45 protein-coding genes (2 of these 45 cut by a window edge) are annotated in these 57,671 nt (G+C 50.7%); 27 read left to right on the top strand and 18 right to left on the bottom strand.

Annotated features, from left to right (window positions below):
* Together tal and tkt are read left to right on the top strand one after the other, a co-directional pair.
* Positions 1 to 813, top strand: partial view of a transaldolase gene (gene tal / locus AC6R0R_RS14775; RefSeq protein WP_500627227.1) — the 3' portion only. Its footprint begins 138 nt before the window's first position; only the last 813 of its 951 coding nucleotides appear in the window; its start codon lies off the left edge, out of view; it ends in the stop codon at positions 811 to 813.
* 81 nt (positions 814 to 894) lie between these two features.
* Entirely contained in the window at positions 895 to 2,886 is a 1,992-nt protein-coding gene (gene tkt / locus AC6R0R_RS14780) for a transketolase (RefSeq protein ID WP_500627228.1), read from the top strand.
* A 114-nt stretch (positions 2,887 to 3,000) separates the two neighbouring features.
* Here tkt and AC6R0R_RS14785 read toward each other — a convergent pair whose 3' ends face one another.
* Together AC6R0R_RS14785 and AC6R0R_RS14790 are read right to left on the bottom strand one after the other, a co-directional pair.
* Complete coding sequence (locus tag AC6R0R_RS14785) at positions 3,001 to 3,147, bottom strand: DUF2256 domain-containing protein (RefSeq protein ID WP_500627229.1); 147 nt, start codon at positions 3,145 to 3,147, stop codon at positions 3,001 to 3,003.
* An 89-nt stretch (positions 3,148 to 3,236) separates the two neighbouring features.
* Entirely contained in the window at positions 3,237 to 4,391 is a 1,155-nt protein-coding gene (locus tag AC6R0R_RS14790) for an aminotransferase-like domain-containing protein (protein ID WP_500627230.1), read from the bottom strand.
* Between the two features lie 188 nt (positions 4,392 to 4,579).
* Here AC6R0R_RS14790 and AC6R0R_RS14795 point away from each other — a divergent pair, with 188 nt between their 5' ends.
* Entirely contained in the window at positions 4,580 to 5,446 is an 867-nt protein-coding gene (locus tag AC6R0R_RS14795; protein WP_500627231.1) for an AraC family transcriptional regulator, read from the top strand.
* On the opposite strand, the gene AC6R0R_RS14800 is transcribed toward AC6R0R_RS14795, so the two are convergent.
* Positions 5,430 to 6,086: a TetR/AcrR family transcriptional regulator gene (locus AC6R0R_RS14800; RefSeq protein ID WP_500627232.1), complete on the bottom strand. Its 657-nt coding sequence runs from the start codon at positions 6,084 to 6,086 to the stop codon at positions 5,430 to 5,432. The genes AC6R0R_RS14795 and AC6R0R_RS14800 overlap by 17 nt on opposite strands.
* A gap of 227 nt (positions 6,087 to 6,313) precedes the next feature.
* Between AC6R0R_RS14800 and AC6R0R_RS14805 the strand changes: the two genes are divergently transcribed.
* The 13 genes from AC6R0R_RS14805 to AC6R0R_RS14865 all read left to right on the top strand — a co-directional run bounded on the left by AC6R0R_RS14805 (position 6,314) and on the right by AC6R0R_RS14865 (position 20,269).
* Positions 6,314 to 7,873 carry an ABC transporter ATP-binding protein gene (locus AC6R0R_RS14805; RefSeq protein WP_500627233.1) on the top strand — a complete coding sequence of 520 codons (1,560 nt, stop codon included), beginning with the start codon at positions 6,314 to 6,316 and terminating at the stop codon, positions 7,871 to 7,873.
* The gene (locus AC6R0R_RS14810; RefSeq protein WP_500627234.1) at positions 7,866 to 8,972 is read left to right on the top strand and encodes an ABC transporter permease; all 1,107 of its coding nucleotides are present in this window, start codon (positions 7,866 to 7,868) and stop codon (positions 8,970 to 8,972) included. The genes AC6R0R_RS14805 and AC6R0R_RS14810 overlap by 8 nt, the downstream gene beginning before the upstream one ends.
* Complete coding sequence (locus tag AC6R0R_RS14815; RefSeq protein WP_500627235.1) at positions 8,972 to 9,901, top strand: ABC transporter permease; 930 nt, start codon at positions 8,972 to 8,974, stop codon at positions 9,899 to 9,901. Before AC6R0R_RS14810 ends, AC6R0R_RS14815 begins: the two co-directional genes overlap by 1 nt.
* A 311-nt stretch (positions 9,902 to 10,212) precedes the next feature.
* Positions 10,213 to 11,289 (top strand): BMP family ABC transporter substrate-binding protein, encoded by a 1,077-nt coding sequence (locus AC6R0R_RS14820; RefSeq protein ID WP_334551951.1) that lies wholly within the window; start codon positions 10,213 to 10,215, stop codon positions 11,287 to 11,289.
* 93 nt (positions 11,290 to 11,382) lie between these two features.
* Positions 11,383 to 12,795: a xanthine dehydrogenase small subunit gene (locus AC6R0R_RS14825; protein ID WP_500627236.1), complete on the top strand. Its 1,413-nt coding sequence runs from the start codon at positions 11,383 to 11,385 to the stop codon at positions 12,793 to 12,795.
* On the top strand, positions 12,788 to 15,148 hold the full coding sequence (gene xdhB / locus AC6R0R_RS14830; protein WP_500627237.1) for a xanthine dehydrogenase molybdopterin binding subunit: 2,361 nt from the start codon (positions 12,788 to 12,790) through the stop codon (positions 15,146 to 15,148). The genes AC6R0R_RS14825 and xdhB overlap by 8 nt, the downstream gene beginning before the upstream one ends.
* A complete protein-coding gene (gene xdhC / locus AC6R0R_RS14835) occupies positions 15,141 to 16,043 on the top strand; it encodes a xanthine dehydrogenase accessory protein XdhC (RefSeq protein ID WP_500627238.1) in 903 nt (300 codons plus the stop codon). Before xdhB ends, xdhC begins: the two co-directional genes overlap by 8 nt.
* Positions 16,030 to 16,548, top strand: coding sequence for a 2-oxo-4-hydroxy-4-carboxy-5-ureidoimidazoline decarboxylase (locus tag AC6R0R_RS14840; protein ID WP_500627239.1), 519 nt, complete (start codon positions 16,030 to 16,032; stop codon positions 16,546 to 16,548). Before xdhC ends, AC6R0R_RS14840 begins: the two co-directional genes overlap by 14 nt.
* On the top strand, positions 16,545 to 16,868 hold the full coding sequence (gene uraH / locus AC6R0R_RS14845; RefSeq protein ID WP_500627240.1) for a hydroxyisourate hydrolase: 324 nt from the start codon (positions 16,545 to 16,547) through the stop codon (positions 16,866 to 16,868). Before AC6R0R_RS14840 ends, uraH begins: the two co-directional genes overlap by 4 nt.
* A gap of 2 nt (positions 16,869 to 16,870) precedes the next feature.
* The gene (gene guaD / locus AC6R0R_RS14850; protein WP_500627241.1) at positions 16,871 to 18,238 is read left to right on the top strand and encodes a guanine deaminase; all 1,368 of its coding nucleotides are present in this window, start codon (positions 16,871 to 16,873) and stop codon (positions 18,236 to 18,238) included.
* Complete coding sequence (locus AC6R0R_RS14855) at positions 18,184 to 19,485, top strand: urate hydroxylase PuuD (RefSeq protein ID WP_500627242.1); 1,302 nt, start codon at positions 18,184 to 18,186, stop codon at positions 19,483 to 19,485. The genes guaD and AC6R0R_RS14855 overlap by 55 nt, the downstream gene beginning before the upstream one ends.
* Before the next feature lie 127 nt (positions 19,486 to 19,612).
* Complete coding sequence (locus AC6R0R_RS14860) at positions 19,613 to 19,873, top strand: EF-hand domain-containing protein (RefSeq protein ID WP_500627243.1); 261 nt, start codon at positions 19,613 to 19,615, stop codon at positions 19,871 to 19,873.
* A gap of 117 nt (positions 19,874 to 19,990) precedes the next feature.
* Positions 19,991 to 20,269: a putative quinol monooxygenase gene (locus AC6R0R_RS14865; RefSeq protein WP_500627244.1), complete on the top strand. Its 279-nt coding sequence runs from the start codon at positions 19,991 to 19,993 to the stop codon at positions 20,267 to 20,269.
* A 10-nt stretch (positions 20,270 to 20,279) separates the two neighbouring features.
* On the opposite strand, the gene AC6R0R_RS14870 is transcribed toward AC6R0R_RS14865, so the two are convergent.
* Genes AC6R0R_RS14870 through AC6R0R_RS14890 form a run of 5 tightly spaced genes read right to left on the bottom strand, consistent with a single transcriptional unit; the run spans position 20,280 to position 26,592 of the window.
* Positions 20,280 to 21,545 carry an allantoate amidohydrolase gene (locus AC6R0R_RS14870; protein WP_500627245.1) on the bottom strand — a complete coding sequence of 422 codons (1,266 nt, stop codon included), beginning with the start codon at positions 21,543 to 21,545 and terminating at the stop codon, positions 20,280 to 20,282.
* A 9-nt stretch (positions 21,546 to 21,554) separates the two neighbouring features.
* Positions 21,555 to 22,805: a pyridoxal-phosphate-dependent aminotransferase family protein gene (locus tag AC6R0R_RS14875; RefSeq protein ID WP_500627246.1), complete on the bottom strand. Its 1,251-nt coding sequence runs from the start codon at positions 22,803 to 22,805 to the stop codon at positions 21,555 to 21,557.
* Positions 22,805 to 24,373, bottom strand: coding sequence for a gamma-glutamyltransferase family protein (locus tag AC6R0R_RS14880; protein WP_500627247.1), 1,569 nt, complete (start codon positions 24,371 to 24,373; stop codon positions 22,805 to 22,807). Before AC6R0R_RS14880 ends, AC6R0R_RS14875 begins: the two co-directional genes overlap by 1 nt.
* Positions 24,336 to 25,559 (bottom strand): amidase, encoded by a 1,224-nt coding sequence (locus tag AC6R0R_RS14885; RefSeq protein ID WP_500627248.1) that lies wholly within the window; start codon positions 25,557 to 25,559, stop codon positions 24,336 to 24,338. The genes AC6R0R_RS14880 and AC6R0R_RS14885 overlap by 38 nt, the downstream gene beginning before the upstream one ends.
* 34 nt (positions 25,560 to 25,593) lie before the next feature.
* Positions 25,594 to 26,592 (bottom strand): bile acid:sodium symporter family protein, encoded by a 999-nt coding sequence (locus AC6R0R_RS14890; protein ID WP_500627249.1) that lies wholly within the window; start codon positions 26,590 to 26,592, stop codon positions 25,594 to 25,596.
* 269 nt (positions 26,593 to 26,861) lie between these two features.
* Between AC6R0R_RS14890 and AC6R0R_RS14895 the strand changes: the two genes are divergently transcribed.
* The 4 genes from AC6R0R_RS14895 to AC6R0R_RS14910 all read left to right on the top strand — a co-directional run bounded on the left by AC6R0R_RS14895 (position 26,862) and on the right by AC6R0R_RS14910 (position 30,827).
* Positions 26,862 to 27,536 carry a GntR family transcriptional regulator gene (locus tag AC6R0R_RS14895; RefSeq protein ID WP_500627250.1) on the top strand — a complete coding sequence of 225 codons (675 nt, stop codon included), beginning with the start codon at positions 26,862 to 26,864 and terminating at the stop codon, positions 27,534 to 27,536.
* Between the two features lie 9 nt (positions 27,537 to 27,545).
* Positions 27,546 to 28,277 (top strand): aspartate/glutamate racemase family protein, encoded by a 732-nt coding sequence (locus tag AC6R0R_RS14900; protein ID WP_500627251.1) that lies wholly within the window; start codon positions 27,546 to 27,548, stop codon positions 28,275 to 28,277.
* A gap of 18 nt (positions 28,278 to 28,295) precedes the next feature.
* Entirely contained in the window at positions 28,296 to 29,225 is a 930-nt protein-coding gene (gene puuE, locus AC6R0R_RS14905) for an allantoinase PuuE (RefSeq protein ID WP_500627252.1), read from the top strand.
* A 225-nt stretch (positions 29,226 to 29,450) separates the two neighbouring features.
* A complete protein-coding gene (locus AC6R0R_RS14910; RefSeq protein ID WP_500627253.1) occupies positions 29,451 to 30,827 on the top strand; it encodes a nucleobase:cation symporter-2 family protein in 1,377 nt (458 codons plus the stop codon).
* A 113-nt stretch (positions 30,828 to 30,940) separates the two neighbouring features.
* On the opposite strand, the gene AC6R0R_RS14915 is transcribed toward AC6R0R_RS14910, so the two are convergent.
* Positions 30,941 to 33,739 carry an EAL domain-containing protein gene (locus tag AC6R0R_RS14915; protein ID WP_500627254.1) on the bottom strand — a complete coding sequence of 933 codons (2,799 nt, stop codon included), beginning with the start codon at positions 33,737 to 33,739 and terminating at the stop codon, positions 30,941 to 30,943.
* A 256-nt stretch (positions 33,740 to 33,995) separates the two neighbouring features.
* Between AC6R0R_RS14915 and AC6R0R_RS14920 the strand changes: the two genes are divergently transcribed.
* Both AC6R0R_RS14920 and AC6R0R_RS14925 read left to right on the top strand, forming a co-directional pair.
* Positions 33,996 to 34,181 (top strand): hypothetical protein, encoded by a 186-nt coding sequence (locus tag AC6R0R_RS14920; protein ID WP_500627255.1) that lies wholly within the window; start codon positions 33,996 to 33,998, stop codon positions 34,179 to 34,181.
* A 191-nt stretch (positions 34,182 to 34,372) separates the two neighbouring features.
* Positions 34,373 to 36,115: a choice-of-anchor I family protein gene (locus AC6R0R_RS14925; RefSeq protein WP_500627287.1), complete on the top strand. Its 1,743-nt coding sequence runs from the start codon at positions 34,373 to 34,375 to the stop codon at positions 36,113 to 36,115.
* 58 nt (positions 36,116 to 36,173) lie between these two features.
* Here the strand turns inward: AC6R0R_RS14925 and AC6R0R_RS14930 are convergent, their stop codons facing one another.
* The 4 genes from AC6R0R_RS14930 to AC6R0R_RS14945 form a co-directional block, all read right to left on the bottom strand.
* A complete protein-coding gene (locus AC6R0R_RS14930) occupies positions 36,174 to 36,878 on the bottom strand; it encodes an aspartate/glutamate racemase family protein (protein WP_500627256.1) in 705 nt (234 codons plus the stop codon).
* Between the two features lie 169 nt (positions 36,879 to 37,047).
* Positions 37,048 to 40,107: an efflux RND transporter permease subunit gene (locus AC6R0R_RS14935; RefSeq protein ID WP_500627257.1), complete on the bottom strand. Its 3,060-nt coding sequence runs from the start codon at positions 40,105 to 40,107 to the stop codon at positions 37,048 to 37,050.
* Positions 40,104 to 41,159 carry an efflux RND transporter periplasmic adaptor subunit gene (locus AC6R0R_RS14940; protein WP_500627258.1) on the bottom strand — a complete coding sequence of 352 codons (1,056 nt, stop codon included), beginning with the start codon at positions 41,157 to 41,159 and terminating at the stop codon, positions 40,104 to 40,106. The genes AC6R0R_RS14935 and AC6R0R_RS14940 overlap by 4 nt, the downstream gene beginning before the upstream one ends.
* Positions 41,159 to 42,235, bottom strand: a complete 1,077-nt coding sequence (locus AC6R0R_RS14945; protein WP_500627259.1) for an efflux RND transporter periplasmic adaptor subunit — start codon at positions 42,233 to 42,235, stop codon at positions 41,159 to 41,161. The genes AC6R0R_RS14940 and AC6R0R_RS14945 overlap by 1 nt, the downstream gene beginning before the upstream one ends.
* A 184-nt stretch (positions 42,236 to 42,419) precedes the next feature.
* Here AC6R0R_RS14945 and AC6R0R_RS14950 point away from each other — a divergent pair, with 184 nt between their 5' ends.
* Positions 42,420 to 43,124, top strand: coding sequence for a TetR/AcrR family transcriptional regulator (locus AC6R0R_RS14950; protein ID WP_487901414.1), 705 nt, complete (start codon positions 42,420 to 42,422; stop codon positions 43,122 to 43,124).
* A gap of 118 nt (positions 43,125 to 43,242) precedes the next feature.
* On the opposite strand, the gene fusA is transcribed toward AC6R0R_RS14950, so the two are convergent.
* Positions 43,243 to 45,261, bottom strand: coding sequence for an elongation factor G (fusA, locus tag AC6R0R_RS14955; RefSeq protein WP_500627260.1), 2,019 nt, complete (start codon positions 45,259 to 45,261; stop codon positions 43,243 to 43,245).
* Between the two features lie 302 nt (positions 45,262 to 45,563).
* Between fusA and AC6R0R_RS14960 the strand changes: the two genes are divergently transcribed.
* The 4 genes from AC6R0R_RS14960 to cqsA all read left to right on the top strand — a co-directional run bounded on the left by AC6R0R_RS14960 (position 45,564) and on the right by cqsA (position 50,838).
* On the top strand, positions 45,564 to 47,102 hold the full coding sequence (locus AC6R0R_RS14960; RefSeq protein ID WP_487901412.1) for a GNAT family N-acetyltransferase: 1,539 nt from the start codon (positions 45,564 to 45,566) through the stop codon (positions 47,100 to 47,102).
* Between the two features lie 200 nt (positions 47,103 to 47,302).
* Positions 47,303 to 47,869, top strand: a complete 567-nt coding sequence (locus AC6R0R_RS14965; protein WP_500627261.1) for a mechanosensitive ion channel domain-containing protein — start codon at positions 47,303 to 47,305, stop codon at positions 47,867 to 47,869.
* Positions 47,870 to 48,460: 591 nt separating this feature from the next.
* Complete coding sequence (locus tag AC6R0R_RS14970; RefSeq protein ID WP_500627262.1) at positions 48,461 to 49,423, top strand: TDT family transporter; 963 nt, start codon at positions 48,461 to 48,463, stop codon at positions 49,421 to 49,423.
* Positions 49,424 to 49,656: 233 nt separating this feature from the next.
* On the top strand, positions 49,657 to 50,838 hold the full coding sequence (cqsA, locus tag AC6R0R_RS14975) for an alpha-hydroxyketone-type quorum-sensing autoinducer synthase (RefSeq protein WP_500627263.1): 1,182 nt from the start codon (positions 49,657 to 49,659) through the stop codon (positions 50,836 to 50,838).
* A gap of 80 nt (positions 50,839 to 50,918) precedes the next feature.
* Here cqsA and AC6R0R_RS14980 read toward each other — a convergent pair whose 3' ends face one another.
* From AC6R0R_RS14980 to AC6R0R_RS14995, 4 genes are all read right to left on the bottom strand, one after another.
* A complete protein-coding gene (locus AC6R0R_RS14980) occupies positions 50,919 to 52,961 on the bottom strand; it encodes an ATP-binding response regulator (protein WP_500627264.1) in 2,043 nt (680 codons plus the stop codon).
* Between the two features lie 151 nt (positions 52,962 to 53,112).
* A complete protein-coding gene (locus AC6R0R_RS14985) occupies positions 53,113 to 56,163 on the bottom strand; it encodes an AAA family ATPase (protein WP_500627265.1) in 3,051 nt (1,016 codons plus the stop codon).
* A gap of 9 nt (positions 56,164 to 56,172) precedes the next feature.
* Positions 56,173 to 57,348, bottom strand: a complete 1,176-nt coding sequence (locus AC6R0R_RS14990) for an exonuclease SbcCD subunit D (RefSeq protein ID WP_500627266.1) — start codon at positions 57,346 to 57,348, stop codon at positions 56,173 to 56,175.
* Positions 57,349 to 57,486: 138 nt separating this feature from the next.
* Positions 57,487 to 57,671: the 3' portion of a ketoacyl-ACP synthase III gene (locus AC6R0R_RS14995; protein ID WP_500627267.1), read on the bottom strand. 901 nt of this gene lie beyond the right edge of the window; the window shows 185 of its 1,086 coding nt (coding positions 902–1,086); the start codon falls outside the window, past its right edge; it ends in the stop codon at positions 57,487 to 57,489.

Below are 57,671 nucleotides of genomic sequence, written 5' to 3' on the forward strand. Positions count from 1 at the left end.
GAGTATGCCCCTCTTATCGATGACGCCATTGCCTATGCAAAATCTCAAAGCAACGACAAAGCGCAACAAGTTCAAGACACCTGCGACATGCTGGCTGTTAACATCGGTAAAGAGATCCTAAAAACCATTCCGGGCCGTATCTCTACCGAAGTGGATGCTCGCCTCTCTTACGACACCGAAGGCAGTGTCGCGAAAGCACGCCAACTGGTGAAAATGTACAATGATGCAGGCATCACCAACGATCGCATCCTGATCAAGCTGGCTTCTACTTGGGAAGGTATCCGCGCAGCAGAAATCCTTGAGAAAGAAGGCATCAACTGTAACCTAACGCTTCTCTTCTCTTTCGCTCAGGCTCGTGCGTGTGCTGAAGCGGGTGTATTCCTCATCTCGCCATTCGTTGGCCGCATTATGGACTGGTACAAGGCGAAGGAAGGTCGTGACTTCGAAGCTCAAGAAGATCCAGGCGTACTTTCTGTTACTAAGATCTACAACTACTACAAAGAGTATGGTTACAACACCGTCGTTATGGGCGCAAGCTTCCGTAACATCGGCGAAATCCTCGAACTCGCTGGCTGTGACCGTCTCACTATCGCACCTGCTCTTCTTGCTGAGCTCGAATCAGCTGAAGGTGAAGTGGTTGAGAAACTGGTTGACTCTAAAGGCGCCGCTGAGCGTCCAGCACCAATGACACACGCTGAGTTCCTATGGGAGCACAACCAAGACCCAATGGCGGTTGAGAAGTTGGCAGAAGGTATCCGCAACTTCGCTGTCGACCAAGGCAAACTTGAAGCCATGATTGAAGCGAAACTTTAATCAACAGAATTTAAAAAGGGGAACGTTTGCGTTCCCCTCTTCACATCTTTTTAAGAAACCATCTAATAGTCGGTATTTATTATGGATCGCAAATATTTAGCCAATGCCATTCGTGCGCTGAGCATGGACGGCGTACAACAAGCCAATTCAGGTCACCCAGGCGCACCTATGGGTATGGCAGACATCGCTGAGGTACTGTGGCGCTCTCACCTCAACCACAACCCTTCAAACCCAGAATGGGCTGACCGCGACCGTTTTGTGCTTTCAAACGGCCACGGCTCTATGCTGATTTACTCATTGCTGCACCTAAGCGGCTACGAGCTATCGATTGACGACCTGAAAAACTTCCGTCAACTGCACTCTAAAACCCCTGGCCACCCAGAGTATGGCTACGCACCGGGTATCGAGACCACCACTGGCCCACTTGGCCAAGGTATCACTAATGCAGTCGGTATGGCGCTAGCGGAAAAAACGCTCGCAGCGCAATTTAACAAACCGGGTCATGACATCGTTGACCACTTCACCTACGCATTCATGGGTGATGGCTGTCTGATGGAAGGCATCTCTCACGAAGCCTGTTCTCTCGCAGGTACACTAGGCCTTGGTAAGCTGATCGCGTTCTGGGATGACAACGGCATCTCTATCGATGGTCACGTTGAAGGTTGGTTCTCTGACGATACGCCGAAGCGTTTTGAAGCCTACGGTTGGCACGTCATCCCAGCAGTAGACGGTCACGATCCTGAAGCGATCAACGCCGCTATCATCGCGGCGAAAGCAGACCCTCGCCCTACTCTAATCTGTACGAAAACCATTATCGGTTTTGGCTCGCCGAACAAGTCGGGTTCTCACGACTGTCACGGTGCACCACTCGGCGCTGACGAAATTGCAGCGACACGTAAAGAACTAGGTTGGGAGCACGGTCCTTTTGAAATTCCGCAAGATGTCTACGCGCAATGGGACGCGACAGAGACAGGCGCAGCTAAGGAAGCAGCGTGGAACGAGAAACTTGCAGCTTATGAAGCAGCATATCCAGAGCTTGCAGCAGAATTCAAACGCCGCGTAAACGGTGAGCTACCTGCCGAGTGGGAAGAGAAAGCCAGCGCCATCATCGCTGACCTTCAAGCGAACCCAGCCAACATTGCATCACGTAAAGCGTCTCAAAACGCGCTAGAAGCGTTCGGTGCTATGCTACCAGAATTCCTTGGCGGCTCTGCTGACCTTGCGCCTTCTAACCTCACCATGTGGTCTGGCTCTAAGTCAGTGTCTGCGGAAGATGCGTCGGGTAACTACATCCACTACGGTGTACGTGAATTCGGTATGACAGCTATCATGAACGGTATCGCTCTGCACGGTGGTTTCGTCCCATACGGCGCAACTTTCCTAATGTTCATGGAATACGCACGTAACGCAATGCGCATGGCGGCTCTGATGAAAGTTCAGAACATCCAAGTGTACACGCACGACTCTATCGGCCTTGGCGAAGATGGCCCGACTCACCAACCGGTTGAGCAAATGGCCTCGCTACGTCTCACGCCAAACATGAGTACATGGCGCCCATGTGACCAAGTGGAATCCGCTGTCGCTTGGAAACTCGCGATCGAGCGCAAAGACGGCCCAACGTCGCTCATCTTCTCTCGTCAAAACCTTGCACAGCAAGAGCGTAGCGAAGAGCAAGTCGCGAACATCGCGCGCGGTGGTTACATCCTGAAAGATTGTGAAGGCAAGCCAGAGCTTATCCTTATCGCAACAGGCTCTGAAGTTGAGCTGGCGGTTAACGCTGCGGCAGAACTCACCGCGGAAGGTAAGAAAGTGCGCGTTGTTTCAATGCCATCAACCGATGCCTTTGACAAACAAGACGCCGCTTACCGCGAAGCCGTACTGCCATCAGACGTAACCGCACGTATCGCTATCGAAGCGGGTATTGCTGACTTCTGGTACAAGTATGTTGGCTTCGGCGGCAAGATCATCGGTATGACCACCTTCGGTGAATCCGCACCTGCAGGCGAACTGTTCAAAATGTTCGGCTTCACGACAGAAAACGTGGTGAAAACCGCGAAAACACTGATCGGCTAACGACGGATTCAGCTGTGATAAACGATGCCCCGCTAGTGATAGCGGGGCATTTTTTTCGGTCTCAACGTTCAACGAAAAAAGCTAAAATGACACGCTGTTAAGCAGCCTTTCCACTTATGGGTCGCGACGGAACTTGTCTCGGCGACAGCGCGCAGAGCAATATTTCACGTCATTCCAACAGCGTTGCCACTTTTTACGCCAATGGAACGGCCGATGGCAAATAGGGCAGATTTTCTCGGGGAGGATCAGTTTTTTGTGCATGTCGCCTGTGGGCTCGTATCATCTTATCAGTGGGTCATGTTTGATGATACGTCACCCGCCACAGTCCGATCAGGCGACATGCGTGGGTGTTAACTGAGAATATCAGTGAGGCCAGCAACCAAACGCTCGACGGCGATGGTCAACTCTTGTTCGGTTGCATTGGTGAAGTTAAGTCTCAGTGCAGGGAAAGCCTTTGCACCGGAGGGGTAAAACACGCTACTTGGGACCACCGCGACTTTATTTTCAAGCAGTTGGGTAGCAAGCTTAAAGCTGTCGCACTCCGGTAAGGTGAGCCAAACGAACATGCCGCCTTGTACTGGGCGTACATCACAGCCAGCAGGCAGTGAGGCTTTGAGAGAGCGGTATAAACTCTGATAACGCGCTTGGTACAAGGTGCGAATCGTCTCAATGTGCTGACTGAACGCAGGGTTTTGCAACAGACCAAGCAGCACCGCTTGCATCGGTACGCTGGAGTGCAAATCGGCGCCTTGTTTAATCTTGATCAGTGGTGCTAAGAAGGTGGTGTTACCAGTCACAACCCCTACGCGCAGACCCGGTGAGGCGATTTTGGAGAAGGAGCGCAACACAATCGAGTGTTGCGGACAGAACGTTGACACCATCGGCAGTGCCGTGCCCGCAAAACGCAGCTCGCGATACGGCGCGTCTTCAATCAAGGTGACTTGATACTGTTCACACAACTGACCAACGCGCTCACGCGTATCGAGTGACCAACACACCCCCGTTGGGTTGTGAAAATCCGGTACGGCGTAGAACATTTTCGGCTGCTGAGTTTGGAAAACCTGTTCAAGCTGTGCCAAGTCTGGCCCCTGCTCTGTCTGTGACACTGTGACGATATTCGCTTCCACTAGCCCAAAGACCTGCATCGCTCCAAGGTAACTTGGTGCTTCCATCACCACTGTGTCTTGCGGGTCAATGTAGGCACGCGCAATCAAATCCAGCCCTTGCTGCGATCCTGTGGTGATCATCGCGCTGTGTGAGGACGGTAAATCGTAGTGATCGGTTAAATAGTCGAGCAAAGGCCCGTAACCTGCCGTGGCACCGTACTGAAACACGTCAGGTTGCAGGTGCAAACTCTCTAGCGTCGGCCGCATCAATTCGATAGGAAAGGTTTGTTCATCGGGCAAACCGCCCGCAAGCGAAATCACACTCTTGTCTGAGGCAGCAGCAAGAATTTCGCGAATATAAGAAGAAGGCGTGTTGGCTAATGACTTGGCAATGTGCATATCGGACCCTGTGCGTTTCAAACTCGCAGCGCAACCACTTGGCTGCGCCTAATCAAAGGCTGTTCACTTACGGCAAGTGAGAGCAGTGAAATATTCTGTTATGGCGTTCGATATTACCTGTCGTTGCACATTTTGCGCTGTCCATTTATGCTTATCAACATGTCCATTTATGCGATTTTTCTCAAACCATGGCCCAACACCTGTCCCGTATCAACGATGTGCTGTATTACTTCCACAAAGACATCAGCCGCGATCTCCCCGGCAAAGCGCTTGCCAACGTCGCCGCCTATTCTGAACAGCATTTTCATCGCGTGTTTAAACAGATTGTCGGCGAGTCGCTACACAAGTACATTCGCCGTACTCGCATGGAGTATGCCGCCAACCAGTTGATGTTTGACCAAGGCTCTTCAGTGGCAGACATCGCGGCGCGCTGTGGATTTCAATCGGTCTCGTCGTTTAGCCGAGCGTTCAAAGCGACGTTTTCTGCCTCTCCGGGGGAGTGGCGTCAGCAAGATCTACGCGCGGGTGACAAACCCTATTTAAAAGACCCAGAAATCGCTGCAGGCTACCATCGCACCGCCAATAAGCCGTTGCCAGAGCCTCAAATCAGGCAGGTGCCTGAGCGCTTTGCAGCCTATATTCGTCATACTGGCTACAACCGTTCCATCAAAAAAGCGTGGACGGTACTCAATGCATGGGCGCTTTCAGAGCAGCGGGACGCCAGCGTCCAGTTTGGCCTGCACCACTCCAACCCCGCTTGGGTAGAATTGGACGAATGCCGCTATGTGGCGTGTATTGAAATCGATAAACCGATCAAGGTACGCAGTTTGGTCAATCAGTTGGTGATTCCAGGTGGGTTACACGCCGTGTTTCGATTGACCGGCGTGTATGGGGAGTTGCTACCACAAATCAGTCAAGTGTTGGAACGTTGGCTGCCACAGTCAGGGTTTAAGCTCGGTTCTACCCCGGCTTACGTGCACTATTTCGATAACCATTTCACCAACAAAAGTGAACACTTTGAGCTCGATTTTTATCTGCCTATTGGTTTTTATTGACCGGATCCGGTTTTAGGCCACGCAGGACCATATCGACCACAAACTCTTGCGCCTGCTGATACTCGTCATCGGAGAGCTGAGCTCCTTTAATGAGTTCAATCTCACTTTCAAAGTCGGCATAAAATTGCGTCGCGCCCCAGATAAGAAACAGCAAATGGTACGGGTCAACCGCACGAATGAGCCCCCTCTCGGCCCAGGCGCTGATCACGGTCGCCTTGCCACTGCTCCACTCCACAACCGGAAATTGGATCGCCGCACGGATGTTGGGGGCCCCTTGGATGATTTCTTGGGCGAAAATTTTCGACTCTTGCGGATGGCTGCGGCTGTAACGCATTTTGCCTACGATATATCGCCGCAATACTTCTTGAGGATCGCGCTGAATGGCATCTTCGGAAAAGCCATCATTCCAAAGGTTTAGAATATCTTCCAGTAGCGCCTTATACAGTCCTGACTTGGATTTAAAATAGTAGAGGATGTTCGCTTTGGGCAGCGACACTCTGTCTGCAATCGCTTGTATCGACGTGCCTTTGTAACCATGCTTAACAAACTCATCGGCGGCGGCTTGCAAGATCAACCGTTCGTTGCGCCTGCGGATTTCGCCCGAGGATGCGCGCTTTTCCTTACCAAGTTGGACGTTCAAAATGACTCCTTGTCTTGTGCTGACTCTTTTTACAGTAATCACCCGATTTCATTGCCTTGTCAAGCCTGTGAATCTGCACCAAGAGCAGGCATACGCACTGATTTAGTTCATCGATTGTCACCGTATGGGTCGCGAGCCTAGCCCAACGTTGGCTTGAACAATTGGTCAGCTTTTTGCATCTAGCCCATCAATACTATTCAAAAAAAAACAAAAGGACTTGGCTCAACATGACAGCACCGCTTCTCGAACTCTGGAACCTGTCAAAGGTGTTTCCGGGGGTCGTCGCAAATGACAAAGTGAATTTAAAACTCCATAGCGGCGAGATTCTCGCGCTACTTGGAGAAAACGGCGCTGGGAAATCGACCCTAGTGAAGATGATTTACGGCGTAAACACGCCCACATCCGGTGCGATATTATGGAACAACCATGAAGTCACGATTGCCTCACCGACCCAAGCAAGAGAGATGGGGATCGGCATGGTATTTCAACACTTTTCCGTGTTTGAAACGCTCACTGTGTTAGAAAACATCGAGTTGGGATTGGATAAAACCTTTCTATCGACCATCGACAACCTAAGACAGACGATCATCGACAAAAGTCTTCAATATCAGCTCCATGTCGATCCCGATCGTTACGTCCATAGCCTAAGTATCGGTGAACGACAGCGTGTTGAAATATTGCGCTGCTTGATTCAAAACGTGAAGCTATTGATCCTCGATGAACCGACTTCAGTACTTGCGCCGCAAGAGATCGAAGGATTATTTACGGTGCTCAACCAACTTGCCTTAGAAGGCTGCGCCATTTTATTCATCAGCCACAAGCTCAAAGAGGTGACCGCCTTATGCCACCGAGCCGTCATTCTACGCGGCGGAAAAGTGACCGGTGAGTGTGACCCAAGCCAAGAAACGCCCAACAGCATTGCCAGGATGATGGTTGGAGAGCATGCGACCCTCTCAGAGCACTATGACAAAGTGCAGGGCGGCGCCCCTGTCCTGCACACGAAAGGCTTGTCACTCGAGGCCTCTCACCCGTTTGGCTGCGCATTAAAAGACGTCGCTCTTCGCCTTAATGCAGGCGAGATTTTTGGCCTCGCCGGAGTGGCGGGAAACGGCCAAGAAGAACTGCTAGCGGCGCTTAGCGGCGAAGATACCCGAGCCAGTAAGGGCAGCATCCAATGGCAAGACGAAGCGATTAGACATCTTGATGCCGGGCAAAGACGCAAACGCGGCCTTGCCTATGTACCTGCTAACCGGCTTGGCCAAGGCGCAGTACCAGAGATGAGTTTGGAAGAGAACACGCTACTGACTCACGCCGCCCGCTTAAATCACAAGAGCTTGATTCAGTTTCCCAAACTCAGACAACTCGCCAAGCAGTTGATCCAAGATAATCAGGTCAAGTGTCGCAATGAGCAATCGCAAGCAAAAAGCCTCTCTGGCGGCAATCTGCAAAAATTCATCATGGGACGAGAAATCGCTCAATCCCCGACGTTACTGATTTGCGCTCACCCGACCTGGGGCGTGGATATCGGCGCAGCCAGCGCCATCCATCGCCAACTGATTGCACTGCGTGACCAAGGGGCAGCGGTGTTGGTGGTATCAGAAGATATTGATGAACTCTTTATGATCTGTGACCGCCTCGCCGCCATCTACGAAGGGCATGTCTCTCCGGCCATAAAGACCGACGACACCTCTATCGACCAACTGGGTGAATGGATCGCGGGTGGCTTTTTATCGCCATCCTCCCACCAAGGCGCAAGCAGCGAATCGCAGGGGGTGAGTCATGGTTAAAGTGGAACCCAGATTAGAAAGCTCGCAGTGGGTGATGTGGCTATCGCCGTTCATTGCGATAACGCTGACGCTTGCGCTATCGAGCCTGCTGTTTGTCTGGCTGGACGTCAGTCCGGTGCGCGCCTTTGAAGTGTTTGTCGTTATGCCGTTTGAGGACAGTTATAACCTCGGCGAGTTGTTGGTGAAATCCACGCCGTTAATGCTCTGTGCGGTCGGTTTGGCGCTCTGCTATCGCGCCAATATTTGGAATATTGGCGCCGAAGGCCAACTGCTGATTGGCGCCGTAGCAGCAAGTGCGGTTGCCATCAGCGCCACCGAACAATCAGGTCCACTTCATCTAGTACTCGCCATCGGTGCTGGTGTTGTGGCTGGCGCGGGTTGGGCGGCCATCCCTACCCTACTCTACCGACGTTTTCACACCAACATCATTTTAACCACCATCATGCTCAACTATGTCGGTCTCTATATTTTGCTCTGGGCAGTACATGGCCCGCTAAGAGACCCGCAAGGGTTTGGTTTCCCAGAGTCCGTGATGTTTGCCGATGCAGTCATGCTAAGCCCGCTATTTGAATCCGGCCGTGCTTCGATGGCGATCGTCATTACCATTGGCATCGCGCTGCTCGCGGGGTTTGCCTTGTTTCGAACCTTACCCGGCTACCAACTGCGCGTGTTAGGTGAGGCCAAGGCGGCAGCTAAATACGCCGGTTTTTCAGAAAAGAAACTCGTCTGGGGCGTGATGCTTCTCGCGGGGGCGCTTGCGGGCTTTGCTGGGGCGGCGGAAGTGACTGGGCCCATTGGACAACTGATCCCGTCTGTCTCTCCAGGCTATGGGTACGCCGCGATCATCGTTGCGTATCTGGGGCGCTTAAATCCTATTTGTGTGGTGATTGCGGCTTTGTTTATGGGCGTGCTCTATATGGGGAGCGATCTCGCGCAAATTGAGCTGGGCTTACCTACTGCGGTGACAGGCCTATTCCAAGGTACTTTGCTGTTCTTCCTCCTTGCGTGCGACTTTTTAATCAACTATCGCTTGGTGATGGTGAAACCGCTTTTCGCCCGCACTCAAACTAACCCAATTGACCACCAAGGAGCCGCCTAATGGACGCACTACTTATCCAATCGCTGCTCATAGCAGCATTGAAAACTGGCACGCCGCTACTCATCATCGCCCTTGGTGAACTGATTTGCGAAAAAACCGGCGTACTGAATTTGGGCCAAGAAGGCATGATGCTGATGGGCGCCATGGCGGGCTTTGCCGGCGCGTATTTCACCGGCAGCCTCGCGATGGGCGTTCTCCTTGCTATGGTCGCAGGTATGACGATGGCCTTTATTTTTGGTGTACTGACACTCAGCCTGAGTGCCAATCAAGTCGCAACAGGCTTAGCACTGACTATTTTTGGTACTGGTTTGAGCGCCTTCCTCGGCGGCAGTTTAGTGGGGTCCACCCTTGAAGGCTTTCAACCGATACCAATTCCGCTGCTTAGCGATCTGCCGTTTCTTGGGCCGCTGCTTTTTCAACATGATCTATTGGTTTACGCCAGCTTTGTTCTGGTCGGTGTTAGTGCTTGGGTGCTCAGTCGGACGCGCGCTGGGTTGGTGATCCGTGCTGTCGGTGAGAACCCGCATTCGGCCAATGCCCTTGGCATTGAAGTGATCAAAGTACGCTACCTTGTCACACTACTGGGCGGCGCACTTGCAGGATTGGCGGGCGCCTACATGTCTTTAGCCTATACCCCAATGTGGATGGAGAATATGACAGCAGGTCGAGGCTGGATTGCGCTGGCTCTCGTGGTCTTCGCTTCATGGAAAGTGGGCCGCTTGATGCTTGGTGCCTACTTGTTCGGCTTAACGTCGATTATGCATTTAATGATGCAAGGGGTCGGTTTGGACATCTCGCCCAACTTATTAGCCATGACCCCCTACGTCGCCACTATCGTTGTGATGGTATTACTCAGTTCCAACGAGTTGCGCCAAAAATTGGCAACGCCAATGAGCCTTGGTAAACCGTTTGATCCCAAACGCCATTGATTGTTTTTATGGTTGTGGTAATAGCGGTTGTGGTGATAGCGTCCGTGCATTAAAAGGGTGCACGGGCGGTATCATTTCGCACAACAATGAATCACACCACCCTCATCCACCACACGCATCACTCAAATTCATCGAAACTAAGAAGCACGTAAACCTCACCCCACACCAGATTTGACGGGCGTTGCGCGATTATTTTCACCCTTCAGCTAAAAATACGACCAATTGGTCAAGTTTTTGCTATGCAGATAAATAAGAATCAGTTTCAGCTTAGGTTCTTACTACTCAAACCAAAAATGAAAACGGAGAATTTCATGAAAATGAATCAGTGGATGACAGCGGTGGCCTTATCAGTGACCTCGTTGCTCTCAGCTTCAACGCTTGCAGAAGATGAAGTCAAAGTCGGCTTCGTCTATGTGGGTCCCGTCGGCGATCATGGCTGGAGCTATGAGCACGACCAAGGCCGCATTGAGATGGAAAAACATTTTGCCGGAAAGGTGAAAACCACCTTTGTCGAAAACGTCCCCGAAGGGGCGGATGCTGAGCGCGTGATCACTCAGTTGGCCAAATCAGGCAACGATGTCATCTTTACCACCTCGTTTGGCTTTATGAACCCAACACTGAAAGTCGCCAAACGTTTCCCAAACATCACCTTTGAACACGCCACGGGCTACAAAATGGCCAAGAACCTTGGCACCTACACCCTTCGTACCTATGAAGGCCGTTATGTATCTGGTGTTGCTGCGGGCATGGCGACAAAGAGCAATACCCTTGGTTACATCGCGTCTTTCCCTATTCCGGAAGTGATCCGCGACATTAACTCGGTCTATCTTGGTGCGAAAAGTGTCAACCCCGATGTGAAACTGAAAATTGTTTGGGTCAACACTTGGTACGATCCAGGCAAAGAGTCTGACGCCGCGAACGCGCTCATCGACCAAGGCGTAGACATCATTATTCAACACACCGACAGCCCAGCGCCTCTGATTGCTGCGGAAAAACGCGGTGTGATGGGGATTGGACAAGCTTCCGACATGAGCCACTTCGCGCCGAAAGCCCACATGTTCTCGGTACGAGATAACTGGGCACCGCATTACATTAAAACGGTACAGGGAACGATGGATGGCACTTGGGCACCACAAGACTATTGGGGTGGTCTAAAAGATGAGTTGCTGCAAATTGTCTCGATCAATCCAGACCTGCCAGCTGAGATCAAAGACGCCATCGCCGAGACCGAGGCGAAGATCAAATCAGGTGAGTTCCATCCGTTTACCGGCCCGATGAAAGATAACCAAGGCAACGAAGTCATTGCAGCGGGATATACCCTCAATGACAAAGAGCTTGCGGGTGTGAACTGGTACGTCGAAGGTATCGACGCAAAAATTCCTAACTAAACCTATCTAGGCTCGCATCTCGCTCACGGGTGCGAGCCTTTTTTTACCTAAATAGTTGACCAGTTGGACAAGATAATAAGAACAGAGGAAGTTATGTTGGAGCTCATGATCAATCGTGAGGTTGTTAAGATTGCGTCCCTCGACGCCGACACCATGTTGCTTAACTACCTACGCGAACACAAACAACTAACCGGCTCAAAAGAGGGCTGTGCCAGCGGTGATTGCGGCGCATGCACTGTTGTAATGGTGGAACCAGACCCAAACGGCGAGCTGAGCTACAAACAAATCAATGCTTGTATCACCCCCGTTCACGCGCTGCATGGTAAGCAAATCATTACCGTCGAACACCTCAAACAAGCGCAAGCCTTGCATCCGGTGCAACAAGCGGTGGTCGACAAAAATGGCACCCAGTGCGGTTTTTGCACGCCTGGGATTGTGATGTCCCTTTACGCACTATCAAAGCAAAAACAGACAGTGTCACACCCGAGTGACTACCTCGCAGGAAATTTGTGTCGCTGTACTGGCTACGGCCCGTTGATCGAGGTCGCCAACACCATCGCAAGCCAGTCAATTGACGATCCGCTGGAGCAAGACGCCAGCGCAGTGCAAACCTGGATGGCCAGTGTCGATGACGCCGCTTGCCACCACTACGCTAGACCCAAAACGCGCCTTGAACTGGCGCAAGCCAAATCCCAAATGCCGAGCGCTAAACTGATTGCCGGCGGCACCGATCTCTCATTGGAAGTCACCCAACAAGGTCGCTCACTACCTGAACTGATCGACATCTCTAATGTCGATGATCTTCTTACCATCACAGAGACCACCTCTGGTTGGCGTATCGGTGCTGCGGTGCCGATGGACCGTGTACACGCCTTTGCACGCGAGCATTTCTCCAGTGCCGATGAGGTGATTGAAAGACTTGGCAGTTTAACCATTCGCCACCGCGCAACGCTTGGCGGTAGCTTAGGCCACGCCTCACCCATTGGCGATATTGCTCCTCTGTTGATGAGCCTCAACGGACGTATCGAAGTGGATGATGGCGTGACGAAAACGCTGTTTGCCCCCGAGGACTACATCACGGGCTACCGTGAAACCTTATTGCGTGGCCATCAATGGATCAGTGCGATTCACCTACCCAGACTCGCGCCCAATCAACATCACGCGATATACAAGATAAGCAAACGCTATGAAGACGACATCGCCACGGTCACCCTAGGCATCAATATGACGATAGATAGCGACCAGCGCGTCAAGAATTGCATCATTTCCGCTGGCGGAGTCGCCGCAAAATCGGTGCGCCTCCACGAACTAGAGAAAGTCTTTGTCGGGCGTCCTCTGAGCCTCCCTATCGTCCATGCGGCGCAAAAGAAGGTTCCTGAGGTTATTCGGCCGCTGTCCGATGTCCGTGGCAGCGCGCAATATCGAGTTAAGTTAGTGCAAAACCTGCTCAAACGTTTCTATCTGCAAACACAACACATTGATGTGAGGCTGGTGCACCATGCGTAAATTAACCGTACTTGAAGAGGCTCAAAACAGACAGCCATCCAAGATTGTTGGCCACTCCGTCAAGCATGAAAGCGCCGACCGACAAGTCAGCGGCGAGGCCCGTTTCGTCGACGACTACCCCACGCCAGCGGGCTGCTTGCATGCGGCGGTGATCACCAGTAGCGTCAGCAAAGGCCGAATCACACGTTTGGACGTTGAGCGCGTTCGCGCGGCGGACGGTGTCGTCGCCGTGCTGAGTGAGCGCGACCTCCCTGCGCATAAAGACATCGGTGCGATTTTTCCCGGCGATCCACTGCTGACAATTGACCAACACATTCATTTCCACGGCCAGCCCATCGCATTAGTGCTGGCACGTAGCCACCAGCAAGCATGGCGCGCCGCTTCACTCGCTGAGGTGGAGTATGAGGTCGATGACCGAGTGATACTCCACCATCAAGACGCAGTTGGCCAAGCGCCACTTCTGCCACCGCACCAAATGGGCTCAAGCAAAGCGCGCGACTGGCAGCAAGGCGCGGATGTGGTGATTAATGGCGAACTGCATGTCGGCGGCCAAGAGCATTTTTACCTTGAAGGTCAAGTCAGCTTGGCGCACCTAACTGAAGAGGGTGGCATTTTTGTTCAATGTTCCACTCAACACCCCTCTGAAGTGCAAAAGCTCATTGCCGAAGTGCTCGGTCTCGATTTCAACCGCGTCACCGTTGATATGCGCCGCATGGGCGGTGGATTTGGCGGTAAGGAGAGCCAAGCGGCGCAATGGGCATGCTTAGCGTCATTGGGTGCGTACTACACTCGACAAGCGGTCAAGCTGCGCTTGCCGCGCGCGCTCGATATGACGGCAACAGGCAAACGCCACCCTTTCTATCAAAGCTATCAACTGAGTGCCGACCGCAACGGTATCATTCAAGGCGCAGATATTGCCATTCATGGCCTATGCGGCCACTCACCGGATCTCTCTGATGCGATTGTCGACCGCGCGATGTTTCATGCCGACAACGCCTATTCACTCGGTGAAGCGACCATCGTGGGTCATCGCTTAAAAACCGACACTGTGTCTCATACGGCGTTTCGTGGTTTCGGTGGCCCGCAAGGGATGATCGTCATAGAAAAAGCGATGCAAGAGTTAGCGATTGCCACCGGCCAAGACCCGCTCGATGTGCGTCTTAACAATCTCTATAACGAGAATAAGCACACCACGCCTTACGGCATGGACGTGTCTCAACACCAAGAGATGCGAGAACTGATCACATCGCTCGAAGATCGCTGTGATTATCGTCAGCGGCGAGAAGCGATTGCGCAATGGAACCTCACTCATCCATATCTGAAAAAAGGCTTGGCGCTCACCCCGGTGAAGTTTGGAATTTCATTTACTGCCAAGCACCTCAATCAAGCTGGCGCCTTGATTCATGTCTACACCGACGGTTCGGTACAGGTCTCACACGGCGGCACCGAGATGGGCCAAGGTTTACACACCAAAGTAGGCCAAATCGTTGCGCAAACGCTGGGCGTCTCACTTGACGCCATACTGGTCACCTCAACACGCACCGATAAAGTGCCTAATACCTCACCGACCGCCGCCTCTTCGGGCGCCGATCTCAATGGCATGGCGGCGCACAACGCGGCGGCAGAGATCAAACAAAGGCTGATTGAGTTTGCTAAAAGCCATTATCAAGTCGCAGAGATCGATATCGAAGGCGGTCAATTGATCGGTACCACAACGCCAGTCAGTTGGGCGGAACTGGTACAAGCGGCCTATATGAACCGCGTTTCCCTCTCCGCGACCGGCTTCTATCAAACGCCGAAAATCGGCTATGACAGAGCCAGCGCGAGCGGTCGACCGTTTTACTACTTTGCCCTTGGCGCCTCGTGTTCTGAAGTGATGATCGACACGCTAACCGGTGAAATGACCGTCGAGCGCGTCGACATCCTCCACGATGTTGGCAACAGCTTGAATCCGGCCATCGATAAAGGCCAAATTGAGGGTGCCTTTATCCAAGGTTTAGGCTGGTTAACCTGTGAAGAATTGGTCTGGGCAGACGATGGGCGTTTACTCAGTAACAGCCCAATGAACTACAAAATCCCCACCATTGGTGATTACCCCAAACAGTTGCACATCGATTTGTTCGACAAACCCAACCCAGAAACCAGCATCTATCGCTCTAAAGCGGTGGGTGAACCGCCATTTATGCACGGCATCAGCGCTTGGTGCGCCATTTTTGATGCGATCTCGTCCATTAGCGAACACCAACACGCCGCCTTGTTGCATGCGCCTGCGACCGGCGAGGCGATTCTCTCTGCATGCGAAGACCAACTGACCTGGCTCGAGCAACGAGCGAAGGAGCACAGCCATGACTAATTCGCCACTTCTCCATTCCCGCTCACTCTCATGGCTCAGTGCCTGTCAGCAGCTGGAGACACAAGGTGTGGCTTACTGCATCGCTACCGTGATTGCCAGTGTCGGCTCGGTACCTCGTAATCAAGGCGCTAAGATGGTGATCACCGAGAGCGCCCAGTTTGATACGCTTGGTGGTGGAAACTTGGAATACCAAGTGATTGAAAAAGCGCGTCAAGGACTAGCGACATCCCAATCGACTCTTACCATCGAACGCTTTTCTCTCGCCGCCGATCTTGGCCAGTGTTGCGGCGGCGGTGTGCAAGTGATGTTGGAGTATTTCCTTACCCAAACACCACACGTCGTCGTGTTTGGGGCAGGGCATGTCGGCCAAGCGCTGTGTCGGATCTTAACTGAGCTGCCTTGCCAGTTGCATGTTGCCGATACCCGCAGTGAGTGGTTAGCTCCGCTCAAAGATGCCCACATTCATACCCATCTGATCGAGGATGTCACGCAAACCCTTACATCGCTACCTAGCCATGCTTACATCGTGGTGATGACGCAAGATCACGCCCTCGATTTCGACATTACTCGCCAAGCCTTGGATGCCAACAGGTTTGCTTTCGTTGGTTTAATCGGTTCAGAGGGGAAAAAGCAGCGCTTTAGCTATCGCCTGCAAGAGCAACTGGCCGACCCGGCCACGCTTGAGCACCTCACCTGCCCGATTGGGCATCCTGATGTTAAAGGAAAACTGCCGATGCAAGTGGCTATTTCGGTCGCAGCGCAGCTCAATGCTTACTTTGCCAGCCACTCATCTTCGGCGATAGAAACGAGCCCTGAATCGCTTTGGCGCGAGGCCAACGACGCTCGTCAACTCGTGACCTCCCAACTCGAAAGGAATGCGCATGACTGTAGCTAAAACCACAAGTGATACCTCAAGTAAACGCCCGATTGCGCAGCTCGATGCCTTCGCGCTCAGTCAGATTTGCGCCAGTTTGCGCTGGCAAGCCTTGGTGATGGAATCGGCACCCTTTCAAGACGGTGAAGCACTGCGACATAGCGCAAGCCGTGCCTTCCAGCAGCTTGAAGAGAAAGATTGGCTTGAGGCCTTTGCCGGGCATCCAATGATTGGCGATCTCGCCAGTCTAGAAAAGAAATACGCGCAAGGCCGAGCACTCAGTGAAAAAGAGCAGAGCCAAGTGGCCAGCGCCGATAGAGAGACCCTAGAGCGATTGCTCACACTCAATCAGCGCTACCGAGAGAAATTCGGCTTCATCTTCATCGTCTGCGCGACCAACAAAAGTGCCAAAGAGATGCTTGCACTGCTTGAATCGCGGATTGGTCGAAGCCGAGAAGTGGAACTGCGCGAAGCCGCGCAAGAACAGATCAAAATCAGTCAAATTAGAATGGAAGCTTATTTATGAACACGCTCAGTTGCCATATCCTCGACACCGCCAGCGGTCACCCCGCGGCAAACATTGAAGTGGAACTCTATCCACTTGGCGCACAGGATCCCATCGCCCGCATGCACACCGACGATGATGGCCGCGCCCGTTTTGAAAACACCCCATTAGCAGCAGGCAGTTATACCCTGCGATTTTTAGTCGCCCCCTACTGCCAACGCGTATTTTCCAACGCCTTTTTCCCCTACGTGGACGTGCACTTTAGCGTTTCAGACACGCGTCATATCCACATTCCGCTGCTGCTCTCTCCTTACGCTTACTCCAGTTATCGAGGCAGTTAACCATGGCTAAACAGATTCACCGTGGCAGCTTGTTGCACTTTCCAACAGCGACATCTGAGCCCCAAAAGCACTATGAGTATTGGCGCGATGGCGTATTGGTCATCGAAGAGGGCAAAATCGTTCATGTGGGTGATGCCAACACCTTCTTCGCCCACTCTGCCAACCAAGAGCTTCTCACACAGGGACGAGTCAAGGTTCACTCCGGTTTATTGATTCCTGGCATGATTGACTCTCATGTTCATTTCCCTCAGATTGAGATCATCGCCAGTTATGGAAAACAGCTGTTAGATTGGCTCAACACCTACACCTTTCCCACTGAGCTTCGTTTTAGCGATGCCCATTACGCCAAGCAGCAAGCCGACTTTTTTCTGCAACAGTTGTTTGCCCACGGCACCACCACAGCCGGTGTCTATGCCACAGTGCATCCGCAGTCGGTCAACGCTTTTTTCAGCGCCGCGCAAGACTACGATGCGCGCATGGTCTGTGGCAAGGTGATGATGGACCGATTCTGTCCTGACGCACTGCAAGACACGCCTGAGAGCAGCTATCGTGATAGCAAAGCCTTGATTGAGCGCTGGCACAAAAATGGCCGTGCTCTTTATGCCATCACGCCGCGTTTTGCGCCGACCAGCACACCGGAGCAGTTAGCGAAGGCGGGACAACTGGCCAATGAGCACCCAGATACCTTCATTCAAACTCATTTAAGCGAAAACATTAACGAAGTCGCTTGGGTTCAATCACTTTACCCAGACGACAGCGATTACCTTAGCGTCTATGAGCGCAACCATTTGGTTCGCGATAGAGCCCTATTTGGTCACGCGATTCATCTTAGTGAGCGGGAACAACACGCGCTGGCGAGCAGTGGCGCGTCAATCTCATTTTGTCCTTCATCGAACCTGTTTTTGGGCAGCGGTTTGTTTCCCTATCAGCAAGCAAAAGAGGCAGGTATTCCCATCTCGATTGCCAGTGATGTCGGCGGCGGAACCAGTTTGAGCTTGCTTAAAAACCAAAGTGACGCCTACAAAATCTGTCAATTACAAGGCATCAGTCTCGATGCGTTTGAATCCTTATATTTGTGTACCCAAGGCGCCGCCGTCGCGATGGGGCTGGATCACTGTATTGGCAACTTCAATGTCGGCACGGAAGCCGATTTTGTTGAGTTAGATCTCAACGCGTTTCCCATGCTCAAGCAGCGTACAGCGCGCTGTCAGGATTTGAATGAGCAACTCTTCGCCCTTGTCACCTTAGGTGATGAGCGTGTCATCGAACGCACTTATGTTCACGGAAATTTAGTTTATCAAAAGGATGTATCAGTATGTGGCCACAACTCTACGAATGGTTTGCGCTCTTTATCAAATGGTTTCATGTAATCTGTGGGGTGGCCTGGATTGGCGCCAGTTTCTATTTCACTTGGCTCGACAATAGCCTAGAAAATCCACCGCAATGGAAGAAAGATAAAGGTATCAAAGGCGACTTATGGGCCGTGCATGGTGGCGGTTTTTACGAAGTAGCAAAATACCAAGTTGGACCTCAAAGCATGCCGACCAACTTGCACTGGTTTAAATGGGAAGCCTACACGACATGGATCACTGGCACCGCGTTAATGATTTGGATGTACTATTTTAACGCCGCCGCCTACCTCATTGATCCCAGAGTCATGAGTTTAACTAGCCTCCAAGCCGTAAGTTTGGGCTTGGGTGGCATTGCACTCGGCGTTGTCGTCTATGAAGCATTGATGCGCTCACCCCTCTCGCGTCACGCTGGGCTATTTTGCGGCGCACTTATCGCGCTTGGTGCGCTATTCTTCTATGGCTTTACCCACGTCTTTAGTGGTCGGGGTGCCTTTATCCATATGGGCGCATTAATGGGTACCATCATGGTCAACAACGTGTTCCATAAAATCATTCCCGGCCAGCGTAAAATGGTGGCGCAAGTTGCGGCGGGTGAAGCGGTCGATCCGGCTCCCGGACTGGAGGGAAAACGCCGCTCTATCCATAATAACTACTTCACCCTGCCCGTGATTTTTCTCATGATCAGTAATCACTACCCGATGATCTACCAACACTCGCTGAGTTGGTTAGTGGGGATGCTGATTTTGGTGATCAGCGCGTATTTACGCCATTACTTTAACCTTAAGCATGCGGGCAAATCGAAGCCAAGCGTACTCATTTCAAGCTCGATAGCCATGCTGCTTCTCGCGGTTTTCGTCAGTTGGGGATCCGTTCAAGCGAATAAAGCCTCGCGCGCAACGGCAACCGCAAGCAGTGTGGCCACGCAAACGACCACTTCTCAGGACTCAGCCCTGCATCAACAGAGCGCGTCGGAAGGAGACACTTCCGGCCTTGCTGATGATATCAATCGTACTCACTATATCGAAATAGCGACGCAGATCATTGAGCAGCGCTGCACTCAATGTCACAGCGCCACACCGACTGACGATGTGTTCACCGTCGCACCTAGTGGCGCAATCTTCGACTCTTGGCAAGATATTGAGCGCTGGAGCCCGCGGATTCTAGCGCGTACGGTCGAGTCGACCGATATGCCCTTTCTCAACAAAACCAATATGACAGACCAAGAACGTCAGCAACTTAAAGAGGCCCTTAGTCACAGCCATTAATCTTTTCCCCCTCCCGCCAGTTCACACTGGTGGGAGCGTCAAATGTAAGAAAATGTAAAGCCACGAACCAAATCCCACTCAAAGGCTCCAATGCTGTGTGTCAATCATTGTTAACAAGGAAAATACGATGAAAACTCTCACCATTGGTACCGCGCTACTCGGCGCTCTGTTAATCACCACCGCTTGTGCAAATGACGGGGATCGCAAGGGCCCGCCGCCAAGTTTTAGCGATATCGATTCAAATAGCGATGGCTACATCACCACTGATGAAGCCAAAGGGCCGTTAGCCCGTGATTTTAGCTCTATTGATGCCGATGGCGATGGAAAAGTCACCGAGGCGGAACTCTCGCAATTTATGAGTGAGCACCGTCCACCGGCTCGCGACTAACGAATTTAACGCCCACTTAAGACGCGCTCTTAGTGGGCGTTTTTTTAATCGCTATCATCCCTATGATTTCACCTATGGGCACGGTATGCTGAAGGCACTTTCTACCAAGGACGCACAATGAACAAAGTCACACTCTCCGGCCATATCATTATTCCCTTCAAAGATCGTAATATCGTACTGGCCGAACTGGAGACACACTGTAGACTCACTCGAAATGAGCCGGGCTGCCTGTGCTTTGAGGTCACGCAAAATCCTGACGACACCCATCGATTTGATGTGTATGAAGAGTTTGTCGATCATGAAGCATTTCTGCAGCATCAACGACGAGTGCAAGAGTCACAGTGGGGAAAAGTGACTCAGAATGTCGCAAGATATTACGACATCACTGAATCCTAGTTAGAGGGCGTTAAGGCGACTTTGCCTTGAGGTTCATTGAATCAATCATGCCTATCAAGCACTCCAGTGCCACCGCGACATCGTCTTGATTCACTTGTTCTTTAGGATGGTGGCTAATGCCTTTCTCACAGCGGACAAACAACATCGCGATGCCGGTCACGTTCGCCATCACCATGGCATCATGGCCTGCGCCACTCGGTAAACAGCGCGCCGTTTGACCGGTCACCGACTCAACGACTGAGGCCCATTGCTGCTGCAAGGCGGCATCACACAGGACCGCTTTCGCTTGATATATCTTGTCACTGTCGAAATGTAGGCGACGTTTTTTCGCAATCAAGTTCAACTCGTTGATGACGACCTCACAACACGCCTCAAGCGTCGGCTGATTGAGCGAGCGAATGTCCAGAGTAAACTCAACTGCACCTGGGATCACGTTCACCGCACCCGGTGCGACGGATAGTTTACCCACCGTCGCGACAATCTCTTGCTCTCTGGCAAAACGTTCAATAAAACTCACCATTTCAGCCGCGCCGCACAGCGCATCCTGACGCAAATCTATCGGCACTGTGCCTGCGTGTCCCGCCATGCCCTCTACCTTGCAGGTAAAACGTTTTGCCCCGGCAATACCGGTCACGATGCCAACGGGCAATGACTCCGCTTCTAGCACTGGGCCTTGCTCAATATGCACTTCCAAGTAGGCAAGCAGATCGTTACGCGCATCATTTCCTGCGAGACTCGGTGCCAGTCCAAACTGACGCATGGCGTCTGCCATGGTCATACCATCGGCATCCGCGATATCGAGCCAGTTGGGATCAAACTGCCCTGCAACACTACTCGATCCAATGAGCGTGGTGTTAAAACGCATCCCTTCTTCGTCTGCAAATGCCACCACATCGATGTGGAACGGAAAGCGGCACTCTTTCAGTTGCGACAGTGCTTCAATCGCGAGAATAATACCGAGGTTGCCATCGTATTTACCTGCATTTCTGACCGTGTCACTGTGAGAGCCCAGCACCAATGCTTTCGCCTCAGGGTCGCCGCCTACTTTGCGCCCCCACTGGTTGCCTACACTGTCTTGCCAGGTTTCTAGTCCCGCATCGCGCATCCATTTCGCGATCAGATCGTGGGCACTTCGATGCTCTTTGGTCAGGTATCCGCGTGTCAGCGCACCCCGTTCCTCGCTGCACTGAGCGAGTTGGTCGGCTTGAACCATAATGCGCTCAGCGCCGATGCTCATCGCTTGGTGCCTCTTATCATCCACTGTATCTACACTCATGGCTGCTCCTTATTGATAATGCGACATAGCCGCCAGAACTGCCTGACCGGGAATGATGTCCGCTTGGTGTTTGATCAGTACCGCTTCCAGCGCCGCCAAGGTGGTCAATACGCACTCTTGTCTCGCGTTGAACCCCATAGTACCGATGCGCCAGATCTTGCCATGCAGTGGGCCAAACGAGGTACCAATCTCGATACCAAACCGGTGCAGCAGCTCAAGACGCACCGCATCGCCATCGACCGTACCCGCCGCTTTTTTAACACTCGGTATTGCCACACCGACCACGTTATTCATTTTGTAATTTTGATTGCCAAATAGCTCTAGCCCCATCGCGCGAAGCCCCGATGCCATCGCATCTCCCGCTTGCTTGTGACGGGCAATAACCTGCTCTGGGCCCTCTTCAAGGAACAGCCTTGCACACTCGCGAGCGGCATAAAGCATGCTGGTGGCTTCAGTATGGTGGTTAAGGCGCTCTGGCCCCCAATAATCCATCACCATGGCTAAATCAAAGTAGTTCGATTGGATTGGTGCTTCTTCACCATCAACGTGGTGAGCGGCACGAATGCCCGCTTCAACGTGTTTACGACTATTGATTAGCGCAGCGCAACGCTCGCTCAGCGTAATCGGCGCTGAGCCCGAAGGCCCGCCTAAACATTTCTGCAGCCCTGCTGACACCGCATCGAGATGCCAATCATCGACATACAATTCATTACCGGCAATCGACGCAGTGGCATCACAATAGAACAGCACACCATAGCGCTGACACAGCTCGCCCATTTCAGCCAACGGTTGGTTCATAGTCGTGGAGGTGTCTCCTTGAACAGTGGCGAGCAATGTTGGCTGAAAGGTTTTGATCGCCTGTTCAATTTGCTCTGGCGCGCACACTTCACCCCACTCAACATCGATGGTTTTCACCACAGCGCCAACCCGCGTAGCAATTTCGCACAATAAGTGACCAAAGCGGCCAATGACGGGGATCAGCACTTTGTCGCCCGGTTTTAACACCGACACTAACACCGCTTCAATCCCCGCGCGCGCAGTGCCATCCACGAGCATCGTCTGCGGGTTTTGGGTGTGAAAAACGCCGCGATAGAGTGACTGTACTTGGTTCATGTAACCGGTCATCACAGGGTCATACTGACCAATCAGTGACTGAGCGATGGCCTGATGCACGCGAGGATAAGCGTTGATTGGCCCCGGCCCCATCAAAAGGCGTTGCGGTGGGTTAAGTGTTTCAAATAGCTCATTGGCCTGTGACATTATTGTTCTCCTACAAAACTTTGGCCATCGCTACGCGGATCGCTACTGGCGATGGCTCTTCCTTGTTCATCCAGCACAATGGCGCCAGCATGGCCCATCAGCTCGTTATTATCGTCGACGGTGGTGACGTCGTGACCGAGCGCCACCAACTCAGCGCCGCAGCGTTGGTTAAGTGAGCGCTCTAAGCGTAAGTTGTGTGTCGCATCACCCCAAGTGCGCCCCAACAGCCAGCGAGGCTCTGAGATCGCCTTATCCAAGGGATAAGATTGATAGTGGTAGCGGCTAAATAGGCACGCTTGCGTTTGGGGCTGACCTTCACCGCCCATCGTACCGTAGCTCATTCTGCGGCCATCACTGAGCTCAGCATAAGCAGGGTTGAGGGTATGGAAAGGCTTCTTGTTGGGTGCCAATACATTGTGATGTTGCGCATCCAGAGAAAAACTCTTGGAGCGGATATTCCATAACACTCCGGTCTTTGGCAGCACAACACCGGACCCAAACTCCCAGTAAATGCTTTGAATAAAGCTGACCATGGTGCCGTATTGATCACTGGCCCCCATCCAGATCGTATCGCCGGGTTTGGCTTGGTGAGGCCAAGCTAGGGCGCGGTTAGGATTCACGGCAGCAGTACATTTAGCCACCTCGTCGTCACTGAGCCAATGCTGCAAAGGCTCGCGCAATGACGCCTCATCACACACCTCTCGATCACGAATCAGAAACGCTTGTTTAGTGGCTTCAACAAGGCAGTGAATGTGCTCCACTTCGGTCTGAGCGTTGACCGCTAAACGATCGTAGATAGCCAAAATCAGCAGTGACGCCACCCCTTGGGTCGGTGCACCAAAGTTATACAGTGTGGCTTTGGAGGTCGTGACATGCAGTGGCTGCATCACTTTAGCGCGAAATTGATGAAAATCTTCAAGACGGATTGGGCTACCCATCGCGGCTAGATCATCAGCCATCGACTGCGCCAAATCACCGCGATAGAAATCTTCTAGTCCTTTTTCTGCCAGCATCGATAGAGTATCGGCCAGCGCCGGATTGCAGATACGATCGCCGACCTTGAGCGTCTCACCTTGATTGAGATAAATATCGGCAAACCCGTCTAGCGAAGCCAGTCGCTGATAGGTTTTTTCACTGGCATTGACCAAGCTCTGCGTCGCGGTGATCCCGTCGCGCGCGGCATCGATCGCGGGGGTAAGTAATCTATCCAGTGTCATATTGCCATGATCATACTCAAGCGCTGCTTGCCAACCTGCGACCGTGCCCGCCATCGTGATGGCCGAAAGCGCACCATGATCGGGCAATTCATCACCCAGTGCTCGGTAGGCGTTAACATCCACCTGCGCCGCCGCATCGCCGCTACCATCAATCGCGACTGGGGTTTGGCCTTGTTTCGCAATCAACCAAAATCCATCCCCTCCGATGCTATTCATATGGGGGTATTGCACTGAGATCATCGCAGCGGCAGCAACCATCGCTTCACTAGCCGTGCCACCGGCGTCTAAAATCGCTTGGCCAACTTCGGCGGCTTTATGATGTGGGGCGGTAAACGCGGTTTGATGCTTCATCGGCCACTCCTTGGCTCGTGTCTAGGTTGAGTTGCATGGCAGTCTGGATAAGGGCACGTTCACTGTGCGCACTGCCAAGAAACGAAAGTCCGCACGGCATCGCTGCTGCGGCGTTAGGGAGATGCAATTGCGGTAAGCCAGAGAGCCCAGCAAGACTCGTGAGACCCATAAGCTGGCTGCGATAAACGGCCAATTCATTAGCTGGCATGGTCAGTTTCGGCGCTCCGGCGGGCGTGGTTGGCAGTAGCCACCATAACGCATGCTCTTCCATATGCTGCACTAACGCCTGTTTGAATCGCTGTTGCTCATCACAAGCCGCTGTATACTCTGACTCGGTCAAGGTTCTTGCCCACTCGACGCGCGTTGCAATCGCCGGGTCCAAGCTCTCTCCATAGCGTGCTAACCACTCACCGTGTTGGCGAATGATCTCGAAACCTTGCAGGGTACGAAACAGGTGACTTAACCGATCGAGCGTCCATCCCGCACGCGCAAGATAGTCACCTTGTTGAATCTTTACACCCGATGCTTTGAGGCGCGTTAACTGCTCGGTGTGATCGGCACTCATAAGAGCACGGCACTGCTCATCAAGATAGAAGGACCGTTGGTAATGCAATACACCGTGGTCAGCCGACAAACTCGTCCACACTCGCTCCATCATCGCCAAATCTCTGGTGAAAATACCGGCAGTGTCAAAGCGAGCCGCCAGTTCAAAGCAGTGTTTAAGACTCAACGCACCATGCGTCGGCCTCAACCCATACAGCCCACAATAACTGGCTGGGACACGTACTGAACCGCCGGTATCCGTACCGATTGAAAAATCGCAATCGCCACTTGCTACCGCCACCGCACTGCCGCTCGATGACCCACCTGGAATCGCGTCAGGCGCTTTGGGGTTCACTGGCGTGCCGTAATGGATATTTTGACCGTTTAAGCTGTACGCCAGCTCATCGGTCTGAACTCGCCCAACACACTCTGCACCACTCTCAAGCAAAGTGGTAATGAGCAGCGATGTCTGGCTAGCAACATCATGAGTGGCTAACCACTGTGGATTGCCTGCCCCCGTTCGGTAGCCTTTTACATCAAACAGATCTTTAAAGACAAAACGAGTGCCACTCAGTCGGCCTTCTTTTGTCGGCGCCAAAGTGTGTGGCCCTTGCGCGCAATAAATTCGAGTATCCTTACTCATCATCTTTCCTTAATGGTTGCACCGATTAGCGCGCTTAAAGCGCGGCGGCTTTTACCCCTTCGCTCTGCTTGGCGTAACGGTTAGCCAGCACGGCGCAATAGAAAATCTGGATTGGGTGATACAACATGATCGGCAGTAGCAACATACCGAGCGTTGGGTCGGTTCCAAAAATGACTTTCGCCATCGGGATCCCGGCCGCTAATGTCTTTTTGGTGCCACAGAATACCGCCGCCACTTCATCAGGAAGATCGAAACCGGCTTTTCTTGCTCCCCACTGAATGGAGTGGACCATCACCAACAAAATCACCACACACAGCGCAATCGCCGTCAACAGCAACCCCGCAGAGAACTCACTCCAGATACCGTTAATAACAGAATCACAAAAGGCGTTGTAAACGATCAAAAGAATCACATACTTATCGACTTTATTGACCACCGCTTTGTGTTTCTCCGTCCAAGCCAGCAGGTAAGGACGAAGGAGCTGGCCTAAAATCATCGGAACCAAAAGTAACTTAGCGATCGACAACACGGAGTCGAGCAGATTGAGTGACACCCCTTCAAAGCCCATAAAGAGCTGAATCAAAGCTGGGGTGATCACCACACCAATAATGCTCGATAGCGACGCGTTAAAGATCGCCCCCGGCACGTTTCCCTTACCGACACTCGTCATCGCAACCGATGACGAAATGGTGCTCGGCAGAACCAAGAGATAACAAAACCCAAACGCCAGAGCCGCTGGCATGGTTGCGATAAAGAGATCGCCAAACACTACCCATAAAATTGGGTAGGCCACAAACGTCGCCACCTGGATGTAAATATGCAGACGCCAATTGGTCAACCCCGCTTTAATCGCTTGTGGCGATAACCCTAGACCATGAAGAAAGAAGACAATGGCAACCCCCATCGCCGTCAATTGGTCCAAGTGAATCGGCCCGCCGGAGCGTCCAATCTCAGCCGTGATCGTCGCAAGCGCTATCGCGACCACCATGCCGACCAAAAACCACTCTTTCTTAAGTTTTGCTAATAGATTCATTTTGTTTGTTGAGCTCTCAATCAAAGTTAAATAATCATTGTATACAATCATCAATACAAAGATTGTGCCACAATTAAATGACAGCAGAGGTACACCTAACCACATATTACTCAGCCCTCATTGCACTCAAAGTAAGCATTTATGCTTTATAAAGGTGCAAATCGGGCCGATTTATCACTCGATTGCGTACCTGATTGAGTTTTGAAGGGATCACAACATGGTATACATATTGCTACCTTGAATTGTATACAAATAAATAGAGAGTCATCATGTCGAACGACGAAAAAATTTATCAAAAGATGCTCAAAGCCATTGTTGAGCATCAGCTTCCGCCCGGTGAGCGTTTACCCGAAGACAAGTTATCGGAAGCGTTTGGGGTGAGCCGTACCGGGATACGCAAAGTGCTACAGCGCCTCGCGATTGAACGTTTTGTCGTGATTCAGCCGAATAAAGGCGCACAGGTCAGTCGTCCGAGTCGTCAAGAGGCGGAAGAAGTATTGGATAGCCGCATTACATTAGAACCTCTGTTGCTCGGTGAGATTTCGGACAATTGGGATCTCAAAGTGTCGCAACGCTTTCGCGATATGGTGGCGCAAGAGAAGCAAGCCGAACAAGACGGCGATTTAGCCCGTTCCATTCAATTGACGGCGAAGTTTCATTATGAGCTTGCTCATATGGGCAACAACTCGGTCTTGGCTGAGTTTATCGAGCAGTTGTGCTATCGCTCATCCTTGGTTATCGCCGCCTACGGTACCAGAGAGAGCGTGAGTTGTGATTGTGGCGATCATCTTGAGCTGATTGATTTGCTCGACACCCATCAAGTCGACAAGGCGCAGCAGTGGATGCGACACCATTTGATCCATATTAAGCAATCGATTTCATTAACAGGTAAAAAAGATGCCCACGTTGATTTCACTCAGTTGTTTGCCAACATGGACTCGTAAAGGTGTGCTATGAAAATCCAACTGATTAACCCAAACACCAGCGTTACCATGACAGATAAAATTGCCCAATCGGCTTTGACTGTCGCGCTGCCCTCCAGCGACATCCTCGCTCGCTGTCCTGAGCACGGCCCTGAAAGCATTGAATGTGCGTTGGATGAAACCATCGCCTCTGCGGCCTTACTCGATCTTATCGCTGACGGGGAGAAAAAAGGCGTCGATGCGCATATCATTGCGTGCTTTGGCGATCCCGCGCTTGATGCTGCGCGCGAAATAGCGCAAGCGCCTGTCATCGGCATCGCAGGAGCAGCTTTTCAAATCGCCAGTTTGGTCTCGCATCGATTTGGTGTGGTCACCACCCTCACTCGCACCGTCCCCACCGCCCACCATCTGTTGCAGCGCTACGGCTACGCGCATCTCTGTACCGGTGTGCGCGCAACCGACATTCCCGTGCTTGCCTTGGAATCCGTGCATACCTCGCTGTATGAACAGTTGCGCCAAGAATGCCGGCAAGCGCTTTCGCAAGATGGGGCTGAAGCCATCGTATTGGGCTGTGCGGGCATGTCAGATCTTGCGGCGGAACTGAGTCAAGATCTCCAAGTTCCAGTGATTGATGGCGTCACTGCCGCGGTCAAGCTTGCGGAGTCTTTGTACAGCTTACAACTTAACACGGCCAAGTGCGGTCATTATGGCGCTCCGATAGGTAAAACCTTTCACGGCCGCTATCAGCACTGGAGTCAATAAAAAATTTAAGGGATACAAATGGATATGGATAATCCAAGAAATTATACAGGTTATGGACGCGATAACGTCCCTGATGCTAAGTGGCCAAATGGGGCAAAGATTGCGCTGCAATTTGTCTTGAACTACGAAGAAGGCGGCGAAAACTGCGTATTGCATGGCGACACACATTCGGAAACCTTCTTATCCGAAATCGCTGGCGCGAGCGCTTACCCTGATAGACACATGAGTATGGAATCCTTGTACGAATACGGCTCTCGGGTCGGCGTGTGGCGAATTCTCGATGAGTTCAAAGCGCGAGGTCTTCATCTCACCGCCTTTGCAGTAGCGACAGCCTTGCAAAGAAACCCAGATGTGGCCAACGCATTACTCGATGATGGCCATGAAATTGCCTGTCACGGTTTGAAATGGATTCACTATCAAGACGCACCGATTGAGAAAGAGCGTGAGGATATGGTGCAAGCGCTCCAAATCATAGAGACGCTCACAGGAAAAAAACCGATCGGCTGGTACACAGGACGTGACTCCCCCAATACGCGCGCCCTCGTGGCCGAGCATAGCCACCTCCTCTACGATTCTGACTATTATGGGGATGACCTGCCGTTTTGGACGCAAGTACCCGATGCACAAAAGCCCGGACAAACGCGGCCTCATCTGATTGTGCCGTACACGCTGGATACCAATGACATGCGATTTGCCTCCCCTTATGGATTCAGTCATGGGGAAGAGTTTTATCAATACCTCAAGGACAACTTCGATTGCCTCTATCAAGAAGGGCAAAGCAAACCGAAAATGATGTCAATTGGCCTGCATTGTCGCATCATAGGCAAACCTAGTCGCTTTATGGCACTGAAAAAGTTTCTCGACTACGTGCAATCCCATTCGGGTGTGTGGATCGCCACGCGAGAGCAAATCGCCCGTCACTGGATAGAGCATCATCCGCCAACCTAATTTCTGTTTTGCCGCTGCGGTGCCTTCCTACCCGGCGGTTTTTTCTTTCTCTACCCCCAAAACGGGTCAACTGCACCAACGCTATGCAACTTAGAGAATTCGCCTATTGACCATTCTGACATAAGTCACTGTATTTGTTAACTTATCGCTCTAATTTATGAATGGCACAATGGTTGCTAACTTGATCAATACAATGTCAACAATATTGTATACAAGGAAGTCAACATGTCTCACAAGGAAAACAGTGACCTGATTTATGCACTGGAAGATCGCCCCGCAACGGGTCAAGCGCTCTATGCAGGTCTGCAACACGTACTGGCGAGTTTCGTCGGTATTATTACTCCAACGCTCATCATTGGTGGTGTGCTCGGCCTTGGCCAGCATATTCCCTATCTCATTAGTATGGCGCTGATTGTTTCGGGTGTCGGTACCTTTATTCAGGCTCGCCGTATCGGGCCGATTGGCGCTGGCATGATCTGTGTCCAAGGGACCAGCTTTGCGTTTCTTAGCTCCGTACTCGCGGCCGGGTTCATTGCTAAATCTCAAGGGGGTGGCCCAGAAGAGATTCTCGCGATGATCTTCGGTGTCTGTTTTGTCGGTGCGTTTATTGAAATTGCGTTATCTCAGTTCATCGACAAACTGCAACGTATCATTACTCCTGTGGTCACAGGGATCGTCGTCACCACTATCGGCATCTCATTGATTAAAGTCGGCATGACAGATTTAGCCGGTGGCGTCAAAGCGCCCAACTTTGGCGATTGGCATAACTTAGTGCTCGGCGCACTGGTTCTTGTCACTATCATTGCGCTTAACCGTTCAAAAAACCTGATGGTGCGTTTATCGTCCATATTGGTGGGTATGGTGGTCGGTTATCTCGCCGCCGCGTCGATGGGTATGGTCAATTTCGACAATGCCTTTAATCAGCCGCTACTTAGCATCCCTCAACCGTTCAAATACGGCTTCGATTTCGATTGGTATGCCTTTATTCCCGTTGCCGTTATCTACGCGATTACCGCGATAGAATCGACAGGTGACATTACCGCCAATTGCATGATCACCAAACAACCGGTCTCCGGTGAAGGCTATTTGAAGCGCATTAAAGCAGGGATTCTCGGGGATGGGGTCAACTCCATGCTGGCGGCGATTTTCAACACCTTCCCGAACACCACCTTTAGCCAAAACAATAGCGTCATTCACTTAACTGGTATCGCCAGTCGTTACGTGGGTTATTTTGTGGCACTGATTTTGGTGGTGCTAGGCCTGTTCCCCATCATTGGTGGCGTGTTAACCACCATACCGAAACCCGTCATCGGCGGCGCAACGCTGGTCATGTTTGGCACGGTGGCAGCGGCTGGGATTAAAATCATCGCGCGCGAGAAATTGGATCGTCGCAACTTGATGATTTTGGCTGTCTCGTTTGGCTTTGGTCTCGGTGTCATGCTCGTGCCAGACATCTTGGGCCAAATGCCTAAACTGGTGCAAAGCGTGTTCGGCTCTCCCGTCACAACCAGCGGTATTGCGGCGATCATTATGACGTTGGTCCTCCCTACTCAGCCAAAGGCGGAAGCTACGCCCTCTACCGACGCTGAATCGGTCGCTTAACGACACTTTAACTAAAAACGCCCGCCTCTTTTTCAGAGGCGGGCGTTTTTAGTGGTGTCAATGCTGATTCATCGAGCACTGGCACTTATGCAGTGGTACTTATGCAGTGGAATTCAAGCACTGGAAAGATTAGCCGGTTGCGCTTTTACTCGCGCGATAAAGGCATTCTCTGTCACTGGTTTTGAAATCAAATAGCCTTGAATGTAATCAAAACCCACCTCATTCAAGCGCTTCAACTCTTGCACTGTTTCGACCCCTTCAACAATCGGGGTGATGTGCAGTGCATTACAAAACACCAAAATTCCTTTCAGTATCCCGATGTCCACTTCACGTAGCCCGTGGCGCACAAAACTTTGGTCAACTTTTAGGGTATCGACCGGCAAACGCTGTAAATAGGTCAATGACGAATAGCCAGTGCCGAAATCATCTATCGAGAAACGAATACCCAACAAACGGCACTTCTTAATCATGTTCGACACGTGATTCAAATCTTCAAGCGCGTGCGTCTCTAGGATCTCGATTTCAAGCAAACCTTGTTTGATGTTTGGGTAACGCGCCAGTTTGTCTTGTAGTATCTCAAACAGGTCGGTTTGACTGAAATATTCGTGGCTGAGGTTGATACTCAAGTTAAGCGCTAAGCCTGCCTCACACCAGGCATCTAGCGTCTCCATCGCGCGCTCAATCACCCAATCATCGATCTGTTTAAAGAGGCCTAAACGATGCACTTCTGGCAAGAACATATTGGGGGTTAAAAAACCTTTGACCGGATGATTCCAGCGAATAAGGGCTTCAGCGCCGACGATTGTCTTCTGCTTAGAGCTGGCTTTGGGTTGGAAGTAGAGCTCCAATTCATTGCGGTGCATCGCGCCGATCACCTCAGTGATGAACTCATTATCGGACGCTTTTTGATCCTGACTATTATCAAGGCATACCGCTTGGTTCCCACCTCGCATTTTCGCTTCATAGGATGACAGTTCCGCACGGCGCAAAAGCTGCTCCGGCTCGGTCACCCCTTCCGCTGGGTAGAGTGAGATCCCGACACTGACACTTAGCGGTATCGTATTACCTAAAATGTTGACCGTTTCTGGCAACTGGCGCTGAATGTCTCGGATGGTTTGGCTAGCGTGCGTCTCGCCATAGACGACCAAATAAAATTCATCGCCCCCCAATCGCAGAGCTTGACCGGCCTCGCCCACCAGACGCTTCAATTTATCCAACACGATGTCAATACAGTGATCCCCAGCAGTGTGGCCATAGGTCTCGTTGATGTAGCGGAAATTATCAATATCAAAAAAGCCCACCGCAGTTTGACCGCCGACAAACTCGCTTTTGGACATCACATCCGTCAAATAGGTAAAGAGTTTGACGCGATTCCCCAAGCCGTTGGTCGGATCTTGATAAGCAATCTGCTCGATGATGCGCTCTTGTGTTTTACTTCGAGTGATGTCGATGGATGAACCACAGATGGCGTAGATGTCGCCCTTGTCATTCATCAAGGGGACTTTACGCGTATGCACGATCATCTTCTTGCCGACATCTTCATGCCAATAGGTTTCTTCACTGCTGTAGGGCTTTTTCGAATTGACCACTAACTGATCGACGCTTGAAATACGCGTTGCGACGTTTTCATCAAATAAGTCATAGTCGTCTTTGCCGAGCACCTCGTCTTCGTCCAAAGAGAGGTTTTGACACATTTTTTTATTCGCAAACAGATATCTACCATGCTCATCCTTGAGGTAGATGTAGGAGTCTAAGCTGTTCAATATCGACTTTAATTTGTCTTCATCTTGCTCTGCGGTGCGCTTTTTCACCCATGCAAGCAGCGCCAAGGTCGTTAAGATGATGAATACCAAGCCAAACAGCGTCATGACTTCGACATAGTAGCGACTTAATATCGGCTCGGGTTTGCCCAATATGTGGCTGCCTGAGGGTAAATCGCGCTCTTTAATACCAAAACGTTTGAGCTGAGCATAATCAAACAGCGCCTTAGTAGGCGGCTGAACCACCATGTCCTCTTCAATAAAATAGCCGCGATGAAAATATCGGTGAGCAAGCTCTCCCGCCAGTACCGCATGAGCGCGGTGATCCACCACTAGTCCACCCAGTAACCCTTGACCAATACCGTGTTGATAAGGATGGACGATCGGCGCAGTGGTAGCATCAGTGATAAGGTGCACCGACTCATCAAAAGAGAGGGCCACGTTGTTCTTGTCTCGATAAGCCGAAATCAGCAGGACCACACTGTTGTGTGCATCAATCGACGCCATGTCCTCTATCAATTCGCCCCAAGCAAGCGTCGCTAAATCGAGTGTCTTCCAATTAAAATCAGGGTAGTCTACGATAGTGCGAGACAGTTTCTCAAAGTCGGCGCGCCCTGTGGTTGTGCCATCGACTAACAGATGAATGTTCTCAACATGGGGCATCGCCTCTTGAATAAACTGTATATTTTCATCAAATGATACAGCTTCAATCACGCCTGATACCTGCTTGTCTCCTTTGAGAGATAAGGCAAGCTCGACATTGTTGACCCCCAAAAACACAATCGGCAGATCACGAAACAGCCCTTGCCGCTCAGAGAGTGCAAATCTTAGCGCATTGTCGTCCACTGTGATCACCATGTCGTATTTCTGGCTGTTGAGGAATTGGTAGGAGATCGCTCTTTTATAATTGGCGACACTGACGACATCATAAACGAGTTTACTGTGCATATAAGAGACATCGAGAAGGACTGAATCTCGGTCTAACACTTCGTTTAAGCCATAAGAGATATCGGCGTAGGTAGGAAAGTTGGGATCGTAGGATTTGATCACTAGAATGCGAACATGGCCTATATCACTAGCTAAACTTTTCAGTGAGACCACTAGGCACATCAGTACACACCAGCAAGTAAAGCGTCCAAGGCCTAGATTCATCCATTACTCCAGTTTTGCGCGTTGTCCTTTATCATCCGTCACTCAGCATTTAATGTTTAGCGTGTTTCATTTTTGCAATGAATCTACGCAATTTATGCGATTTCCTCAATAAATGAATAGCCTATAACCTTCATTTTCGCAACGCAAGTGGCGCGAGTCTGCCACATTTCCCCTAAGCTTGAGCCAGGTCATTTTTTCTGTAGAAAATCCAAGTTAGGTTGAAAATTGTAACAACAACCAAACAGGGACGAAACATATGGAACTCAAAAAAGATCCTCGCTGCTATACAGACGTTTGTGTCGACGGTCGTTGGTTTCACCACGATCACTGCACGACTCGAGTCTACATGCTTAAGGGGGGCGCAGAATGCGAGCTGGAGCTTGCAAAAACACCCTCTACCGAAGATGAGCTTGTGCACTTAATTACTCAACAACAAAGTTAGTTTTTAGAAGTCCTCTCACTCTTTGGTTTAGTCGTTTAAGTCAACTTTTCTGTCACATTGATGAGATAAAAGCGACACGTTTTGTTCATAAATCCTCCTTAGACTAGGCCCACATTCATCAAGGAGGATTTACTTTGTCTTTTCAATCTCATACCGCGCCTTTTGCTTTTCGTACATTGGCAATCACTGGCATGTTGACCGCCCTTTCCGCTTGCTCATCACCGACAGAACAAAGTCGTGCACTTGTCCCAGCACTGAGTTGTAAAGCAACTGTCGCACCTTCGCAAAGTGAGACTTCTATTGCAGGTTTAACGCTTGTGGGTCGATACGTGGCCAATGCGCCGTTTGCCACCTCGGCCGCTGAAATCGTCAAATACGATGCCTGCACTGACCAACTATTTGTTGTTAACGCACAGGCCAAGAAAGTCGATGTACTCACGCTTAGTCACGATCATGCCCCCAGTTTGAAGACGCAACTCGATCTTCAGCGGGCGGCGACACACGCAGGCATTGAGATTGGCGCGGCCAATAGTGTCTCAACGCATCAGGGGTGGGTCGCGGTCGCGATTGAAAACAGCATCAAGCAAGAAGCGGGCATCATCGCACTCTACCGCGGTGATACCTTTGAGCTGCTGACCACCTACCCTGCTGGCGCGCTGCCAGATATGGTGAGTTTTTCCAAAGACGGTCGATACATTGCGGCCGCCAACGAGGGAGAACCCAACAGCGATTACAGCGTCGATCCAGAAGGCAGTGTCACCCTCATCGACCTTTCAACGGGTTATCAAAATGCGATTGTCACGCAAATTGGCTTTACCGATTTCAATGAAGGTGGCGTCCGTCACGACGAATTGGATAGCGATGTGCGACTCTCCGCTCCGGGTGCCAGCGTGGCCCAAGATCTCGAGCCGGAATACCTTGCCTTTGATGACAAAGGTCAGCTATTTGTGGCGCAGCAAGAGAACAACGCCCTCGCGAAAATTGATGTGACGACAGGCCGAGTTGAGGCCATTTATGGACTGGGCGGGAAATCCTGGTCTACCGCCACTCTTGATGCTTCAAACAAAGATAAAAGGCTCGGTCATTTTCAATCCTACCCACAGCTGGTTGGCCTTTATATGCCCGACTCCATTGCCACCTATTCAGTCGATGGCGTCAGCTATATCGTTACCGCGAACGAAGGGGATGGCCGCGAGTATGGTTTCGATAGCACTCAACAGCAATGCGATACCAAGGGCGACCAATGGGATGGCGACGATTACTCTGGCACCGTTGATTATGGTTCAAAAGTCGATTTTTGTATCGCGTATAGCGATGAATTACGAGGCAAAAAACTCAAGGTGAGTGACGATCATCCACTGGCGCTCGCGTTAAAAGATAATCAGCAGCTCGCACGATTAAAGGTGATCGACCCAGGCAAGACGTTACAGAAAAATGAGGTTGTCGAGGCGTTTGGCGCGCGATCATTTTCTATTTGGAATGAGCAAGGCGAACGCGTTTACGATAGTGGCGATCAATTTGCACAGATTGTCTTCGCCACGCAGCCGGAGCACTTCAACAGCACCAATGACAACAACGACAGTGCAGACGACCGCAGTGATGATAAGGGCGTCGAACCTGAAGCGATCGAAGTGGCTAAGATTAACGGCCGTCACTACGCGTTTATTGGCTTAGAGCGTCAAGGCGGGATTATGGTGTATGACGTCACGGACCCTAGCGATGCGATGTTCCTTCACTATGTGAACCCGCGTGATTTTAACCAACCTGTCTGCACCAAAGTCGATGAGGGAGAATGCGACAACGAGACCTACAACCCTAAAGCCGGTGATTTAGGCCCTGAGTCGATTCATTATTTCACTCGAGCTGGCGAGCACTTTATCGCGGTCGGCAATGAAGTCAGCGGCACAACCTCGATTTTTCACATTGATTTGTAACTCTGCTCAATTGAGGCCGTCGTAACAGGCGGCCTACTTAGCCTCAAGAATTCGCTGTCTAAAGCGAGCCTTCCTCAAGCGCCATTGCCACCGCTTCTGCCGCGTGAATGGCGACGGTGTCGAATAAAGCCACGGAGGTGTCTTGCTGTTTGACCAACAATCCTATTTCGGTGCAGCCCAGAATCACCCCTTGTGCGCCGGCTGCCGCTAACTCATCAATAATGGTGTGATAATCGTTTTTCGAGCGTGGATTGAGCGTTCCCAAGCAGAGCTCTTGATAAATCACGTCATGTACCAATCGGCGCTGCACGCCGTTGGGCACCACCACCTCAATACCAAATTTATCCGTTAACCTTTGTTTGTAGAACGCTTGTTCCATCGTAAATGCGGTGCCAAGCAGCCCCACTTTTTCGATACCTTGCGCCTGAAGTGCACGCCCCGTTGCATCGGCAATGTGTAAGAGAGGAATCGACACGGCGCGCTCAACCTGCTCCGCCACTTTGTGCATCGTGTTGGTCGCTATGATGAAAAAATCGGCGCCAGCACGTTCGAGCGATTGCGCTGCCTGCGCCAATACCCGCCCCGTTGCCTCCCACTCACCTTGGTGTTGCAACGCTTCAATTTGTGCAAAGTCGACACTGTGGATAATCACTTTTGCGGAGTGCAAACCACCAAGCGCGGCTTTCACTCCCTGGTTGATCTGCGCGTAGTAGGTTGCCGTTGACTCCCAACTCATGCCGCCAATCACGCCTATGGTTTTCATACTATGTCCTTGTGAATTCGAATCATGCTCTTAGCCCACTTTATAGCAGGCATAGATCGCTCGCAAGCACCCGTTGGGTTGGCCGAATGCCAGGCCAACCCATTCTAAGTGCGTAAAAAAGCCCGGCTTAACCCCGGGCTGCCTAACTATCGAATCAAGGTATGGTTCACTATCCGGCAGTGGATGGTTTAATTCGATATAAGAGGGCAAAAAGTACCGGTACTACAATTAACGTGAGTACCGTCGCAAAGCCAAGCCCTGCCATAATGGTGATAGCCATTGAGCCAAAGAAGGCGTCAAACACCAGTGGAATCATGCCAAGAATGGTGGTTAATGCCGCCATACTGACCGGGCGCACACGGGAAATGGCACTGTCAAACACCGCTTGATAAGGATCTTTGCCTGCTGACAGTTCTATGTTGATTTGGTCGAGCAACACAATGCCGTTTTTCAAAATCATGCCACTCAAACTCAGTAACCCAAGAAACGCGGTGAAACTGAACGGCATATCCGTCGCCAGTAAGCCAATCGACACCCCGATAATCGAAAGCGGCACGGTAAACCAGATCACCAATGGCTTACGCAGCGAATTAAACAGCAGCATAGTGATGATAAACATCAATAAGTAGCCCATCGGCAACGAACCAAACAGTGCCTGCTGGGCATCTTTTGATGACTCATATTCGCCGCCCCAAGAGATCTCATAGCCCTGTGGCAACGGCAGTGCTTCCACTTTCGGTTGTACGCGGGCAAACAGGCTCGCCGGAGTTTCATGACCCAACACATCGTGATCGGCGAGTACGGTCAAAGTGCGTTTTCTGTCTCGACGCTGGATGAGCGGCTCTTGCCAATCCAGTGCGACACCGTCAATCACCTGCTCCACAGGCACGTAAGTTTGCAACGTGGGGCTGTATATTTTGACATTGGCTAGCGATTCAAAATCAATGCGCTCTTGCTCGGGCAAACGAGCCAAGATCGGCAGCATATGCGTGCCATCCCGCAATAGGCCGATGGTTTTGCCGCCAAATGCCATTTGCAACGTATCGGAAAGGTCTTGTTTCGAGATACCTAATCGGCGCGCCTTCGATTCGTTGAACTGCGGCACCAACTGCTTGGAGCGTTCACGCCAATCATGACGCACATTTCGTGCCCCTTCATCTTGGAGCAGTACGTCTTCCACTTGCAGCGCAATATCACGCAATACTTGAGGATCTGGGCCCGTAATACGCGCTTCAATTTTTGACGCCGGCGATGGGCCAAATTCCATCAGCTTAAACTGGAATGTCGGCTTGTTGAAACTCACTGCCAGAGTCTGATCTAACTCTTCCAACAAGGTGAACATCGACTCGCGATCGTGGGTGCGCACTTGCAGCTGAGAATACGCTTCATAGCTTTTCTCAGGCTGGTAGGTCAACGCGAAACGTTGCAAGCCTTGGCCCGTCGTGGTCGAGACAAACTCGACGTTCTCTTTTGAGCGAATAAACTGCTCAACTTTCTGCGTCTCTTGCAAGGTTTCACGAATGTCGGTGCCTTCCGGCATCCACATATCGACGTAAAACATCGGCGTGTTGGACGGTGGGAAAAACTGCTGTTTAACCAGGCCAAAGCCTCCGACCGCGACCACCAACAGACCAATCATGCTGGCGACAGTCAACCAACGAAAACGCAGGGCGAATTTAAGGCTCGCACCAAAGATGGCAAACAATATCCCTTGGTATGGGTCTGCGTCCTTGTCTTCATTTTGCGGCGCTTCTTTGAGCAGCAAGTCAGCCAAGAATGGCGTGAGGGTCAAGGCCGTCACCCAACTTAAGAACAGCGAATAGCAGAGTACCCAAAATAGAGAACCCATAAACTCGCCGGTTGCATCTTCGGACAATCCAATCGGAGCAAACGCGGTAATCGCAATGACCGTCGCACCAAGCAATGGCCACTGGGTTTGTTTGACAATGTCGGTGGCCGCCTCAAGCTTAGATTTACCGCGCTTGAGACCGACCAAAATCCCCTCAACCACCACGATAGCGTTGTCCACCAGCATACCGAGCGCAATGATCAGCGCCCCTAGCGAAATTCGGTGCAACTCGACGTCATTTTGCTTCATCATAATGAAGGTGCCGAACACGGTCAGCAGCAGCACAGCGCCAATAATCAACCCGCTACGCAGCCCCATCGCAAACAGCAGTACCACGATCACAATCGCCACGGCTTGGCCTAAGCTGACAATAAAGTCATCGACGGACTTTTCTACTTCCGCCGCTTGATTGTAGAAATACTGGATATCCACACCCGCAGGTTTGATGCTTTCAAGCGCTGACAACTCCGCCTGCAAGGCTTTGCCTACTTCGACAACATTGACGCCCGCGCCAAAAGAGATGGCTAGGTTGATCGCTGGTTCACCATTGAAGGTCAGCACATTGGTCGGTTTCTCCTCAATACCACGACTGATGGTCGCGACATCCTTGAGACGAATCAGATTCCCCGTATCTCGGCCATGAATGATCAAATCTTGCAGTTCTTGTTCAGAGGTCAATGAACCGTTCGGTCGAATGGTCAGCACTTGACCATTGACCATGATTTCGCCCGCCGATTGCACGCTGTTTTGCTGATCGAGCAAGCTCACCACGGAGTTCAAATCAAGATTCAATGCCGCCAATCGCTCCAAAGAGATCTCAACAAACAGTTGCTCTTGCTGATCACCACTGATCGCGACTTTGCCCACCCCAGGCACCAACTCCAGTTCGCGACGTAAATAATCGGCGTAACGTTTCAGTTCGATGTAGTCGTAATCCTGACCGGTCAACATCAACATGACGCCGTAGACATCACCAAAATCATCAATGATCTGAACAGAAGTGACGCCACTGGGCAGATTGGGTTTTAAATCATTGATCTTGCGACGCATTTCATCCCAGATTTGCGGTAATTCATCCGGTCCGTATTCCATTTCCATGCTCACGGTGATTTGTGACATGCCATTGGACGAGGTCGAGGTGATTTTATCAATATACGGCAGTTGACGAATCTCTTTCTCCAGCGGATACGTCAGCTCCTCTTCGACTTCTTGTGAGGTCGCGCCCGGATAGGTGGAGATAATCATGGCGTCTTTAATAGTAAAAGCCGGGTCTTCCAAGCGGCCTAAATCCATGAAAGAGGTGTAGCCACCCACGGCTAAAATGATCAGGAACAACCAACTGATCACTTTGTTCTTGATTGAATATTCGGCAATACTCACAGCTGCGCTCCTGAAATGTCCATGCCTTCTCGTAATTTGCGTAGGTTGGAGTTGATTAATACATCGCCTTGCTTAATACCACTGGCCACCAGCGCGCCTTGTCCTGTAATTTGGTCCACATTGATGGCGTAGCGATGCGCCTTGCCATCTTCAAGTTTCCAGACATAAAAGGCTTGCTGATCGCGCCCGGCATCAATGGCCGTCATCGGTACTTGGTACGCGTTGATTTGACTCAAACCCGCTTTGACCAAATCGACGGAAATTTTGGCGCTGGTGCCCGGAAGTAACCGCTGATCCAACGCGGGCATGCTGAGCCATAATTGGTAAGTTTGTGTTTGCGGGTGGAGCTCACTGGTGTGCTCAAGATAACGCATCGGATAACTGCCACTTAAGCCAGAAAAGGTCGCGACAGGTTGATATTGCTTAGCGTTCACGGTCGGATTTAGCATGGCGAGCACAGAATCGGACACTTCGATTTTCACGTAGACATTATCCGACTGATACAGTGACACCACAGACTCGCCCGGTGTGGCATTTTCAAATTTCTTCTTCTCAACCGACGCAATCACACCATCAAACGGCGCTTTCAAGCGTGTATAGTGCATTTGTGCCTTTGCCAAGCCCAAGTTTGCCTGCGCCAATTGTAAGTTGGCGCTCAATTGATCAAGCTCCGCGCTCGAAATCATGTTCTCTTGGCGCAGGTTCTCACCCCGTTTTTGCTGTTTAAGCGCCAATTCGTAGCGAACTTGAGCATCAATCAAGGCTTGCTTCGCTTTCGAATCATCGAGCAGCGCAACCACCTGACCTTTAGTGACACTGTCACCCTCTTTCACCAACATGGCACTGATTTCGCCATCTAAACGAAAAGAGAGTGGTGTCAGTTCTGCGGGCATCACTTGGCCATTGAAATTGCGAAATTGACTCTCAACGGAGTGGTTCACTTCGTATGTTTCAACCAACAGATCATGGCGGGGACGATGCGCATTGTCTGGCGTGCATGCTGCCGTCAGACTGGCCGCCATCACCAACAATGAAAGATGAGAAAACTTCATCAGATACCTCCCTCTTTGGTCCACGCTTTGACTTGTTGGCCGGGCATCAAGCGTTCCACTCCGGCTTGCACAATCAAGTCTCCTTGGTTAAGACCCGAGGTAATATGGCCTTGCGCATCCACCACCACTTGCACGATTTCCAGCGTTTGGGTTTGGTCATCAAAACGATATAACTCACCATGATGCTGATCGCGGCTCACCCAGGCCCTGTCATCAATAGCAAACTGACCTTGCAACTGCGCGTTGTGCAGTTTCACCTGACCCGTCATCCCCGGCAGCAAATTAAGCGTTTCAGGGCGAGTGAATGTCAGGCTTGCGCGGTAACTGTTGGTGTCGCTGTCTGGCTCGGTCGAAATCTCTTTGAATTGGGCAGGAATCATCACGTCACGGTGACTATCCATCACTAACGCAAAGTCAGAAGAACCAATATGAGACAAACCATAGCGCTCGGCGTAGCTCACAGGAATGGTGAACACCACATCCAGCACATCGTTATTGATGACATTGAGGACCACTTGGTTCGCCGCAACCACTTGATTCTCTTTGCTGAACGTAAGGGACACCACCCCATCAAAAGGGGCGACGATCTTCGTGTATTCAAGGTCCGTCTTTGCCTGCTCAAGGGCGGCGGAGGCGGCTTTGTATTCTGTCTCACTTTGATCAAACGTATCCACACTGATGAGCTTTTTCTCGTGCAATTGTTTGGCGCGCAAGTAAGCGGTTTTCGCCAACTGGTATTGGGCCAGTTTCGCGTCGTAGGCCAATTGGTAATCGGTGTCATCAAGCTCGGCCAATACCTGACCTTTTTTCACTTCACTGCCCATACGTACTGCCAAGGTGTCAATTTCACCGGCCACTTGAAAGGACAACTCTGCGCGGTCAGTGGCATCAATATTGGCAATAAACGAGTCAAAACGCTTTTTGTCCAAATCAGGCACTTCCAACAGTTTGACGGGTTTGACCACGGGGTTGGTGACCTCTGAATTAGCGGGATTGCACCCGGCTATCCACGAACTCACCGCAGCGACAAGCGCGAGCTTTGCCAAGGTAGGCATAGACTGTATCGATGTATCCATTACTATCACATCACGATTTATTACACACCCGTGCAGTATATGAGTTTTATTGGCGGGATCAATATTTATTTTCCACACGTACAATATAAAATTTGTTATAGTGTCTCGGTTTGTCACGCCGCTTAATGAAAGTTGAACTAAGATCTGGTAAAACTGCACTGTTGCAGATGTATGAAAGAAAACGATGACAGAAAGAAAACAAGGTAGACGCAGCGCACAAGACGCTGAGCAAACCAAATGTGAAATCATGAACATCGCCACTGAGCTGTTTTGCGAGCTGGGGTACGAACGCGTGTCGCTACGTAATATCAGTGAAAAAGCTGGCGTGTCTCATAGCCTGATCCGCCATCATTTCGGCAGCAAAGAACAAATTTGGTACGCCATCAGCGACGGCCTGCACCGTTACATGGAAAAGTACATGCGTGCCATCTTGGACAACATGCCCGAAGGGGCACCGCCGAATGTGCAGCTCTATCGTTTTGCGGTCCACTTGTTGGCAAATATGTTGCACTTCAAGCAACCGATCCAACTGATCGCAGACGCCGTGCGCCAAGAAGATGCGCTGTTTGATTACTTTATCGATAACAGTGGTGAAATTGAGAACATCGTCAAATCGCTCGAAACCGAGTACAACCAAGCGCACCCTGAGGCACCCATTAAGATTTTGGAAATGAAGTGGCTGATGATGATGTTTGCCCACGGCGCCGCTAGCCTGACCCCATTTATGAAAGAAACTTGGGCAGATGAAACCAGTGATTATCAGCAGTGTTTACTCAATCACTGGCGCATGTTCAATACCATGATGTCGCGTAAGTTCCATGTGGATCCACAAGACATACTCCACCCCACCAGCGTGGAAGCGCTGATTTTCGATGTGCCGTGTGAGTAATCACGCCTAGCCAACCCAAGGGCTTGTCGGTAACCGCATTCACTTCAGAACCAAAACTTCAGAATCAAAAAAAGCGCCAACTCAGGTTGGCGCTCGTTTCAACTTAAACTCCACCCATTTAGGCGTTCGACGATTGGCATACCTGCTGCTGCACTTGAACCGGCGCTGGCTCATAGTGGCTGAGCGTCATGCTAAAGCTGCCTTCGCCTCCGGTGAGGGCGCGGAGACGGCGCGCGTAATCTTGCAGCTCATTAACCGGTGACTTGGCTTGCAAGCGCGTGAAGTTACCGTCAATTGGCACCGTCCCCTCAATCAAACCGCGATTACCCGACAGGTCACCCGACACATCGCCGACGTTTTGAGTAGGAATTTGCAACTCCATCTGGACGATAGGCTCAAGCACAATCGGATCCGCTTGATTGACCGCATCAAGAAACGCCTTTTTCCCTGCGATGACAAACGCGATCTCTTTGGAGTCCACCGAGTGATATTTTCCATCGTGCACAGTCACTTCGATATCACGAATAGGATTGCCTGAAATCGCACCCTCTTCTAGCGCTTGGCGGATACCCTTTTCAACCGCAGGGATCAGCGAGGTGGGAATCGCGCCGCCGACCACTTTATTGACAAAGGTAAAGCCCGCGCCGCGCGGCAGCGGTCTAACCGACAAACTCACCTCACCAAATTGCCCCGCGCCACCACTCTGTTTTTTGTGGCGGTAATGGCCTTGCGCTGGCTTGGTGATGGTTTCAAAGTACTCAACGCTAGGTTGACTGGTTTCCACTTGTAGCTTGTAAACGCTCTCCATTTTCTCCAGCGCAACTTTAAGGTGGAACTCGCCTTGACCACTGATGATGGTCTCATTGGTGCGCGCGCGGTGCTCAATTCGCAGCGAGGGATCTTCACTGGCGATTTTACTCAGTACATCACCCAGTTTTTGCTCATCGCCACGCTTAGTCGGTTTAAGGCACAGTGAGTACATCGAATCAGGGAAATCGAGCGTTTTTAGGCTCACGCCATCTTCATCATGAGAGTCATGAACAATCGCATCAAACTCCAGCTCATCGACTTTCGCGAGCACGCAGAAATCCCCCGCTAACGCTTTTGAAATCTCGCGCCGCTCTTTACCTTGCAGTTGGTAAAGATGCCCAACTTTGAACGGTTTATTACCATCGCCTACAAAGAGTTGGCTCCCAGCATTAATTTCACCTTGGAACACTCGTAAGTAGGCCAGTTTTCCCATATAAGGGTCAACGCTGACTTTGTAGACATGTGCCACGCTGTGTGACAAGGTCTCACAATCGACGCGTACTTGCTTACCTTGTTTGACGAGCAGCGGCGGGTTACCTTCGTTTGGCATGGGCATAATTTCACTGAGCGTACGCAGCAGCAATTCCACACCCGCTCCGGTTTGGGCAGAAACAAAACAGATCGGGATAACGTGCCCGGTGCGCAATGCCTCTTCAAAAGGGTCATGCAGTTGACCCGCCGTCAACTCTGAACCTTGCTCAAGGTAGAGTTCCATCAGCTCTTCATCGACTTCGATCACTTGATCAATCAAGGTTTCGTGCGCCGCTTCGACATCGGTAAGCAGTGTTGATTGTTCATAGTTGGGCTCAAAATAGCAATCGACGACTGTCTTACCATCACGGGAAGGCAGGTTAATCGGCAAACAGTAATCACCGAAATGTTCGATTATCATCTCCATCACTTGCTCAAGCCTATCACCATGATTATCCAGCTTGTTGATGATGATCATCTGACATTTTTTCTGCGCCTTAGCAAAGGCGTAGAGACGGTCAGCGGTTTGGTTGATGGGCATCTGCGGGTCAATCACTAGCGCCGTGGTTTCAACCGCAGGGTAGACACTGAATGTGCGCCCAAGCAGCTCTGCTTGTCCTGGGGTGTCGATAATATTGAGTCTGTGCTGCTGCCAACTGAGGGTAACAGGGGTCGCTTCAATGCTGTGTTGATATTGGATCGATTGAGCGTCGAAATCAGTGACAGTATCGCCTTTTTCAACGCTGCCAAGATGTGTGGTGGCATCGCAGGTGAAGAGCAGTTTTTCGATCAGCGTGGTTTTACCGCTACCTGCCTGACCGACAAATGCAATATTGCGTATCTTATTAAGTGGCATAACGCCTCCTAGCTTCTGTACGTGGTCATATCCCCTAGAGTGGGGTCATCGGCGTGGGAGTGTGGGCGGGATTACCGCCGAATCGTCTTCCATGTGAGTTTTCGAATAACGCTCTGCATAGGACCACCTAAGGGCAAATACATCGGGACTTCAACTGGGATACCGATTCAGCATGCCGCAATAACCATATTTTTTATGTGACTTATTTCAAAACGTTAAAGGGACTTTTTGCATCAGTTATGTTTATGTTAACTCGCGCTTGTGGCATGCTGATTTCGTTGTGGTAACAAGGACATGATTAAATGGATAGCACTACTCCAAGACTCTCTTTACGTACAATTGAATCGGGTGATTATCCTCAGCTTGCAGAGCTGATGGACCTCGTCTTTCCCGATGTGGGTGGCGCATGGCCACGAATGACCATCATGGACCTGATCCACCAATTTCCTGATGGGCAAATCTGTATTGTCGATAACGATAAAATTGTTGGCGCCGCGCTGACGATCAAAGTCGATTACAACCGCTTCTCTCTGCCGCACACCTACACAGACATCATTACCGAGCAAAACGTGATTCAAAACCAGTCCTCGGGTGATGCCATGTACGGGCTGGATGTATTTGTCCACCCAGATTATCGAGGCCTACGTTTAGGACGCCGCCTCTATGACGCGCGCAAAGAACTGTGCCGAAATAAAAACTTCAAGGCGATTTTGGCGGGGGGACGCATCCCCAACTATCACAAATACGCCGACAAAATGACCGTGCCCGAGTACATCGATCAGGTCAAACGTCGCAAACTGCACGACCCGATTCTCTCTTTCCAGCTGGCCAACGATTTTGATGTAAAGCGCTTGATGCGTAATTATCTGCCTGAAGATGACGCATCGAAAGGCTACGCTACCCTGCTTGAGTGGGACAACTTCTTCTATGAAGAGGACATCATCTCTGTTCACGACATTGAAAAAACCTTAGTCCGCATCGGCGTGATTCAGTGGCAAATGCGCGCCATGCGCGATCTCGACGATTTGATGGACCAAGCCGAATACTTTGTCAGCTCTCTCTCTAACTACAAAGCGGACTTCGCGCTGTTCCCAGAGTTTTTTAATGCCCCGTTAATGGGCTTGCAGACTGGGCAAAACTCCGTCGAAGCGATTCGTTTTCTCGCCAGTTTCAGTGAAGAGATCAAAAACCGCTTCTCACAAATGGCCGTCACGTACAACATCAATATCATTGCCGGCAGTGTACCAGTGGTGGAAGACGATCAGCTCTACAATGTCTCCTATCTGTTGCACCGTGATGGCGACATTGACGCGCAATACAAAATCCACATCACCCCGCACGAGCAAAAAGACTGGGTGATTGATGGTGGCGACAATGTGAAAGTGTTCGACACCGATGCGGGTCGAGTCGGCATTTTGATCTGCTATGACAGTGAATTCCCAGAGCTGGGCCGAATGATGGCCGAACAAGGCGTGCAAATCATCTTTGTGCCTTTCTGGACCGACACCAAAAACGGCTACCAGCGAGTGCGGATCTGCTCTCAAGCTCGAGCGATTGAAAACGAATGTTATGTCGCCATTGGCGGCAGTGTCGGCAACTTGCCAAGGGTCGATAATGTCGATATTCAATATGCTCAGTCTGCGGTCTTCTCGCCTTCTGACATCTATTTCCCTCACGACGCGACCTTAACCGAAGCGAGCGCCAACACCGAAATGATCATCTTTGCCGATGTCGATTTGACCAAGCTTAAGCAGCTTAACACCGAAGGTTCGGTCACCAACCTCAAACATCGCCGCAGTGATATTTACGGCACCTTCATTAAACCCGACAACGAGTCGTGATCTCTCACTGAGAATCACCGCTTTTGCCCATCACTGAGCGCATGGTTACACCGCGCTCAGTGATGGCAACCTTGAACTTCCACTCTGCTCTATTTATTCAGCGTTTGTGAGCCAAACCAGTATCGCTAGACAAGGAGACCGGATTACCACATCATGGCTCCACTGTGCTCACGGCTTAACCCAACGACATTACTGACACTATGCAAATTTTCGGCTTCAACGTCTCTGAATCGCTTCTTGGTAAACTTCTGTTCGCCTTCCTTCTATTCATCGCCTTAAAGCTCATCAAACACATCCTAGTGAAAACCATTCACGCCATGGCGCGTAAAAAGCAGGCGAAAAATAATCGCACCTTTTTTATCATTCGCGGCTTGAACATTGCCCTCTACTTTGTGTTTATTTCGCTGTTTTTGATTGCCTCAGGGATTGGATATGGCGATGTCTCGCTGTTTCTCTCGTCGATTTTCGCTGTGCTCGGCGTCGCCTTGTTTGCTCAGTGGTCGATACTCAGTAACGTCACTGCCAGCTTTTTGATTTTCTTTGTCTTCCCATACCGCGTCGGCGATTTGGTCAAAGTGATCGATAAAGATGAGGACGTCACCGGAGTGATTGTCGACATCACCACTTTTCACGTTCACATCAAACACGAAAAGGGCCACATCATCACCTACCCCAACAACCTGATTTTGCAAAAAGGCGTCCTTAAACTGCCGCCAAAACCCAAAGCAAGTAAAAACCCCCGTTTGTATACGCGGATTAAAAAATGATTCGCAAGAGAGAACATTTAGTGAAAAAAGATAGTGACCAGTTTTTTGGGGAGGGTTACACAAGCACAGTGGTCACAAATTGGCGCACTTGCGTTACCATATCGCCATTGACGAGAACATTCGTTTAACGGGTTCCTAAACGACAAAAGGCGCACTTGGTTGTGCGCCCTATCCCTCGTTACTCAATCGTGAGTCTGCGAATCTTGAAGTCTATGTCTGCTTCGAGATCTAAAAACGAGGCTACTGAATTGACTTGTTGAATCCATCCAAATTGTAGGTAAGGCGGTATTTTCCTCCATGCGGGTCGGGTCATTTGCCTTACACTTTAACTATGGTCGATTTCGGCCAGTTCGCAAGTTTTCTGCGGCACTATTTTCTCGTGTATCGATTAAAAGTTGGACTTTTCTCACAAAAGTGCAATTCAACTTTGCACGATTATCGATTGGGCTAACGCTAACCACAGGTATAATGACCACTTGTGCGGCGAAATCACGCTAACGTTCGTCAACACTTGCTTGGCAACCGTTTGGCTTGATACCATTCGCCCTCAATCAATCCGCAATACTCACGCACAATAGAAACGGAAATCCGGTGAACTGGAAACGCCTAACACAATTTCACAACGTCCCTCCTTCTCAGTCTTCTTTGGCACTTGGCATGATAGGCCTTGGGCAAGCATGGGCACTCTATATGCCCGACGTTGGTGACATACTTAGGCCCTATTTTGCGTTTGCCGGCGCACTGCTGCTGACTCCCGTTCTGATCAAGTATTCGAACTACCATACCTTCATGAATGACATTCGCCACCCTCTCAGTGGCAGTCTGATGGCACCGATGAGTATGGCTTTACTGATCTTGTGTGACTATCTGGCGATCATCTCGCCTATTATCGCCTACCCGCTTTGGTTTGCGGCGTTAATGCTGCACTTAACCATGATGGTGCTGTTCTTTGGCTTTCAACTGCGCAACTTTAAAATGTCCAACATTGTGCCGAGTTGGTTTCTCTATCCTGTTGGCGTGATCAGCAGTTCTCTCGCAGGTTCCCAATTTGGTTTAACGCTGTTTTCTGAAACGATTGTTGCCATCTGTATCACCATCTACTTTTTTATGCTGCCGCTCGTGCTCTATCGCCTAGTGTTCGAGGGGATGTTACCGCGCCGAGCCAGGCCCACCTTGGCAATTATGGCTGCGCCTATCAACCTCACCTTAGCCACCTATTTGGTCAATTTCAGCGAGCCAGACCCGATCCTAACCGGCGCGCTAGCGGGGATTGCCATCACCATGACCCTGCTTATCTACCTGTGCTACATCCGTTTACTCAGGCTCAAGTTCCAACCATCCATTGCTGCGGTGACTTTTCCTTCGGTTATCAGCGCCATCGCTATGCACCGCTTAACGTCATTCTTTGAACAGGCTCACCCACACTGGCACTGGCTGCATAACTTTGGTCTGTTTGAGCTCACCATTGCGACCGTATTGGTGATTTGGGTTTGCATTGGCTACATCAAGATGTATTGGCCAGAACTGGATCGCAATCACACCTCACAATCTTGAATTTACCCTCAAGCGTCACCTAAATATAGAGACTGAGATACGCTAGCGTTTGATGATTTTGCATGAGTTAGACCCCAAAAGGGTAATAAATATTAATTAATAGTCATTACACACTTTTTTTGTTTGCTAATACGCTCAAAAAACAAACTATTTTACTAGACGGAATAATCTATTAGGTTCATACATATCCTTGTCAGCTGGCCATTCACTTGTTTTGAGAAAAGGATATGATTATGTTTACACTTGATAAGTGTTCGCCACTTCCGACGTTCGTTAATGCACGCATTTCGCACTATGTTGATGACCTAATTAAAACAAAAGATAATGGTCGTAATTTAGTGTTGGGTAAGAAGCCTAAACAAGGAGATATTCTTCTCCAATCCAACGATTATTTATCACTCGCCAATCACCCTAAGATTATTGACGCGCAAATCAATTCTCTCAGACAAGGGCAAGAGAGTGCGTTTATGTCGAACGTCTTTCTTCATAGTGATGCCCTCGACAAAACGGTGCAGCAGAGAATGGCGGATTATACCGGTTTTGAACACTGCACCATCGCCCCTTCTGGCTGGATCGCGAATATCGGTCTATTACAGACCCTATGTGATTCAGATACCAAGGTCTATATCGACTTTTTCGCCCATATGTCGCTTTGGGAGGGCGCGAGAATAGCCGGTGCTGATATCCATCCTTTCATGCACAACAATGTGAGACACCTTAAGCGCTTAATCAAACGACACGGTCCAGGCATCGTCCTGATAGACTCCATTTACAGCACCCTTGGCACCATTGCCCCACTTACAGAACTGGTTGAGACCGCGAAAAGTCTGGGTTGCGCCATTGTTGTCGATGAATCCCATTCATTGGGTACACATGGCCCGAAAGGCGCAGGGTTGGTGGCTTCACTCGGTTTAACGCAGCAGGTTGACTTTCTCACTGCCAGCCTTGCCAAAACCTTTGCCTACCGCGCTGGAGCCGTTTGGTGTAACAACGACACGGGAGAAGTGATGCCCTATGTCTCGTTCCCATCGATATTTAGTTCGGCGATGATGGCGTGTGAACTCGACAGGATCGATGCAACCCTCGCGGTGATCAAGGCAAGTGATCCAGCGCGTAAACAGTTGCATCAAAATGCGGCCTGGATGCGCCGAGCGCTGGCAGATGTCGGATTTGATATTCGTAGCGAATCACAGATCATCGGCTTAGAAACCGGAGATAAGACCAATACCCGCAAAGTTCGTGATTATTTTGAGCAACGTGGCGTGTTCGGATCGGTATTCTGTACGCCAGCAACGCCCGACAATAAAAATATTTTGCGTTTGTCGCTGCACAGTGCATTAACAGCAGAGGAGTTGCACAAAATTGCGTTAGTGGCTGAATCGGCATTTCACGATCAAAATTTACGTTTTATCTAAACAGTATTTATTCAAATTAAACAAGGAAAGGTGTCATTTCGGATAAAAAATAGGGCGATAAATTCGCCCTATTTTTATTCTTACAGGTACTCAGATATTTTATCAAATAAGTGTTCTTTATCGGCCGGTTTAATGAGGTAGTCATTCATACCCACCTCTTTTATGCGCGCCATGGTTTCTTTACGATTATCACCTGTATGGCCGACGATCGGCACATTGGCGTAAGACTGCTGAGAGTGACGAATCTTCTGCGTGGTATCAAAGCCATCTAACTTGGGCATTTCAATATCCATGATGACCAAATCAACCGGCTCTTGGTCGAGTTTCTCCAACACATCATTACCGTCTTGCGCTTCAATGACTTGATAACCTTGTTTGCTCAACAAAATCGCGGTGAGCGAGCGTAGCGAACTATTGTCATCAGCAATCATAATCCGCTTCGCTGCCGTAGGTCGCTTGCGAGGAATGAGGTTGCGATTCCCTTCTCTTGAATCAAAAATCACTTCATCGATGAGCGCGATGCCCTCTGAGATCACCCGCTGCTTTTCAAGAGGATAAAAGGTGAGGTAGCGATTAAACGCATCATGATAGACGCGATTAGGTTCAAACAGATACACCAGTTTGGCTTCGGTAAAGTGCAACTTGGATTCCAAGTGCTTAAACTGCGCCTCGTTTAAACCATCCAGATCGACGAAAATCAGATCGTACTCAAATTCGAACTCTTCACGCGCGCTGGCTTCGCTGTACGACCATCGGATCATTTTGAAACCGGAGTAGAAGGCGTCCTCGTTCAGTTTGCGCATGATTTTAGCGTCTTCGCCGATGTAGACAATCGCTTTGTCTTTCATCAAATCGTGTTTGATATGACTGACTTGCTCAGAGACGTAGTTAGGGAAAAACAGCGTGAATTCCGTCCATTCACCATACTCAGATTGACAACTGATACTGCCACCAAAGGAGTGCATTACCCGTTTACAAAACGGCAAGCCTAGCCCATGACTGGAGCTCTTCCCTGAGGTGTAAAAGTCTTTAAAAATATGCTGAAGCTTCTTCGGCTCTATCCCGACCCCGGTGTCTCTCACGGTAATGGTGTTGACATCGTGATGAACCGCGAGCGTCACGGTGATCGAAAAATCTTCGCTATTTTGATAATAAAAGGCGTTTTTCAATAGGTTATACAAGGCATACTTGAGCAATACGTCACTACCAAAGTAGTCAAAATCATGCTCAATATGGAGCGAGACGAGATTTTTGGAGTGCACGCCAGGGTAAGAGAAACTCTCTAGTGTGTCCTCTACCACTTCTGCAGCGCTGTGGCGCACAAAGGTAGAGCGAGAGACACGATTTTGATCAATGGAAGTGAGCAAAAGATCGATCGCTTCATTGCCGTTATTGATGATGACGTCTGCGTTGTTCAGGATCTCTTTGATAACTTGAACATTCTGTTTTGACATCTTGACCTCTTCATCTTGATGACTGACATCCGGTAAAGAGGAGTTCACTACATCCACTGAGGCTTTCAGGGCACTGAGCGGATTACGCATCTCATGAGCAATCCCGGCGCCAAACGACTTCGCAATCGCCACTTTCGCTTCATGTTCAACCTGATTGCGAAAATAGAACAGGTTGCCAAAGACATAAGTGAACAAAAAGATGGGAGTGTATGGCCAAACCACATCCGGTGCGGGGTTGTAGTTAACCATGTTCAAGTCGCCGGCGAACAAATAGGCAAAGCCGACAGCGACAAACGCTTGGGCCAACATGACCCTTGTTTCGTGCACCAGTAAGACATGCAAAAAGATCGAGGCCATGAACGACATCGCCCACACCGTTGACCAGTGGTTCTTAAACAGCATGTAGGAGAAGAAAAACGGTAGACAGACCGCCACGCAGCCTAAATAGTAATAGGGCATATAGCGCTGCAATGTGGCCGGAAGAAACTCGCGCAAAGCGAGTACGAGCAACATCACGGAGCAGACACTTCTCAGCAACAGATCTTCATAAGGCTGAGGATAAATGTATTGCCAAATCAGATAGTAGAGAGGAAAACCAATCGCCCCCATCCACCCAACAAGGGAGAGATTGGGCTCTGCATACTGGTAGACCTTTTTAACCGCATCCATATCGTGTCGTCACATCCAATGTCGTGTTGTCTTCACTCTTCAACTATCGTGCTACTTACTCAATTGGTCACTATGAAACCATCAACGAGTACAATGATCATACAAAACATCCTACTACAGTGAAAGAAGAAACCAATTGCACAACTTAAGTTTAGCCCAACATTGGGCCAACAACGCGAATCGTGCTCCCCGTTTTTGCACTGACCACGTCTATTCTGTGAGACATTTGCTCTTTTAACTCACTGACGTGTGAAATCACCCCCACTGTGTGACCCGTTTGTTGCAAGTCGATTAACGTTTGCACCGCCAAATCCAACGATTCAGGATCAAGGCTGCCAAAGCCTTCATCAATAAATAAGGTGTCGAGTCGAATCCCACCACTGTAAGACTGCACCACATCAGATAGACCAAGTGCCAACGAGAGCGCAGCCATAAAAGACTCTCCGCCGGATAAGGTCGCGACATCGCGCGCTTTGCCTGTGTATCCATCTTCGACCATCAAATCCAAGCCTCTTCCGGCGGCGCCGCGAAAGCCGTGCGTTTTACGCGTGAGTATGTAACGCCCTTTACTCATCAGCGCCAGACGTTGTGACGCTTGAATCAGGACATCATCAAGCAAGACGCCGAGCACAAAGCGATGCAAACTAACGCGGCTGCCGGTCTTACCGCTGGCAACATCATACAAGGTGCCGAACACCTGATACTCTCTTTCCAATTCGGCATTTTTCTCTTTTAGACGCTCGATCTTGCGCTGCACGTTTTGCAACGTCTCAACTGTCGCTCGTTCGCCATCGAGTTGCTCTCTCACCTGCGTATGATGTTGCTGATGGTGATTGAGTTCGTTTTGCAGAGCTTCAAGATCCGGCGTGGTCTGCCCTTCCAACGCGGTGGTGATGTCTTGAATGGTTTGCTCAAGACGAATCGTGGCTTGGTTATAGTCGTCCAATTCACTTTGCCACTGCGCCATTTGCTCGGCTGTGGCTTTCGCGCTGACAAAAGCGTCAAGCGTTGCCAGCTCACTTTGCTCTAAGGCCCGCTGCCACTGTGCGTTCGCTTGCTCGGATCGCACTTTGGCCTCTTGCAACAGCGATTGGTGGGTGCCAACTTCAGAGGCGCACTGAGATTGCTTGAGCGTGCTAGCTTGATAGTGCTGGTTTGCCCGTTGCTGCTCTTTCTCTATCGCTTCGATTTGGCTTGATAGCGCCGAGCGCGCGGCCTCAATTTCTTCAATGTCTTGTGTTGCGCCGCCAAGTTGTTGCGTCATCTCTTCGATGCTCTCCGCGAGGGCGCTGACGGTATTGTGATTGGCCGCTATCTGCTGTTTGATCTCATTAATTTTTTGCTCGCCGGTTTCACAGCGCTGCGTCAGTTCATTCACCTGCGCTTCAAGCGCCGTCACATCCAATGACATTAGCGCCTTTAAGCGTTCCTCAACCGCACTTAGGCTCGCTTGTGTTGCCGACACCCCCTGAACGGCGACCTCCCCTAATTCGGCTTTAAACGCTTCCACCGCCTTCTGGCTTTGGCTTAACGCCTGCTTAAGATGTGAAACGTGCGCCTGAGCTTTCACCCACTGTGAGTGCGCCTGCGTCTCTTCACTGCGCGCCTGAGTCACCTGCTCTTTACTGACCGACTCGCCGTCAATTTGCGCAATGTTCGGGTGCGCCGCGCTGCCACAAACTGGACAAGGCTCCCCCTCTACGAGTGTTTGCGCCAAAATAGCCGCTTGCGCTTGGTGCCAGCGCAGTTCGACGCGGTTCGCCGTCTGCTGTTGTTCTTCAAACGCTTGAGTGACGTTGACCAATGCCGCCTGTGCCGATTTAAGCTCTTCGGCCTGATTGACCGCGTCTTGCACCATTTGGGTCAGTTTGCGCAGATCGCTTACCGCGCGCGTCAATTCCGACTTTTGTTGCTCAAGCTTAGATTGCTCTAGTCGCTGCTCACTGGCTTGCTTGTGATCGTTTTTCGCACGCGTTAAATCACGCTGGAGTTTCTCTTTATGAGAGAGGTACTGAGCGAGCTTCTCGTCAAGTACCGCACTGTGCTGCTGCGCCTCTTTCTGGCGTGAGATGAGCGCTTGTCTTTCCAACCATTTTTGTTTGATGGCCTCGAGCTTGTAACGCTCATCATTGAGTGCCGGTAGCTGTGCCGCTGCTTTTTCTGCCTCGTCATGCGCGATTTTCGCTGCTGCTAAGTCGTTATCTAGCGCCTGTTTGCTCTGCTGCAGTTCGGTCAACTTGGTTTCAAAACGAGTGACATCTTGTGCGCTCTGCCATTGATTTTGATAAGGCAGTTCAATACTCGCCGCCTGCTTTGCACGCTGCAAACGAACTTGAGTCTCCGCTATCTGAGACTTTGCCGCTTGATGCTGCGTGAAAGATTGCTTGGCCTGAGACAACTTGGCGAAATCATCGCGTATTTTCTGCCCTTGCTGAAGCGCTAAGGTCGATGCACTAAGCGCTGCTTGCGCTGCGGCTTCTTCCTGTTTTCGCTGTTCAAGAGCGACACACGCGGACTCGTAGCGGGTATTAAGCTCTTCGATACTAGCGACATTGCCCACCTCAAGCGCGCCGCGAATTTGGTTGTCAAACTCATCTTTGCTTTTGCTGATCGAGGCGGCTTTGTCTTTGAGCGCGTACTCAATTTTTTTGTAGATATCGGTTTGGAACAGTTGGCCGAAAATCTCTTCGCGCTCTTTCGAGCTGGCTAGCAGCAATTCACGAAACTTACCCTGTGGCAGGACCATGACTTGACGAAATTGGGTCTCATTAAGACCAATCAGTTCGGTGACCAACGTTTTGACCTGAGCCGTTTTGCTGGTCAAAAGTACCTCTTCGTCACCCAACTGATAGAGCGCAGCGCTGTGTTTGCGTGTCGTTGTGCCTTCCCCGCGCGCTTTTGGCGCTTCTTGCTCTGGGGAACGCGTTACGCGAAAGCGTTTGTCGTGCAAGCGGAATTCGAACGTTACCTCTGTCGGCACATCCAACTTAGCGTTATCACTGCGCATCTGGGCGCCGAGTCGCTCATTACTGGTGGTTTCGCCATAAAGCGCAAAGCAGATCGCATCAAGTAGCGTCGTTTTTCCGGAACCCGTTGGGCCATTGATCAGAAACAGCGGATTGCTGCCCAGCTGACGAAAATCAATCGATTCGGTGCCTGAAAACGGCCCAAAGGCCTGCATAACTAAGGTGATGGGTTTCATGAGCGCCCCTTACTGCTGGCTCAGTTGTTTGATAATCGCCGAAACCGCGCTCTCTTGCGCTTGAGTCAGCTCATTGCCTTGCGCTTCTTTGAAAAAGTCGCGGAACATATCGACTTCGCTGCGCGATAGCGTCGCTTGCGCCATCGACTGCTCTACCCCCACTAACATGCCGGGCTTTTCCAAATGCAACACATTTGGATAGACAGTGCGCAGCTTCTCCATCGGATTGAGAATGGCGTGTTGGTCGGTTAATCGCACCAACAAATAGTCGTGGGCGCGAGGATCGGTTTTACCCGCCGCGAGGATCGCTTCCAGCTCCCCTTCGATGATTCGCATTTCATGTGGCGCTTGCAGCGGAATATGCGTTGTCGCAACCAAACCGCTGCGATCAAGCTCTACTAAGGTCATGCCTTTTTTATGGTGCTGCTCTGAAAAGCTGTATTTCATCAATGAGCCACTGTAGCGAATATGGGCTTCGCCTTTGTATTGCGGCTGGTGAAGATGGCCAAGGGCGACATAGTCAAAATGGACGAAATGCTCATGACTGACACATTCGGAGCCACCAATCGAGAGTGGACGCTCCGACTCTGAGCTGATCGCACCATCAACAAAGCAGTGGCTGATCAACACATGACGTTGTGACGAATTAAGATGAGGCGTGATCAAACCAACCAACGCAGCATGAGCGTCATCGTGAGTAGCAATCGGCTTTTGCGCCTCAGGCGTTGCTTCATCTTGCTGTTGAAATGTGTGATTAAAGTAGTGGCGCACTGTCTCCGGATCGTTAAACGGCATGCCATAAAATGCCACTTCTCCGGCTTGGTCACTGCTCAACACAACAGGTTCGAGCATCTGCTGAAAATCACTGATAATGTGCAGCCCAGCGCCTTTCATGTGTGCAGAGCCAAACCCTAGGCGCTGCGCGCCATCGTGATTACCCGGAATCAAAATGACGGGCGTGTTTAACTCCTGGCAAACACGATTTAGCGTTTCATTAAGCAGTTCAATCGCCGCAGTCGGCGGCACCGAGCGATCATAAATGTCACCAGCGATCACCAGTGCATCGACGGGATGCTGCGCCATGTACTCCACCATCTGGTCGAGCACCACACGCTGATCGTCAATCAGCGACACATTGTGAAACTGTCGTCCTAAATGCCAATCCGAGGTGTGAAGAAATTTCATCTTACGTCGTTGTCCTTATGTGATACTGCCAACCAGCCATCGGCCATCATGAAAAAAGTCGCGACAATTCGCGACTTCTCATTGTATTGACCTAAGCGTATTTGTTGAGGCTGCGTCGCCTTGTAAATTTAGGCCTGTTTACTCTGCGTGTGTTTTACAAAACGCGATCGCTTGTTCCAATAACTCAAGTGCAGACGCCTCTACTGGAGGAAGTGTGGCATCGCTTTGGCCTATTGGCGTAACTCGCTCACCCCATTTTATGTGGCCTGCGCCCCAAGTTAAACCTGCGCCAAAGGCGGCGAGCAGTAGGTTGTCACCAGGCT

It is taken from the genome of Vibrio sp. R12-SW3-ISO1, from assembly GCF_059834005.1.

Bases quoted from the DNA above. Each gene is read 5' to 3' on its own strand.
- AC6R0R_RS14985 (WP_500627265.1), bottom strand. From the start codon at position 56,163: ATGAAACCCATCACCTTAGTTATGCAGGCCTTTGGGCCGTTTTCAGGC.
- puuE (WP_500627252.1), top strand. From the start codon at position 28,296: ATGGATATGGATAATCCAAGAAATTATACAGGTTATGGACGCGATAAC.
- AC6R0R_RS14805 (WP_500627233.1), top strand. From the start codon at position 6,314: ATGACAGCACCGCTTCTCGAACTCTGGAACCTGTCAAAGGTGTTTCCG.
- AC6R0R_RS14930 (WP_500627256.1), bottom strand. From the start codon at position 36,878: ATGAAAACCATAGGCGTGATTGGCGGCATGAGTTGGGAGTCAACGGCA.
- AC6R0R_RS14790 (WP_500627230.1), bottom strand. From the start codon at position 4,391: ATGCACATTGCCAAGTCATTAGCCAACACGCCTTCTTCTTATATTCGC.
- AC6R0R_RS14815 (WP_500627235.1), top strand. From the start codon at position 8,972: ATGGACGCACTACTTATCCAATCGCTGCTCATAGCAGCATTGAAAACT.
- AC6R0R_RS14825 (WP_500627236.1), top strand. From the start codon at position 11,383: ATGTTGGAGCTCATGATCAATCGTGAGGTTGTTAAGATTGCGTCCCTC.
- AC6R0R_RS14925 (WP_500627287.1), top strand. From the start codon at position 34,373: ATGTTGACCGCCCTTTCCGCTTGCTCATCACCGACAGAACAAAGTCGT.
- AC6R0R_RS14875 (WP_500627246.1), bottom strand. From the start codon at position 22,805: ATGTCACAGGCCAATGAGCTATTTGAAACACTTAACCCACCGCAACGC.
- AC6R0R_RS14965 (WP_500627261.1), top strand. From the start codon at position 47,303: ATGCAAATTTTCGGCTTCAACGTCTCTGAATCGCTTCTTGGTAAACTT.
- AC6R0R_RS14840 (WP_500627239.1), top strand. From the start codon at position 16,030: ATGACTGTAGCTAAAACCACAAGTGATACCTCAAGTAAACGCCCGATT.
- guaD (WP_500627241.1), top strand. From the start codon at position 16,871: ATGGCTAAACAGATTCACCGTGGCAGCTTGTTGCACTTTCCAACAGCG.
- AC6R0R_RS14860 (WP_500627243.1), top strand. From the start codon at position 19,613: ATGAAAACTCTCACCATTGGTACCGCGCTACTCGGCGCTCTGTTAATC.
- AC6R0R_RS14870 (WP_500627245.1), bottom strand. From the start codon at position 21,545: ATGAGTGTAGATACAGTGGATGATAAGAGGCACCAAGCGATGAGCATC.
- cqsA (WP_500627263.1), top strand. From the start codon at position 49,657: ATGTTTACACTTGATAAGTGTTCGCCACTTCCGACGTTCGTTAATGCA.
- AC6R0R_RS14865 (WP_500627244.1), top strand. From the start codon at position 19,991: ATGAACAAAGTCACACTCTCCGGCCATATCATTATTCCCTTCAAAGAT.
- AC6R0R_RS14895 (WP_500627250.1), top strand. From the start codon at position 26,862: ATGTCGAACGACGAAAAAATTTATCAAAAGATGCTCAAAGCCATTGTT.
- AC6R0R_RS14820 (WP_334551951.1), top strand. From the start codon at position 10,213: ATGAAAATGAATCAGTGGATGACAGCGGTGGCCTTATCAGTGACCTCG.
- AC6R0R_RS14890 (WP_500627249.1), bottom strand. From the start codon at position 26,592: ATGAATCTATTAGCAAAACTTAAGAAAGAGTGGTTTTTGGTCGGCATG.
- xdhC (WP_500627238.1), top strand. From the start codon at position 15,141: ATGACTAATTCGCCACTTCTCCATTCCCGCTCACTCTCATGGCTCAGT.
- AC6R0R_RS14920 (WP_500627255.1), top strand. From the start codon at position 33,996: ATGGAACTCAAAAAAGATCCTCGCTGCTATACAGACGTTTGTGTCGAC.
- AC6R0R_RS14785 (WP_500627229.1), bottom strand. From the start codon at position 3,147: ATGCACAAAAAACTGATCCTCCCCGAGAAAATCTGCCCTATTTGCCAT.
- AC6R0R_RS14940 (WP_500627258.1), bottom strand. From the start codon at position 41,159: ATGAAGTTTTCTCATCTTTCATTGTTGGTGATGGCGGCCAGTCTGACG.
- AC6R0R_RS14795 (WP_500627231.1), top strand. From the start codon at position 4,580: ATGGCCCAACACCTGTCCCGTATCAACGATGTGCTGTATTACTTCCAC.
- AC6R0R_RS14990 (WP_500627266.1), bottom strand. From the start codon at position 57,348: ATGAAATTTCTTCACACCTCGGATTGGCATTTAGGACGACAGTTTCAC.
- AC6R0R_RS14915 (WP_500627254.1), bottom strand. From the start codon at position 33,739: ATGAATCTAGGCCTTGGACGCTTTACTTGCTGGTGTGTACTGATGTGC.
- xdhB (WP_500627237.1), top strand. From the start codon at position 12,788: ATGCGTAAATTAACCGTACTTGAAGAGGCTCAAAACAGACAGCCATCC.
- AC6R0R_RS14980 (WP_500627264.1), bottom strand. From the start codon at position 52,961: ATGGATGCGGTTAAAAAGGTCTACCAGTATGCAGAGCCCAATCTCTCC.
- uraH (WP_500627240.1), top strand. From the start codon at position 16,545: ATGAACACGCTCAGTTGCCATATCCTCGACACCGCCAGCGGTCACCCC.
- AC6R0R_RS14910 (WP_500627253.1), top strand. From the start codon at position 29,451: ATGTCTCACAAGGAAAACAGTGACCTGATTTATGCACTGGAAGATCGC.
- fusA (WP_500627260.1), bottom strand. From the start codon at position 45,261: ATGCCACTTAATAAGATACGCAATATTGCATTTGTCGGTCAGGCAGGT.
- AC6R0R_RS14950 (WP_487901414.1), top strand. From the start codon at position 42,420: ATGACAGAAAGAAAACAAGGTAGACGCAGCGCACAAGACGCTGAGCAA.
- AC6R0R_RS14960 (WP_487901412.1), top strand. From the start codon at position 45,564: ATGGATAGCACTACTCCAAGACTCTCTTTACGTACAATTGAATCGGGT.
- AC6R0R_RS14855 (WP_500627242.1), top strand. From the start codon at position 18,184: ATGTGGCCACAACTCTACGAATGGTTTGCGCTCTTTATCAAATGGTTT.
- AC6R0R_RS14885 (WP_500627248.1), bottom strand. From the start codon at position 25,559: ATGAGTAAGGATACTCGAATTTATTGCGCGCAAGGGCCACACACTTTG.
- AC6R0R_RS14945 (WP_500627259.1), bottom strand. From the start codon at position 42,235: ATGGATACATCGATACAGTCTATGCCTACCTTGGCAAAGCTCGCGCTT.
- tkt (WP_500627228.1), top strand. From the start codon at position 895: ATGGATCGCAAATATTTAGCCAATGCCATTCGTGCGCTGAGCATGGAC.
- AC6R0R_RS14810 (WP_500627234.1), top strand. From the start codon at position 7,866: ATGGTTAAAGTGGAACCCAGATTAGAAAGCTCGCAGTGGGTGATGTGG.
- AC6R0R_RS14900 (WP_500627251.1), top strand. From the start codon at position 27,546: ATGAAAATCCAACTGATTAACCCAAACACCAGCGTTACCATGACAGAT.
- AC6R0R_RS14880 (WP_500627247.1), bottom strand. From the start codon at position 24,373: ATGAAGCATCAAACCGCGTTTACCGCCCCACATCATAAAGCCGCCGAA.